Origin of the sequence: Phaeovulum sp. (genome assembly GCF_047638075.1) — a bacterium.
Lineage (GTDB): Bacteria > Pseudomonadota > Alphaproteobacteria > Rhodobacterales > Rhodobacteraceae > UBA6197.
This window is the reverse complement of the sequence record NZ_JBLJBV010000082.1, coordinates 1-55,163: the sequence shown is the minus strand read 5'-3', so window position 1 is coordinate 55,163 and position 55,163 is coordinate 1. Positions and strand designations below refer to the sequence as shown.

Sequence of the window (55,163 nt, the reverse complement as noted above, 5' to 3'; positions counted from 1 at the left end):
TTCAAGACTGGTCACATCAACAGTTTCCGCGTTAAAGCTGATCCGCGAGGCACGCAGCCCCGCGATGGTTTCAAACTGCCCGCCCCCATTCAGGTCAAGCTTGATCAGCAGGTCCTTGCCGTTCTGCGCCGCCATGGCTTTATCTCCGATACATGAAAAAAGGCCCGCCGCCCGCGCGGCGCATGGCCAGAAATTTCGTCTTGCGTCGTTACGCCTCGACCCGCGCGCGAAACGTCAGGTCAATCCGGCGCTTCTCGCCCGCAGCGACGCGCCGCGCTTTGGCCCGCAGGAACCACAGCCCTACCAGCCGCCCGCGCGCCAATATCAGCGTGGCATCCACCAACTGATCAGACACCGCCGCCGCCACCGCCTTGGCCGCCTGAAACCCCGCCGCATCGGTCACGACCGACACCACAAAGTCATGTTCCGCCCCGTCCCCGGTCACATCCGAGGCGTCGCGCACATCTTCCGGCCCAAGGCTCACATAGGTGCCCGTCACCAAACCGGGCGGCACCGCGTCATGGATCGCATCGCCCACCAGCGCCTCCAGCACGCTTGACCCGCGCAGGCGCTGATAGACCGCCGCCTGCAAGGCCGCACCAATGGCGTAGCTCATGCCACCACCTCCTCATGGGTAAAGCAGGTCAGGTAGTGCCCGCCCGCATCATCCTCCGCGACGGCAAGAATGCGAAACAGCCGCCCACCATCGCGAAAACGTTGCTCGGGCCGGGGCCTCTGGACAGACCCCACCGGGGCCGCACGCACCCTGATCCGGTAAGGAACCAGCGCCAGCGTCACCATTTCACCGGCGCGTTCGCGCCCCGATCCCGCCACCACCTCTGCCCAAAGACTGCCAAGCGCCGCCCAGACCAGCACATACCCGCCTGATCCATCCGGCGCGCGCGCGGCCCCTTCCAGCACCAGCTTGCGGGTCAAACGCGGCGCCTTCATACCAGGCCACCCGCAGAAGGCCGGCCCCCCAGCACCCGCACCGTGCGCCAGCGCTCAATCAGCGCCATCACGCCAAAGGGCATCGCGTCGCCGCCGCGCGCGCCCTCGTGGCGCAGCTCATAATATTGCGCGGCCAGCAAAAACACCGCCTGCGCCAGATCGGCCGGCAGGTCAGACCAGGCCGGGCCAAACCCCGCCGTAAACGCAATCTCAACCACGCCGCCCGTGGGTATTCCCGGCAGCATCCCCACCGCCGTGATCCGCGGGCGGCCAAGGTCGCGCACCAGCCGGTAACGCGCCGGGGAAACCACCGCAGCCACCCCCGCCTGGTCCCGCACCCGTATCAGGCTGACCGCGCTGACCGGGGCCACCGGCAAGGGCTGCGCCTCACCACGCCACGCCTCCAGCGTCAGCAGATAGTCGCGCGCCAACAGCACCTTCGCCGTGCGCCCCTCAATTGCCGCCATTGCCGCGCGCAGATACGCCTCCAACGCGGCATCTTCGGCGCCCAAATCGGCGAAGCCGGTGCCCAGCCGCATATGGTCGCGGAACTCGGCCACCGGCAGGGCCGCCGCGGGCACCACCGTTTCTTCGATCAGCATCATGGGAAATCTCCGAAATACCTGGCCCCCAACGGGGCATTGGGCGCAGGCCGCACCCGCCATCGCTCGGACGGAGGGAGCAGCTAGACGACAGCGAAGCCACGGCCCGCGCCCGCCCGAAACCGGGGGTCACCCCCCGGCCCGATCCGCGCCCCTTACGAGGTGGCGAATTTCAGCAGCTTGATCGCCGCAAAGTCGCTGACATCACCGCCCACACGTTTCGAGGCATAGAACAGCACATGCGGCTTGGCCGAGAACGGGTCGCGCAGTACCCGCAGATCCGGGCGTTCGGCAATGGTGTAGCCGTTCTTGAAATCGCCAAAGGCCAGCGCATAGCTGCCCGAAAGGATATCGGGCATGTCCTCGGCAATCAGCACCGGATAGCCCATCAGGCGCGCAGGCTCGCCCGCCTGCAAACCGTCGGACCACAGAAAGCGGCCATCCGCGTCTTTCATCTTGCGCACCGCACCCGCGGTTTTCGAGTTCATGACAAAGCTCGCATTGGCGCGGTATTCCGCATCCAGCGCATAGACCAGATCGACAATCGCATCCGAGGCGTTGGTGGTCGCAAAGTCGCCGTCATTGCCGGTGGCGACATAGCCAAGCTTGCCCCAGCTCCAGGCGTTTTCGTCAACCGTGGTGTGGGTCAAGAAGCCGGTCGGCTTGTCCACCCCGTCGCCCGCCACGAACGCCGCCGCTTCGGCGCGCGCAAACTTGTCAGCGATCCGGTTCGCCAGCCAGCCCTCAATATCAAAGGCGCTGTCATCCAGCAGCCTCTGGCTGGCCTTCGGCATTGCTGAAAGTTCGTGCAGCGGGATGCTGATCCGGTCAATCTGCGGCGTGCCGGTCTCGGTCAGCGACGCCGTTTCCGTGGCCCAGCCCGATCCCATTTCCGAATGATCCACCAGCACATCAAACGAGGTTGCCTCGACATTCACCACATTGGCAATCTGCCGGATCGAGGCGGTGGCCTTCAACACCCCCCGGATCGTCTCGGATGTCATCGGGTCGACCAGATAGCCGCCCTCGGCTGACACTTGGGTGTTCAGCGCCTTGCCCTCCATCACAAGGCCCCGCAGCGCGTCATCATCACCCGAGCGCAGATAGGCGCCAAAGGCTTTCAGGTGCGGTGCTTCCTCGTTGGCAGCGGCGGAAAGGGCGGGACGCCCGGCATAGGTATTCTTGCGATCCAGCATGGTCAGTCGCTCTTCCTGTTGTTTCAACGTCAGTTTCACTTCGTTCTGAAAGCCTTTGACTTCATTCAGAAACCCGGCCAGCGCGGTTTTCACCTCAGCCGCCGGTGTCGGGCCGTCAGACATACCCGTCCCGGCCCGAGCCTTGCTCTCGGTCTTCATCGTCACTCCACCTGTTTCAAAAGGGTTGAGGGTGCGCCGGCCTAACGGTCGGCCAGCATCCGCGCCGCAGTGTCCAGCACCGCGGCCAGCTCGCGCCAGTCCTCCGCCTCGGGCACATCGCCCTTGGCGGCAACCCGCGCTTGCCTCAGCATCGGGAAAGTGACCAAAGACACCTCCCAAAGCTCCAGTTCCGCAAGAAGCCTTTGGCCTTTTGCGTCCTTCTCGGCGGCAATCGTGCGGTAGCCGATCGACAACCCGTCAATCGCCCCCGCCCCGATCAGCGCCGCCGCCTCACGGGCGCGCACCACGTCCAAAAGCAACCGCCCCTTGACGAACAGCCCGCGCTCATCCTCCCGGATCTCGTCCCAGACACCGATGGGCTGCGCCGGGTCATGCTGCCACAGCATCTTGACCGAGCCGCCCTTGTCAGCCAGCCGCTTCAGGCTGCGCGCATAGGCCCCCTTTTGCACGATGTCGCCGCCCTGATCGGCAAGGCCAAAAAGGCTCGCATAGCCCGAAATCACCGCACCATCGGCAACCGCGACCGGGCCTTCCTGTCGGCAGAACTTCAACTCCAGCCCGTAATCGTTTGTCATCATGGACATTTCCTCATCTTGGGCCATATTCCAAAACCCCCTGAACCGCTTGCGTCAGGATCACGGCCACAACCCCGTAAACCGTCATCCACAGCCGTTTTTCCAACCCGATAATCATCGCCTCAATCCGCTCCAGACGCTTTTCCACCTGCCCAAACTGCAAGGCCATGATCCGTTCCGTCGCATCAAAGCGCTGCTCATGGTATTCAAACGGCTCTTTCAAATAGCGCGACCCGCCCTCGGCCATCGCCTCACACCCCGGCCAAAGGCGGCAGGCCCAACAGCGCCCGCTTTTCCGGGTCCGTCAGAAACGAGGCCTCACCGACCCGTTTCCACTGCTGGTCGCGTTCGCCCGACAGCGCCGCGATCTGGTCCAGATCGGGCCGCAACTCGACCACCTCGCCCAGGTGCGTTGACAGCCACCACCCCACGGCCGCCGCCACCCGCGTCGCCAACGGCAGCACCGTCAGCCGGTAAAACGCCCGATGCGCTTCTTGATAGTTGGCGTAGGTCGCATCGCCGGGAATACCCAGCAGCATCGGCGGCACACCAAACGCCACCGCAATTTCGCGCGACGCGGCCTGCTTGGTGGCGTGAAACTCCATATCCGAGGGGCTGAACCCCATCGGCTTCCAGTCCAGCCCCCCTTCCAGCAACATCGGCCGCCCGGCATTGCGCGCGCCCTGATGGTGCATCTCCATCTCGTTGACCAGCCGGTCATATTGGTCCGGGCTCAGCGCGCCCTGCCCGTCACTGCCCTTGTAGACAATCGCCCCCGAAGGCCGCGCGGCATTGTCCAACAGCGCTTTCGACCAGGCGCTGGCGCTGTTGTGCACATCAATCGCCGTCGCCGCCGCCTGCATCGGGCTTAACCCGTAGTGGTCATCTTGCGGGTGAAACGCCTTGATATGGCAGATCGGATCCGGCTCGCCGCTCATGTCAAAGCGGTGCTTGCGCCCCCCCACGGTATAATCATAGGCCACCGGCCAGCCATCCGCCCCCGGCACGATGCTGATCCGGTCGGCGCGCAGCACATGCAATTCGCGCGGCAATCCCGGCCCCGGCGCCACCGCCTCCAGATAGCCGTTGCCCGATAGCAGCATCTGCCCGTAAAGCGCCTCGAACAGCTCTGCGCGCCCCTGCCCGGCGTTCGGGCGGCGCATCAATTCCGTCACCGGATGCACCTCATAGCGCCGCTCGCGGTCCTGACACACCAACGGCAACGCCGCCGCCGCCTCGGCAATCAGCTTGACGCAGCGAAACCCGATCGGGTTGCCGGTAAAGCCGTTGCGCGTCAGGCTGACCGTGTCGCGCGCGCTCCACACGACCCGCCCCGACCCGGCCGCCATCGCCACCACCCGCCCCGTTGCCGAGGCCTTTCGTTCCGGCGCAACCGCCTGCGCCTCACCGCGTCGAAAAAACTGCATCACCATCGCGTTCTCCTCACTGCCAGACCGCCCGACCGGGCGCTGCAAAACGAAAGGGCCGGGAAAACCCCAGCCCTCGCGCCCTTGTTTCATGTTGCGAATATCCGCGCCCTAAAGCCCGCGCACCTGCGGCCGCCGGAACTTTCCGGCAGGCTCCAGGATCAGCTCGCTCAGCGCCCAAACCAGCGCATCCAGCCGGTCCGGGCTGCCGCGCCCCTGATAGCCCTGCACCGTCATCCGGCACATCTGGTCCTCCAGCGTGCCAAGACCGCGAAGGTGTTTGACCCGGCCCTGCTCGTAAAGCGCGGCAACCGGTTCTGCCCGCAGCCCCTTGCCGCGCCCCGCCCGCAAGGCACGAAACGGCACCAGCGGGTCCACCTGCCGGATCACACTTTCCACCAGATCGCCGCCCTGGTTCACCTCGGCAACCAGCCGTTCGGCACCGTGACGCTCCATCGCCGCCACCGCCGCGCGCGCCCATTCCAACGGGCTCGCCCCCTGAACCGAGGCATCCTCCAGCACATAGGCCCGCCAGTCCTGCGGATCACCCCGCATCACCGCGCCCACCACCACAATCCCGCATTCGTCCGAACCCGAATGCCCCGTCACCGCCGGATCAACCGCAACCACGATCCGGTCCAGATCTGGGGCCGCCTCCACCCGGCAGTCTTCGATTGTGGCGGTGCTCCACAGCGCCCCTTCGGTATCCTCCAGAAGGATCCCGTCCAGTTCCTGCCGCCCGATCCGCGTGCCCGCATAGCGCGCGCGCACCTCATCCAGGAAAGACGCCGCCAGATAGGCCCGGTTTGCTTCGGTCGGGGCGTGGGTCATCACCGTCGAGGGGTTCTTGAGGATCGCTTTCAGCGCCCCCACATTCTTCGGCGTCGTCGTGACCACCTGCTGCGGATGATCCCCCAACCGCAGCGCAAACTGAAGGTTGTCCCAGGCTTCCTCGGCCCGTTTCCACTTGGCCAACTCATCCGCCCAGGCCGCGTCAAACTGCGGCCCGCGCAGCGCCTCGGGGTCATGCGCTGAAAACACCTGCGCCGTCGCCCCGTTCGGCCAGATCAGCCGTTTGCGCCCCGCCTCCCATTCGGGGCGTCTGTCGGCTGGCGTGCAGGCCAGAATTCCGCTGTCACCGAAAACCATCACCTCGCGCACCTGCCCCTCGGTTTCGCCCACCAGCGCCACCCGCCGCGCCCTGCCGGGGTCGAGGGGGCCCGCGCCCTCCACGACGCTGCGCACCCACTCGGCCCCGGCCCGCGTCTTGCCTGCACCGCGCCCGCCCATGATGACCCAGCTTTTCCAGGCCCCCTCTGGCGGCAACTGATGCGGCAGCGCCCAAAACTCGAACATCCACGGCAGGGCCAAAAGCGCGTTGTCGCTCAGCCCTTCCAGAAACGCGTCAACATCCTCCGGCCTCGCGGAGGCAAGCCAGGCGGCGCCCGATCTCGTCTCGCGCCGCGTCGAAGTCGAGGGCATGATCGCGCCCTGCTCCGGCAACCTGTTTGCGGAGTTTTTCAACTCTGGTCCTTTCATCCATTACCATCTGGTAGGCCGCGCGAAGATCCTTGACCGCCTGTGTGGCGGCCTTGACCTCTGTAAACTCACCCTGGCGCACCTTGTTCATCGCCAGCATCAGTTCCTCGGCAACTTCCCGATACAGAACCTCAGTCCCCGATAGCAAATCTACCGTAGGCTCTTCCTCACCCGAGAAAGTCATATTCATCTGCTGCTTTGCCCGCCTCTCATGCCCTGTTCCGCACGAGCGAATTGAAAAAGCGGCTCCGGGTTTCCCCGTGCCGCTTGCCCACTTCTCCTAGCATGTCACAGGTTCTACCCTAAGCTGTTCGCAAAGTCAACAACTAAATTCAAGGTTGTGCTATGAATTCACGAAAAAGCCCGGACATACCGGGCTTTCTCATTTCATTTCAACAGGTTCAGTTCCCCTGCACCGGTGCGGGTGTTTGTCCCTTCTCGGCTTCAATCGCGCGCCATTTGGCAACATTGGCGTTGTGCTGGTCCAATGTCTCGGCAAAGGCATGGCCGCCAGACCCATCCGCCACGAAAAACAGATAAGGCGTCGAGTCGGGGTTCAGCGCCGCCGCGATCGCCGCGCGGCCAGGGTTGGCAATCGGCGTCGGCGGCAGCCCCTCAATCACATAGGTGTTGTAGGGCGTTTTCCCTCTCAGCTCGCTTTGGCGCAGACCCCGGCCCAGCGGCCCCTGCCCCTTGGTCACGCCGTAGATCACCGTCGGGTCGGTTTGCAGCTTCATTCCCTGCTCAAGCCGGTTCACGAACACGCTGGCAACTTGCCGCCGCTCATCGGCCACGCCGGTCTCTTTCTCGACAATCGAGGCCATGATCAGCGCCTCTTCGGGCGTGTCATAGGGTAACCCCTCGGCGCGGCTGGCCCAGGCGTCGTCCAGGATCCGGCCCTGACGCGCGCTCATCTCGGCCAAAAGGGCGTTGCGGTCGGACCCGCGCGCAACCTCGTAAAGATCGGGCGCAAGACTGCCTTCGGGCGGCACCGCAGCCACATTTCCGGTCAGAAAATCGGCACGTTTCAGCGCATCAACCACCTGCCAACTTGTGACCCCCTCCACCAGCGTCACGCGCAGCCGCACGTCGGGCTGTGCTGCGGCGTCGACAAAGTCACCCGGTGCAGCCTCAACCGCCGGGCTGAACTTGATCTTTTCGACATAGCGCCCGGTATCGGGGTCCAGCTCGCGCAAGATCACGTCGGTCGTCGTCACGCCAATGCGGAAATTCACCTCGGTGCCGCAGCTCGAAGGTCCGCCGGCCGTCACCTGCTCTACGATCTCAGCCATCGAGCTGCCCGGCTTTATCAGATATGACCCGAACTTCAGCGCCCCCGACTTGCCCGAATAATCCGCCCCCGCCCGAAAGATATAGCCAGACGTTATCGCCCCTTGCCCCGCCAGATCATCCGACACCGCCGAAAAACTTGCCCCCGGTTTCACCTGCAAGCACACCGCCTGCGTCAGCGGCCCCGGCCCGGTGAACTGCCGCTTGCCCCAGGCGGCCAACCCGCCCAGCGCAATCAACAGCACAATCAGGATGGTCAGGAAATTAGAGACGATATGGCGCCACATCAGTCCTTCACCTTGCCCAGCACAAGGCTGGCATTGGTACCGCCAAAGCCAAAGCTGTTTGACAGCGCCACGTCAATCTTGCGTTTGCGCGCGACATTGGGCGCCAGATCCAGCACCGCATCCGCCGCAGGGTCATCCAGATTCAGCGTCGGCGGCGCGATCTGATCGCGGATCGCCAGCACGCAGAAAATCGCCTCGACCGCCCCCGCAGCCCCCAGCAGATGCCCTATCGACGATTTCGTTGATGACATCGTCGCCGTGGCCGCTGCCGGCCCCATCAGCCGCTCGACTGCCGCCAATTCAATCGTGTCGGCCATCGTCGAGGTGCCATGCGCGTTGATGTAATCAATATCGCCCGGCGCCACCCCGGCCCGTGCCAGCGCCGCTTTCATGCTGCGAAAACCGCCGTCGCCATCTTCGGCCGGGGCGGTGATGTGATACGCATCGCCAGACAGGCCATAGCCCAGCACCTCGGCATAGATCTTGGCGCCGCGCGCTTTGGCGTGTTCATATTCTTCCAGCACGACCACGCCCGCACCTTCGCCCATGACAAACCCGTCACGGTCCGCATCATAAGGCCGGCTGGCAGCCGTGGGGTTATCGGCGCGCTTGGTCGACAGCGCCTTGCAGGCGTTGAACCCGGCAATCCCAATCTCTGAAATCGGGCTTTCCGCCCCGCCTGCCAGCATCACATCGGCATCCCCCCACTGGATCAGCCGGGCGGCATCGCCAATGGCATGGGCCCCCGTGGAACAGGCCGTCACCACCGCATGGTTCGGCCCCTTGAAGCCGAACCGAATGGACACCTGCCCCGAAATCAGATTGATCAGCGCCCCCGGAATAAAGAAGGGCGACACCCGCTTTGGCCCTTTTTCCTTGATCAGCACCGCCGTGTCGGCAATCGTGCTAAGCCCGCCAATCCCCGACCCGATCATCACCCCGGTGCGGCAGCGCGCCTCTTCGTCCTCGGGCTCCCAGCCCGAATCCTTCACCGCCTGCACCGCAGCCGTCATCCCGTAAAGGATGAAATCATCGACCTTGCGCCGGTCCTTTGGTGCCATCCAGTCATCAGCATTGAACGTGCCGTCCGAGCCGTCACCGAGCGGAATTTCGCAGGCGTATTTCGTCACCACATTGCTGGCGTCAAACCGCGTAATCGGGCCCGCGCCCGATTGCCCGGCCAATAGCCGGGACCAGGTCTCCTCAACCCCGCACGCCAGCGGCGTGACCATCCCCAACCCCGTGATAACGACCCGACGCATGTCGTACCTCTCTTTTTGACCTATCCGGCCGTTGATACAGACAGATTTCGCCCGGCGCAACGGCTCCGCGACGCGCTGCGCGCAGTCTGGCCATCACGGGCGCTACCCCAACTGGGTGATCTGCGCAGCGGGACAGACCCTTTGGGCAATCTCGCACAGATGCCGATGATGGGTCAGATAGATCACCTGCCCCACGGTCGCCATTTGCGCCAACAGCGCAAACGCCTCGGCCGAGCGATCATCGTCAAAGGTTTCCATGATGTCATCGGCAATGAACGGCACCGGGCGGCGCGTTTCTGCCAGCGTGTGATACCCCGCCACCCGCAGTGCCAGATATAGCTGAAACCGCGTGCCCTTTGACAGATCCGGTGCCGGTTTTGCGCTGCCGTCTGCCGCCATCGCCAGCAGCACCTCGCGGTCCTTGTCGGGCTGTGCGGCCAGCCCGCTATAGGCGCCCCGGCTGATCAGCGCGAACGCCTCCGAGGCGCGCTGCATCATCGCGCTGCGGTGGCTGTCGCGGTAATCGCTTAGCGCGTGGTCCACGGCAAGGATGCCCAGACGCCGCCGCAGATGCGCTGACGCCTGCTCGGATATCTCCAGCAGCACGGTTTCGCGGGCCTCATCCAGCCGCGCCGCGGCATCATCCCCCCCCACCGCCGAAAGCTGCCTGCGCGCTTCGGAAAGGGCCGCAAAGGCGGTCTGCGCCGCCTCGGTCAGCTCTTGCGCGCGTGCCTCATACTGCGCCAGATCGGCCTCAAGCCGCATCCGGTCAATCGCCTCCAGACGTGCCAGCGCCCCGGCCAGATCAGCGGCAGCCAATGCCTCGCAGATTTCATCCTCTGCGCTGATACGCGCGGCAGTCAGCCTTTGGCGCCGGGCGCAGGCGGTAAGGGCCTCGCGCAGGTCCGTCACGTCAGACGCATCAAAAAACCGCATCATTTCAAACAACTGCGCGTCGATCTTAAGGCGCTCTTGCGCCAGATCTTCGGCCCGGCGCGTCGCCGCCTGATGGTCGGCCAAAGCCGTGGCACGGGCGCGTTCCACCTCATCGGCGCGGGTCAGCCGGGCGGTGACATCCGCCCAAAGCGCAGCCCCCTCGGCCATGCCCAGCACCTGCCCCAGCCGGGCAACCGCCGCCTCGAACGCCACCCGGTTGGCGCGCATCTTGGCAATCCGGTCATTCAGTGCAGCATGGGTGGCGGCCGCGCGTTCCAACGCCTCGGCCCCGTCCAAAAGCGCGCGCATCACATCAGGCTCAGGGGCGGCGCCCCCTTCCATAAGCCAGCTATCCGCCGCCAACCCTGCCCATTCCTGCGCCCATCGGTCGGCCTCGGCCTCTGCTGCGGCCAGCGCGGCCTGACGGCGCTGATGCACCGCGCGGGCCTGTGCGGCAGTGGCGTGCAGCGCGCCCAGACGGGTGCTGGCGTCGCTTTGCGCCTGCGCCTCAGCCATCAGCGTATCATAGGGCAGGTCCGGGTCGGCATCAGCCCCCGCCCCGGCCAACGCCGCCACCAGCGCCGCACGGGCCGCAGATACCGCAGCCTCGGCGGCGGTTTCCTCGGCACGCGCGCGCGCCACCTGCGCCGCAGCTTCCAACGCCGCATCGCGCAGGCCCAGCCAATGGCGCAGCGCTTCGGCACTCTGGTCAGGGTCCAGCTTGTCCGACAGCGCCGCGATGCCGGCCTGCAACGCCCTGACGGCCGCTGATTGCGAACCCTGTGCCGCCACCTGTGCCGCCTCCGCCCCGGTTAGATCAGCGCGCAGCACCGCCAACGCCTCTTGCGCCTGCGCATCGCGCGCAACCTCGGCCCCCTGCGCCGCCCATGCCGCACCCATCCGGTCATCGTGGCGCAAGGCGGCCTCGAACGCGTCCGCGCTGCCCGCGTCCAACCGCGCGCGATGCGCCGCCCAGGCCGCTTCGCGCTGACTGCGCACGGCCGCCGCAGTAGCGGCATCCACCGGCCCCCCCCCGACGCCCTGTGCTGCAAGCCCCGCCTCGGCCCGCGCAATCTGGGCTTGCAGGCGCGCGACCTCGGCCTCGGCGGCAGCCCTTGCCTGATTGGCGGACGCAATGGCCGCCTGCCAGCCGTCGATCTGGCGCAACAGCGGCGGTGCCATCGCGGTCAGATCCTCAACACCCCCGCGCCACGGCGCAAGCGCGGCCAGTTTCGGGGCCAGCGTCTCCTCCGCCAAGGCGCGTTGGCGGCGGGCGTGGCGCAAGGCACCGCCGGGGTCTTGCGCGCGCAGGGAAGCCAGCAATACCGCCAGCGCCTCGGCCCGCAGGGGGGCGCCCCCCGCATCCGCCAACAGCGCCGCCGCCTCGGTCGCCGCGGTCTCGGCCTCGGTCGCCTCGGTATGCGCCGCCTGACGCCGCGCCTCTACGCCCGAGCGTGTTTCAATCAGCGCCCGCAGCCCCGCCACGGTGCGCGCCAGCAGGCGCAGCGCCGCCGGGTCGGCCCCCGGCTGACCCAACGCCAACAGCAACGCCGCAATCTGCTGCGCGGCAGAGGTGGCCTCTTCTTCGCGGTGCGGCAGATCCTTGACCGCCTCGTCATGCGCCGATTTCAGATCCGTCGCGGCGGCAATTTCTTCGCGCGCGGCCAGCACGTCAGGGTCGGGGCAAAGCGCCGCCAACTGCCGCTCCAATGCGGTAATCCGGGCGGCAGTTTCCTCTTGCCGGGCGCGGGTGGCGGCCTGCGCCTGCGCAAGGTCGGGCAGCAGCGCGGCCCAATCCCCGGGCGGTTCTGGCAGGGCCGACAGGGGCGCAAGATCTGCGCCAAGGCGCAACCAGCGCGCGTAGATCGGCAGCGCCGCTTGCAACTGGCGTTGCGCGGCCAGCGCCACCTGCGTCTCGCTCAGCCTTGCCTGAACCGCCGCCCATTCCTCATGGGCCTGCGCCTCTTGCGCGGTCAGTCTGGCGTAATCGGCGGCCTGAGTGTCGATCTCGCGCTTGCGCGCCTCAAGCGCGTCCAGCCGCGCCTTGAGGCTGTTCAGCGCGGTATTTTGCGCGCGGGGCCGAAAAAAGGCGTCCGCCTCGCGGCGCAAGGTCTCAAGCCCTTTGCCAAGGCCGGTCAGCCCGGCGCTGGCGGAAAACAACAGCTGCCCCAGATCACCCTGACTGGCCAGAATACTGTTGCCGCCCGCCTCGATCGTGTCATCATCCAGCGAAAACATCGCCCGGTAGCCGGCAAGGTCGATCCCACCCAGACCCGCGCCCAAAACCGCCTCGGGCAAGGCCGCGCCGCCAGCATCCAAAAGGGTAGCGCCCCGGCCCTTGATCCGAACCACCTCTTGCATCTGGCCGCCGATGTCCAACCGCGCACCGACACGCATCGCGGACTGATGCAAAAAGCGGTAGGGGCTTTTGTCAGGGATGCCGAACAACAAATCCAGCCATGCCGCCAGCGTGGTGGATTTTCCCGCCTCATTCGGCCCGTAAAGAATGTGCAGATCCGGTGCGCCGGGTTTGGGCGGCGCAAAGGCAAGGCTGCGGTCGGTGAATTTGCCGTAGCGGGTCAGGTCCAGCCGTTCAAGCCGCATCAGCCGTCCCCCTCGGGGGCGGCGGCCAGCACGGCCAGCACTTCGGCGGCACCCTCGCGCATCAGACGGGCGCGGGTTTCGGCCTGTGCGGCCTCATCCTCGCCCCAGATCGGGCGCAACGGGCGCGGCAGCGCACGCAAAAGGGCGGTCAACTCGGCCTCGGCGGCGGCGGCAAGGGCAGGGCTGGTCAGCGTGGCGGGCATCTGATCGGCCAGATCGGCCAGCGGCCCCGCCCCGGCCGCACCCTGCCCGGCGGTGCTGGCGTTTTCCAACTTGTCGATCCACACACCGTCCAGCGCCTCGGCGGCCAAGCGGGCCTCTTCTTGCAACAGGTCCAGATCGCGCAGCACCCGCCACGACAGCGCGCTTGGCCCGGTCAGGACCGGGCGCAACACCAGATGTTCGGCCCCATGGTCACGGCGCGCGCGGGCCAGCGCCCTGCCGATAGCGGCAACCAGATCGGCCCAATCGGTCAGCCCGTCCAGCGGCACCGGCACCCGTTCAAACTGGGCCAGACCGGTCGCGCGGGTCTCAAGCGTGATGGCGCCGTCATCGGCCACCGTCACCAGCGTGACCGACTTTTCCCCCGCCTCGCCAATATCGCGCCCCTGCGGCATGCCCGGCATGACCACGGTGGCCGCCCCGATATATTCGGCGCGGCCATGCACATGCCCCAGCGCCCAATAGTCGTAACCGCTGGCATTCAGATCCGCCAAGGCGCACGGCGCGTAGGGGTCATGCCCCGGCGCCCCGGCAAGGCTGGTGTGCAGCATCCCGATGTTGACCGTATCGGCCAGCGGCGCGGGAAAGCGGCCCAGCAGGCTTTCGGGGGCCTGCGGCTTGGCAAAGCTGATCCCATGCACCGCGACCGGGCGCCCCCCGGTTTCAATCAGATGGGTTTCCGCCTTTGGCCCGAACAGCGTGACCGAGGGCGGCAAAACCAGTTCGCGGGTAATTTTCGACAGCGCATCATGGTTGCCCCGGATGATGAAGGCGCGCACCCCGCCCGCCTCCAGCCGCTGCAACTGCTGCCCCAAAAACCGTGCGGTCTTCATCGAGGTCTGCTGCCCGTCATAAAGATCGCCCGCGATCAAGAGCGCATCCACCGCCTCGGCCAGACACAGATCAATGATCCGCACAAACGCCGCCCGCGTCGCCGTGCCGATCAGATCCGACAGTGCCGGGTCGCGCAGCGCAAGCGAGCGCAGCGGCGAATCCAGATGAATATCAGCAGTGTGGATGAACCGAAAAGCCAAACCTTGTCCTTGCCTTGGGCTGCGCGCCCGACCTTCGCCAGCCACGCGGGCAATGTCAAAGCCATTCGTGGCATCATACGCGCATCCTCGCGCCTCAGAGGGCGCCGGTCATTCAGCCGCCGAAAAAATGCCCGGACCCGCGCCGGGACCCCGCCACACCCCGGGTAGCGCCTTGAAAACACACGCTCCCCTTGGCCAACAGATAATTTTTCAAACATCGCGCATCGGCCGGGGACAGACAGAATGCAAAACGGCACCCTACCAAGGGTGCCGTTTTCAAATCATCCGATTCCAAAAGGATCAGACGGCTTCGGTGATGAACTTCACCGCATCGCCAAAGGTCTGGATCGTTTCGGCGGCATCATCCGGGATCTCGATCCCGAACTCTTCTTCGAAAGCCATGACCAGCTCTACGGTGTCAAGGCTATCTGCGCCCAGATCGTCAATGAAAGACGCGGTCGGGGTGACCTTGTCTTCTTCAACGCCCAGATGCTCGACGACGATCTTTTTAACACGATCAGCGATGTCGCTCATGTTCATTCCTCAAAATCAAAGGGTAAGCGCGCACTCACGCCTCGCCCAGTCACGTCCTTGCTCGTTCCGAGCGGCTCACGCGCCTCGCTTGCGCAAGGCAGCCGGCAGACGGGTTATCCCCGGCCAGTCATCGCCGCCTATAGCACAGTCACATGCCATGGCAAGCCGTTTTGAACACCCAAACACCGGCAATCAGATCATCGCCATGCCACCATTGACATGCAAGGTGGCCCCGGTGACATACCCCGCCTCAAGGCTTGACAGGTATAAGACGGCGGCAGCAATCTCGGCGGGGTTGCCCATGCGCCCGGCAGGTATCTGCGTTAAAATCTTGCCCTTTTGCTCATCATTCAGCTTGTCGGTCATCGCCGTGGCGATAAATCCGGGCGCCACACAGTTCACCGTGATTCCCCGGCTCGCAACCTCTTGCGCCAGGCTTTTCGACATGCCCACCAACCCCGCCTTCGCCGCGGCATAATTTCCTTGACCGGGGTTGCCGGTGGCACCCACGACAGAGGTGATATTCACGATCCGCCCCCAGCGCGCCTTCATCATGCCGCGCAAAACCCCGCGCATCAGCCGAAAGCCAGAGGTCAGGTTGACCTCAAGCACCTGCTGCCATTCCTCGTCCGACATGCGCATGAACAGATTGTCGCGGGTGATCCCGGCATTGTTGACCAAAATATCCACCGCGCCCATCGCCTCCAGGGCCGCTTTCGGCAGCGCCTCGACCGAGGCCGGGTCAGCCAGGTTTGCCACCACCACATGCGCCCGCGCGCCAAGGCTTTCGGCCAGCGCACGCAGCGGCGCCTCGCGCGTGCCCGACAGCGCCACATTGGCCCCCGCCGCATGGAGCGCGCGCGCAATCTCGCCGCCGATCCCCCCCGAAGCGCCCGTCACCAGCGCCGATTTTCCTGTCAGATCAAACATGTCACCCTCGCTCGCAAACCAATTGATGGCCTTTTACCAGCCCGTCCCGCCCCATACCACCCATGCATAGGGCTTGACCCATCCTACAGCTTTTTTTTGGCCCAAATACTCATCTTGACCCCACCACAGCGCTACGGCCGGGCCCTTAGGCCGTTGCGGCCAACACATCCTGCGGCGTGCCCACAGCGCGGCATTCGGCCTCCTTGGCTATCCGCCGGATCATCCCCGACAAAGCCTTTCCTGCGCCGATTTCCCAAAACGTATCCACCCCCTGCGCTACCATCCACAGAACCGATTCCCGCCAGCGCACCGACCCTGTGACCTGCTCGACCAAAAGGGCACGGATCAGGTCGGGGTCGCTGACCGCCTCGGCGCGCACATTGGCCACCAGCGGCACCGTCGGCGCAAGAATTGCCACCTCGGCCAGGGCTGCGGCCATGGCATCGGCGGCGGGTTGCATCAGCGCGCAATGGAACGGCGCCGATACCGGTAGCAGGATTGCGCGCTTGGCCCCCTTGGCCTTGGCAATCTCCAACGCGCGTTCAACCGCGCCCTTGTGACCGGAAACCACAACCTGCGCGGGGTCATTGTCGTTAGCGGCCTGACAGACCTCGCCCTGCGCTGCCTCAGAGGCCACGGCGGTGGCGGCGTCAAAATCAAGCCCCAGCAGCGCCGCCATCGCCCCCACGCCCACCGGCACCGCCTGCTGCATTGCCGCCCCGCGCAGCCGCAACAGCCGCGCGGTATCGCCAAGGCTCAGCGCGCCCGCCGCGCAAAGTGCGGAATATTCCCCCAGACTGTGCCCCGCCACATAGGCCGCTGCACTGACATCAACCCCCTCGGCGCCAAGCGCGCGCAGCGCCGCGATCGAGGTCGCCATCAGCGCGGGCTGCGCGTTGGCGGTCAGCGTCAGTTCGTCCTGCTCTCCCTCCCAGATCAGGCGCGACAGCTTTTCCCCCAGCGCGTCGTCAACCTCGTCAAAGACGGCTTTGGCGGCGGGGTAAGCCTCGGCCAGCGCGCGGCCCATGCCGATGGTCTGTGCCCCCTGCCCCGGAAATACGAATGCGCGGCTCATGCTGTTTGCTCCTGCTTGTCTTTGGTGTCCCTTCCGCTCTACCTTGCCCGCCACGGTCGCACAACATCCCAGCACCGCCGCCCGGACGCATTTCCCTTGCATCGGCGCGCCCCTCCCCCTATTACCCGCGCATCCTTCCGCATTCACGAAATTGGCGCAGCCTCTCGTGGCGGGACGTGGAAGGTGTGACCCGCCTATGAAGCCCGCCTGAAAATGACAGGAGCATACATGCCACTTTATGAGCATGTGATGATTGCGCGTCAGGATCTTTCCAATGCGCAGGCCGAAGGGCTTATCGAACATTTCTCCACGGTTCTCGCGGACAACGGCGGCAAAGTCGTTGAAAACGAATACTGGGGCGTCAAGACGATGGCCTACAAGATCAACAAGAACCGCAAAGGCCATTACGCCTTTCTGAAAACGGACGCGCCCGCCGCCGCCGTGCAAGAGATGGAGCGTCTGGCCCGTCTGCATGACGATGTGATGCGTGTGCTGACCATCAAGGTCGAGGCCCACGAAGATGGCCCCTCGGTGCAGATGCAAAAGCGTGACGAACGTTCCGAGCGCGGCGAACGCCGTGAACGTCGCTGATCCGGCCGCAGGAAAGGACATAAACCATGGCGAACAAACCGTTTTTCCGCCGTCGCAAGGTCTGCCCGTTCTCGGGCGACAACGCGCCGAAGATCGACTACAAGGACACGCGTCTGCTGCAGCGCTACATTTCTGAGCGCGGCAAGATCGTTCCCGCCCGTATCACCGCCGTCTCGGCAAAAAAGCAGCGTGAATTGGCCCGTGCGATCAAGCGCGCCCGCTTCCTCGCCCTGCTGCCCTATGCGATTAAGTAAGGAGCGACCCAAATGAAAGTCATCCTTCTGGAACGTGTGGCCAAGCTTGGCCAGATGGGCGAAGTCGTCAACGTCAAGGACGGCTACGCGCGCAACTACTTGTTGCCGCAAGCCAAGGCCCTGCGCGCCAATGACGCCAACATCCAATCCTTCGAGACCCGCAAGGTCCAGCTCGAAGCCCGCAACCTCGAAACCCGCAAGGAAGCCGAGGCCGCTGGCGAAAAGCTCGACGGTCAGCAGTTCATCGTGATTCGCTCGGCGTCGGATGCCGGCGCGCTTTACGGTTCGGTCACGCCGCGCGATGCGGCCGACGCCGCCGAAGCTGCCGGGTTCACCGTGGACCGCAAGCAGGTCGTGCTGCAGGCACCGATCAAGGATCTGGGCTTGCATGACGTGTCTGTCGTGCTGCACCCCGAGGTTACCGTGACCATCACCATGAACGTTGCGCGTTCGACCGAAGAGGCCGGACTGCAAGCTTCGGGCAAATCGATCCAGCAATTGGCCGCCGAGGCCGAGGCTGAGGCCGAATTCGAGATCGCTGAACTGTTCGACGAAATCGGTGCCGCCAACGAAGACGGCGAAGATATGTAATTTCGCCACTGGCGGAAGGTCAAGCCGCGCTCCGGGCAACCGGGGCGCGGTTTTTGTTTTGAAGGTCCTTGGTAGAATGCTCATGGGTCGGGGCGATGTTTTCGCTAATGAACCCAGCACGTTGGTTTGGGGCCCCTTGCCAGCCGGCCGCTTCTGTTATGTCTGATCCACCTACAAACGGAAAGTCAGACATCAAAACCTTATGGATCCTGTCTTCCATGGCGCTCACCGGACCGCCGACGTTCCGGAGCCTCTACTGATCAGGCAGAGACGGAATCAAAAGGGCCGCGCCAAACGGCGCGGCCCCGATCGTTTTCTCTCACAAGAAAAACTTACATCTCGTCAAGGGCTTCGATTGCCTTTTGCAGATCTTCCTTGCCGACTTCCTTTTCGGTCACCGAGGCGCCCGACACGATATGATCGACAACCTTGTCCTCAAAGATCGGGGCACGCAGTTGTTGCTGCATCTGCTGGTTTTGCTGCACGAATTCAAAGAAGGCGCGTTCCTGACCCGGATATTGGCGGGCCTGCATCATCACCGCCTGGGTCATCTCGGAATCGGTGACTTCGATTTTCTGCGCCCGGCCCATTTCGGCCAACAACAGGCCCAGACGCACGCGGCGTTCGGCCAGGGTCTTGTGTTCGTCGGTCGGCTCAACCGACCCGTGGTCGTGGTCGTGAACCTCGGGATTTTCCTCGTGCCATAGCTGATGCGCGATCTGCCCGGCCTCGGCCTCGACCAGCGAGGGCGGCAGTTCAAACTTGACCAGTTGGTCCAGTTGATCCAGCAGGCCACGCTTCATCACCGCGCGCGAGGCGCCCTGATACTCGGCCTCAAGACGCTCAGCGATCTGCGCTTTCAACCCGGCCAGATCCTCGGCGCCGAATTTCTTTGCCAGCTCATCGTCGATCTCGGCGGGTTTCGGCGCTTTCACGGCCTTGACGGTGCAGGCAAAAACGGCGTCCTTGCCGGCCAGATGGGCGGCACCGTATTCAGCCGGGAACGTCACTTTCACTTCGACTTCGTCGTCTTGCTTGGCGCCCACCAGTTGCTCTTCAAACCCCGGAATGAACGAGTTTGACCCCAGAACCAACGGATAATCGTCGCCCGAGCCACCCTCGAACAGCTCTCCATCGACCGAGCCTTTGAAGTCGATCACGACTTGATCGCCGTCTTTCGCCTTCGAGCCTTTTTTGCGGTCGTCAAAATTTTGCGCGTTCTTGGCCAGGTTTTCCAGGGCCTCGTCCACCGCGGTCTCTTCGGCCTTGACCACCAGGCGTTCGAGCTTCAGCGTGGTCAGATCCACTTCGGGGATCTCGGGCAGCGCCTCATAAGACACGGCTACGTTGACATCCATGCCTTCTTTCCAGGTTTCGCCGTCCTGCATTTCAATCTTCGGCTGCATCGCGGGGCGATCGCCGCTGCTGTCGAAATGGCCCTGCAGCGCGGTATCAACGGCCTCTTGCATCGCATCGCCCAGCACGCGCGCGCCAAAATGCTTGCGCAGCATCGGCAGCGGAACCTTACCCTTGCGGAAACCCTTGATTTCCACTTCGGGCTGCGCTTCCAAAAGCTTTTCGGTAACTTTCGCGTCCAGCTCGGCTGCGGTGATGGTGATCGTATAGCCGCGCTTGAGGCCGTCGTTCAGGGTCTCGGTAACCTGCATGGGGGTTCCTCTGTCTTCAGGGCCGCCTCACGCGGCATGTCATAAATCTGCGCCCTTCTATTTGGCGCGGGCCTTGGTGGCAAGGCGAAAACGGGCCAAATCAGGGTATGGTGCAGTTGAAAGGACGCGCGCCGCCACGCGAGGGGCGCAAAGACCCGATTTGGGCAGGAGATTCGCCCCACCGGCCCCCCACCGGCCCCCCGCCGCACCCCCGCCGTAGGGCACCTGAGGCGCGTCAAAGCCCGAATTAGCGCGGGTGGCACCGGTCCGGCGCAAGGCGATTCAGCCTGCACCGCTGCGCGCTCCTATGGTTGCTAAGCAGCCCGTTGGTGCCTTAGTCTTCATTCCAGCAATGATGGAGGTTCGGATGCGGCGCAAGATGGCAGCGGGAAACTGGAAAATGAATGGCACAGAGGCAAGCCTTGCCGAGGTGGACGCCCTGATCGCCGCCCACCCCGCCCCGGCGTGCGAGGTGCTTTTGGCGCCGCCAGCCACATTGATTGCCGCAATGGCCGCACGGGCGCGGGGCACAAAACTTGCGGTTGGGGGGCAAGATTGCCACTGCGCCGCCTCGGGCGCGCATACCGGCGATATCGCGGCGGGGATGCTGGCCGACGCGGGGGCAAGCCATGTGATCCTTGGCCATTCAGAGCGCCGCGCAGATTACGGTGAAACCGACGCACAGGTCTGCGCAAAGGCCACGGCCGCGCGGGTGGCGGGGCTGGTCAGCCTGATTTGCGTGGGCGAAACAGAGGCGCAGCGCGATGCGGGCGAAACGCTGGCGATAATCGGCGGGCAGCTTGGCGGCTCTGTTCCCGAGGGGGCCGATGGCAGCAATACCGTCGTGGCCTATGAACCCGTCTGGGCGATTGGCACCGGACGCACCCCGACACTCGCGCAGATCGCAGAAGTTCATGATTTTTTACGGGCCGAATTAAGCGCGCGTTTCGGGGCAGAGGGCGCGGCAATCCGGCTGCTTTATGGCGGGTCAGTCAAGCCCGTAAACGCCGCCGAAATCTTTGCCACCTTGAATGTCGATGGGGCTTTGGTTGGCGGGGCCAGCCTGAAGGCGGCTGATTTTGGGGCGATCATCACCGCGCTGGAGGCTGGTTGACGCCAGCCCCCAGCGGGGTTTCGCAGCCGAGGGGCGTTTACGAATAATCGCTGACGGGTGGGCAGGTGCAGATCAGATTGCGGTCACCGTAAACGTTGTCGACGCGGCCCACGGGCGGCCAGTATTTATCCACCCGAAACGCACCCGGCGGAAAGCAACCCGCTTCGCGGCTATAGGCACGGTCCCAATCCGCGACCAGATCCTCGACCGTATGGGGGGCGAAATGCAGGGGGCTTTGATCGGCCGGGATCTGCCCGTCGGCTATGTCACGCACCTCTTGGCGGATGGCCAGCATGGCGGTGATGAACCGGTCCAGTTCGGTCTTGGTTTCCGATTCCGTGGGTTCGACCATCAGGGTGCCGGAAACAGGCCAGCTCATCGTTGGGGCGTGAAAGCCATTGTCAATCAGGCGCTTGGCAATGTCATCCACAGTGACGCCGATTTCGGCAAAGGGGCGCGTGTCAAGAATACATTCGTGCGCCACCCGGCCACGGTTGCCCATGAACAGGATCGGGTAGGATGATTTCAACCGCGTGGCGATGTAGTTGGCATTCAAAATGGCTACACGCGTTGCCTGGGTCAGTCCTTCGCCGCCCATCATCAGGCAATATGCCCATGAAATCAGCAGGATCGACGCCGAACCATAGGGCGCCGCCGATACCGGCCCCTCGTCACCGCCGGTTTCCGAATGGCCCGGCAGGTAAGGCGCCAGATGCGCCTTTACCCCGATTGGCCCCATGCCGGGGCCGCCGCCGCCATGCGGAATGGCAAAGGTCTTGTGCAGGTTCAGGTGCGAGACATCCGAGCCAATTTCGCCGGGTTTCACCAACCCGACAAGCGCGTTCATATTGGCACCGTCCAGATAGACCTGCCCGCCCTGTTCATGCGTGATGTCGCAGATCTGGCGGACGGTTTCCTCAAACACGCCATGTGTTGAGGGATAGGTGATCATACAGGCCGCCAGATTGGCCCCCGCCGCCTTGGCCTTGGCTGTGAAGTCTTCGATATCCACATCGCCATTCGGCGCGGCCTTGACCACCACGACCTGCATCCCGGCCATATGCGCGGATGCCGGGTTCGTGCCATGCGCCGAAACCGGGATAAGGCAGATATTGCGGTGCCCCTGCCCCTGCGCCCGGTGATAGGCGGAAATCGTCAACAGACCTGCGAATTCGCCCTGCGCGCCCGAATTGGGCTGCAACGAGAACGCATCATACCCGGTGATTTCACATAGCTTTGCGGTCAGGTCCGTGATCATTTCACTGTATCCTTCGGCCTGGGTTACCGGCGCAAAGGGGTGAAGCGACCCAAACTCGGGCCAGGTCAGGGGCATCATTTCAGCCGCCGCGTTCAGCTTCATCGTGCATGATCCCAGCGGAATCATCGCCCGGTCCAGCGCCAGATCGCGGTCCGACAAGCGGCGCATATAGCGCATCATTTCCGATTCCGCGCGGTTCATGTGAAACACCGGATGGGTCAGATAGGCGCTGGTGCGCAACAACGCATCGGGAACGCCCGGCGTGGTGGCTTCGGGGGCCTCATCGAGAATTCCGAAGGCATCTAGAACGCGGGTAATCACGTCATCATCGGTAAGCTCATCCACCGAAATCCCGACATGCGCCTGCCCCACCTTGCGCAGGTTGATGCCCCGGTGTCGTGCGGCGGCCATGATCCCGGCCTGCCCCACGCCGACCTCAACGGTGAGCGTGTCAAAGAACGCCTCGGGTTGCACCCTGGCGCCCGCCGCAACCAACGCATCGCGCAGACGCACGGCGTTGAAATGCACCATTTCCGCAATCGCGCGCAGCCCGACCGGCCCGTGAAACACCGCATAGAACGAGGCCATCACCGCCAACAGCGCTTGCGCGGTGCAGACGTTCGAGGTGGCCTTTTCACGGCGGATATGCTGTTCGCGGGTTTGCAACGCCAGGCGGTAGGCCTGATTGCCCTTGGCATCAATCGACACGCCGACAACGCGCCCCGGCATGGCCCGTTTGAGGTCATCCTTGCACGACATAAAGGCCGCATGGGGCCCGCCATAGCCCATCGGCACGCCAAACCGCTGCGCCGAGCCAACCGCGATATCGGCCCCCATCGCGCCCGGTTCCTTAAGCAGACACAACGCCAGAAGATCGGTTGCCACAACCGCAACCGCCTTGGCGGCATGCAGCGCCGCGATCTGGTCGGTAAAGTCGCGGACATGGCCGTAGGTGCCCGGATACTGGAAGATCGCGCCAAACACCGCGTCGGGCTGCAACGCCTCGGGCGCGCCGACGATAATTTCCACATCCATCGGGCGCGCGCGGGTGCGGATCACACCAATGGTTTGCGGGTGGCAGTTTTCATCAACAAAGAACGCCCGCGCCTTTGATTTTGCGGACCGTTCGGCCATCGCCATGGCTTCGGCGGCGGCGGTAGCCTCGTCCAGCAGGCTGGCGTTGGCAACCGGCAGACCGGTCAGATCGCTGACCATGGTCTGATAGTTCAACAGCGCCTCCAGCCGGCCTTGGGCGATTTCGGGCTGATACGGGGTGTAGGCCGTGTACCAGGCCGGGTTTTCCAGAATGTTGCGCTGAATTGCCGGCGGGGTGACGGTGCCGTAATAGCCCTGCCCGATCAGGCTGGTCATCACCTCATTGCGTTCGGCCACGCGCCGCAGCTTTGCCAAAAGCGCGTGTTCCGTCAGCGGCGCCCAGGATAGCGGCGCCGCCTGCCGGATATTTTTGGGCACCGTTTCATCAATCAGCGCCTCAAGGCTTTTTGCCCCCACAACCTTCAACATCTCGGCCATTTCCGAAGGCGACGGTCCGATATGACGGCGGTTGGCAAAATCGTAGGTGTCGTAGGGTGTGCGAGTAAAAGCCATGATATCCTCAGCCGATCATCTCTTTATAGGCGTCTTCGTCCATGAAACCGTCGAGCACCGACAGATCATCGACCTTCAGCTTGAAAAACCACGCCTCGCCCAGCGGATCTTCGTTCACAAGGCCGGGGTTATCTGCCAGCGCCTCGTTCACGGCGACAATCTCGCCTTCCACCGGGGCGCTGATGTCGGACGCGGCCTTGACGCTTTCGATCACCACCACCTCATCGCCTGCGGCGACCATGGTTTCCACTTCGGGCAGTTCGACAAACACCACATCGCCCAACGCCTCCGAGGCGTGTTCGGTGATGCCCACCACGACAAGGTCACCCTCGATACGCAGCCATTCATGATCTTCGGTATATTTCATCGTGACGCTCCTCAGCGCTTATAGTTTGTGGGTTGGAAAGGCATGGGCGTGATCTGCGCGGGCAAACGTTTGCCGCGCACTTCGCCGTAAACGGTGGTGCCGATGGTCAGGTCGGCGGGCAGATAGGCCATCGCCAGTGCCGCGTTGATCGACGGGCCAAAGCCGCCCGACGTCACCGCGCCGATCGGCGCGCCGCCTTCGGGGCCGGCATAGATTTCAACGCCTTCGCGCATTGGCGCGCGGCCTTCGGGTGCAAGGCCCATGCGTTTGCGCGCTGTGCCATCGGTCAACTCGCGCAAGATCCGCGCCGCCCCCGGAAAGCCGCCTTCGCGGGCACCGCCGCTGCGGCGGGCCTTTTGGATGGCCCAGGTCAGCCCCGCCTCAACCGGGGTGGTGGTGGTGTCAATGTCATGACCGTAAAGACACAGCCCCGCCTCCAGTCGCAGACTGTCGCGCGCGCCAAGGCCGATCGGGGCCACTTCGGGCATTGCCAACAGCGCCTCGGCAAAATTCAGCGCCTCGGCGTCAGGCACAGAAATCTCATACCCGTCTTCGCCGGTATAACCGGACCGCGACAACCAAAGCTCGACCCCGTTCCAGGCCAGCACCGCCACATCCATGAACCGCATGGCAGCGGCACCCGGCACCAGCCGCGCCAGCACCGCCTCGGCCTTCGGCCCTTGCAGCGCCAGCAGCGCGCGGTCGGTGATCTCGGTCACCTCAAGGTCCAGATGCGCCCGCATATGGGCAATATCAGCCCCTTTGCAGCCCGCATTGACCACCAAAAACAGATGATCGCCACGGTTGGCCACCATCAGATCATCCAGGATCCCGCCCGCCTCATCGGTGAACATCGCATAGCGCTGCCGCCCCTCGGCCAGCGAGGTCAGATCGACCGGCACCAATGCCTCTAGCGCAAGTGCCGCGTCCGCCGCCTTGCCAGAGGCTGCGCGCAAGATCACCTGCCCCATATGCGAAACATCAAACAGCCCCGCGTTGGCGCGGGTGTGCAGATGCTCTTTCAGCACGCCCATCGGGTATTGAACGGGCATCTCATAGCCCGCAAACGGCACCATCTTGGCGCCAAGTCGTATGTGCAGGTCATAAAGACCGGTGCGCAACAGGTCGGCCATGCCGCCCCCCTTTTCTGTCAGCCGGTCCCCCGGCATCGCTTCCAAGGCGGATGACCCGCCCAAACCGATGCCCCCTCTGTTCTTACCCCAAAACCGGGGCACCTGAGATCGTTATCCCTTCGGCGGGCGCTTTCGCGCCACTCTCCAGAGTCCTTTGCCAGAACGGTCCCTTGCGCCTGAGAGTTTACCGGGGCGGTTGCTCCTTCGGCACCGGTTGGCATGGCCCACCGGATTCTCCCGATCCTGACACTGCTAGCTAGCCCGGCGCCGCACCGGCTGGCAAGCCCTTATCGCATGCTGCAATGCCCCCGATGAAAAACCCAAGCCCCCCGTGCGGCTTGATCTTTGTCGTGAAAACCGTGGCTGAGCGCCTTTCGTGAAAAAATCCGGCCCGGCCCTGACAGCATGCCCGTGGCCCGAAATCCGCCCGCGGAAAAGAGGCGCTATAGCCCGATCATCCGGCGAATATCCGCAGGGCTCGCACCGTCATCACGATAGCGGCGCAGTGCGCGCGCATCGTCACGCTTGGCCAGCCGCTTTCCGGCGTCGTCCCGGATCAGCTTGTGATGGTGATAGGCGGGTGTCGGCAGGCCAAGCAAGGCTTGCAGCAGCACATGGATAAAGGTCGCCTCGAACAGATCTTCACCGCGCGTCACCTCGGTTATGCGCTGCGCGGCATCATCGACAACCACGGCAAGATGATAAGACGTTCCCATATCGCGACGCGCCAAAATGATGTCCCCGGCCTGGGTCAACAGCCATTCCTTATGCACGGTATGTGGGCCGGCCATAGCGGGCCCCGTTTCAACAAAGCACAACGCCGCAGGGCCAAGATGGTCAAACGCGCGCGACAGGTTCAGCCGGATCGCATCCGCCGGCCCCGCATCCCCCATCAGCCTATGGCGGCATGTTCCGGGGTAGACCAGCCCATCAGGCCCATGCACCCCTTCTTGCGGGGCGGAAAGGCTTGCCCGGATATCGCGCCGCGTGCAGCGGCAAGGGTAACAAAGATCCAGCGATATCAACCGCTCAACCGCCGCAGCATAGGTGGCCAGCCGTTCCGATTGCCGCCAGACCGGTTGCTGCCAGGTCAGGCCAAGCCAGGCCAGATCCTCTTGCAAGGCGGCCTCATAGGCCGGACGGCAGCGGCTGCGGTCGATGTCTTCCACGCGCAGCAAAAACTGCCCCACGCGCGCGCGTTCATGCGCGACAAGCGCGGCGTAGGCATGGCCAAGATGCAAAAGACCCGTGGGCGACGGCGCAAACCGGGTTCGGTTCAGCTTTGGGCTGCAAGCCATTGATTAAAGGCCTCTTTGGCGCGGTCCGTATAGGCTTTGTATCGATCCTTGCGACCCCGGCGCCCGCCCTTGGCGTCGATTGGCGGAAAGAGGCCGAAATTCACGTTCATCGGCTGAAAGGTCTTGGCCTCGGCGCCGCCGGTAATGTGGTGGATCAGGCTGCCCATCGCGGTGCCAAGGGGGGGCGGAGGCAGATCGCGCCCCAGTATTTCGGCCGCCGCCATGCGCCCGGCCAGCAGGCCCATCGCCGCGCTTTCGACATAGCCTTCAACCCCGGTGATCTGCCCCGCAAAGCGGATATTGGGGCGCGATTTCAGCCGCATGCGGTTGTCCAGCAAGGTGGGCGAGTTGATGAACGTATTGCGGTGAATCCCGCCCAGCCGCGCAAATGTTGCATCTTGAAGGCCAGGAATCATTTTGAAAACAGACGTTTGCGCGCCATACTTCATCTTGGTCTGAAAGCCGACCATATTGTAAAGCGTCCCCAGGGCGTTATCGCGGCGCAGTTGCACCACGGCATAGGCCTTGACGGATGGGTCATGCGGATTGGTCAGCCCGATGGGCTTCATCGGGCCGAACCGTAGCGTTTCGCGGCCCCGTTCGGCCATCACTTCGATCGGCAGACAGCCGTCGAAATACCCGGCGGTTTCGCCCTCGTGAAACTCGGTCTTGTCGGCGGCCAGAAGGGCGTCAATGAAGGCCTCATACTGCGGCTTTGTCATCGGACAGTTCACATAGGCGGTCTGTTCTTCGACCGTTTCGCCTTTGTCATAGCGCGACTGCATCCAGGCGACCGACATATCGACGGTATCGGCGTAAACAATTGGCGCGATTGCGTCGAAAAACGCCAGTGCCTCGGCCCCGGTTTCGGCGCGGATGCTTTCGGCCAGCGCGCCCGAGGTCAGCGGCCCGGTGGCGATGATCCAATGGCCATCCTGCGGCAGTTCGGTGATCTCGCCGGGCGCGGCGGTAATCAGCGGATGCGCCAACAAATGGTCGGTAACAGATTGGGCGAACAGGTCGCGGTCGACGGCCAGCGCACCACCGGCGGGCAGGCGGTGGTTGTGTGCCATCTGCATGATCAGACCGTTGGCGGCACGCATTTCCCAGTGCAGCAGGCCAACCGCGTTACGCTCATCATCGTCTGAACGGAAGGAATTGGAGCAGACCATCTCTGCGAAATTGCCGGTGCGGTGCGCGAAGGTACCAACGCTGGGGCGCATTTCGTGCAAGACGACCGGCACCCCGGCCTCGGCGGCCTGAAAGGCGGCCTCGGACCCGGCCATGCCGCCGCCAATGATGTGAAGCGTGTTTGTCATGCGGCAGATCTAGCCTTGGTAGCGCCAAAAGAAAAGGGCCGCCACAACTGTGGCGACCCGATGTTTTGAACCTTTGGGCCGATCAAAGCCCGGGCAGAATATATGTCAGGCCACGCGGGCCGAATGTGGTGCCACCCTTCGGACCAAAGGTATATTCCACACCGATGCCAAAGTAGGTTTCAGAGCCGGTAAACGGAAGGTCTGCCGAACCGATCTTGGCTGACAAAAGCACGTTTGGCATAACCGCATAGTCAGCGCCTAGCGCGATGGTCGATATATCACTACCGTCCGATGTTATGCGGTCATAGTTAAGCCCCAGCCCGAACTGGTCGCTGACGGCATAGCGCCCACCAAGACCGAACATCACGTCCGACTCGCCAACGTCCTTGCTGCGGCCCAGATACCCCTCCAGACTTATCGCCTGCATGTCATGACGAAACTCAAGCCCGTACAAATCCAGATTGTCCGAGTCAAAGTCGTCACGCCCGATAAACGCACCGAAAGAGGTGGCGGCGTCCATGTGATAGATGCCGTGCAGCGTGACGTTGTTGATATCAATGTTGCTTGCGTCAAGATCCGCAAACGCCAGATCAAGCTGCGCGGCCCACATCGGGGTAAAGCCCATCTCGATCGAGCCGTCGATCATCGACTTCGATAGTGTCGTATCGGGGGCGACGATGTCGTCATCGGTGAAGGCCGAATAGCCAAGGCCAAGCGAGCCGCCATTGAATTCGAACGCGAAAGCCGGGGCAGACATCAGCGTCGCGCCAAGCGCGAAGAGTGCTATTTTGTTCATTGTCGCCTCACATGAAACAGTTTGCGTTATTTACACATATTAACGCGCCGGCACGAAATTTTCAACTTCGTGCCGGCGCGCGGGGGGATAGTCTTTCGTCTGTGGCGCTTTCGTTACAGATCACCTTCGCCTTTGATCGCTGGCCCAGCCTCTGGCCCGGTCACTGACTCGGCCTCAATTCCGGTCTCATCGCCATGATCGGCAATGCGGGCGACCGAAACCACCACTTCGCCTTTGGCGGTGTCAAATACCTTGACCCCCCCAGCCGAGCGCGACCGGAACGAGATCCCTGCAACCGGGCAGCGGATCGACTGGCCGGTTGACGTGGCCAGCATCACCTGATCTGTCGCCTCAACCGGGAACGACGCCACAAGCGCCCCACCGCGCATCGCGCCATCCATCGCCTTGACGCCCATGCCGCCACGGCCGCGCACCGGATAATCATGGCTGGACGAAATCTTGCCCGCGCCACGTTCGGTGATGGTCAGGATCAGCTCCTCAACCGCGGACATTTCGGCATAGCGTTCGGGGCTTAGCTGGCCGCCCTCGACCGCGTCTTCGTCTTCGTCCGGCTCAACGGCGTCGTCCACCGCACCCGCCACCAGACGGCGTTGCTTGAGGTAGGCCGAACGTTCTGCGGCCTCGGCCTCGAAATGGCGCAGGATGGACATTGAGACGACCCTGTCGCCCGCCGCCAGCCGGATGCCGCGCACCCCGGTAGAATCGCGGCCCTTGAACACCCGCACCGCAGTTGTCGGAAAGCGGATCGCCCGGCCCAAGGCCGTCACCAGCATCACATCATCGCCCGCATCGGCAATACGCGCATCCACAAGGTTGACGCCTTCTGGCAGTTTCATCGCGATCTTGCCGTTGCGCATCACATTGGCAAAGTCAGACAGCGCGTTGCGGCGCACATCGCCTTCGGAGGTGGCAAAGATCACCTGAAGATCATCCCACTCGGACTCGGGGGCGTCGACGGGCATCAGCGCGGCTATGGAAATGCCAGACTGGATTGGCAGGATATTCACCATGGCCTTGCCCTTGGCGTTGCGTCCCGCCAGCGGCAAGCGCCAGCATTTCAGCCGGTAAACCATGCCGTCGGTGGTAAAGAACAAAAGCTGCGTGTGGGTGTTGGCCACAAACAGCGTGGTCACCACATCATCCTCTTTGGTCGCCATCGACGACAGCCCCTTGCCGCCACGGCGTTGCGCGCGAAATTCGGCCAGATTGGTGCGTTTGATATAGCCGCCCGAGGTTATCGTCACGACCATGTCTTCACGCTCGATCAGGTCTTCGTCGTCCATGTCACCGGCCCAGTCGATGATCTCGGTCCGGCGCGGCACGGCAAACGCGGCGCGCACGTCGCGCAGCTCATCCGAGATGATGCCCATGATCCGGTCGCGCGACCCCAGGATCGCCAGATAGTCGCGGATCTTTTCGGCCAACTCCTGAAGCTCGTCGGTGACCTCTTTCACGCCCAGTGCGGTCAGCCGCTGCAGGCGCAGTTCCAGAATGGCGCGGGCCTGGGTTTCCGAAAGGTTATAGGTGCCATCCTCGTTGATCGGGTGGGCGGGATCGTCGATCAGGCGGATATATTCCGCGATGTCATGCGCGGGCCAGCGTCGGGTCATCAGCCGTTCGCGGGCCTCGGGGGCATCGGCGCTGCTGCGGATGGTGCGTACCACCTCATCAACGTTGGACACTGCCACCGCCAGGCCGCACAGAATGTGGCTGCGTTCGCGGGCGCGGCGCAATTCAAAGGCGGTGCGGCGTGCAACAACTTCTTCGCGGAAAGTAATGAAATGGCTTAGAAAATCATGCAGCGTCAACTGTTCGGGCTTGCCGCCGTTCAGCGCCAGCATGTTACAGCCGAAACTGGTCTGCATCGGGGTAAAGCGGAACAGCTGGTTCAACACCACGTCCGCCGTCGCATCGCGTTTCAATTCGATCACCACACGCACGCCGACGCGGTCGGATTCGTCCTGCACATGGCTGATGCCTTCGATCTTCTTGTCGCGCACCAACTCCGCGATCTTTTCGATCATCGTGGCCTTGTTCACCTGATAGGGGATCTCATCGACAACGATGGCAAACCGGTCCTTGCGGATTTCTTCGACACGGGTCTTGGCGCGGATGATGACGCTGCCGCGCCCCTCAAGATAGGCTTTGCGCGCACCGCCCCGGCCCATGATCTGCCCGCCGGTCGGGAAATCGGGCGCGGGGATGATCTCCATCAGCGCCTCGGCGGGCATGTCGGGGTTTTCGATCAGCGCCAGCGTGGCATCAACGACCTCGCCCAGATTGTGCGGCGGAATGTTGGTGGCCATGCCGACGGCAATGCCGCCTGCACCGTTGACCAGCATGTTGGGAAACCGTGCCGGCAGAACCGTGGGTTCGCGGTCCTTGCCATCATAGTTGTCCTGAAAATCGACGGTGTCTTTTTCGATATCGGCCAAAAGCGCGCTGGCCGCTTTGTCCATCCGCACTTCGGTATAACGCATCGCCGCCGCGCTATCGCCATCCATCGAACCAAAGTTGCCCTGCCCGTCCAAGAGCTTCAGGCTCATCGAGAAGGGCTGCGCCATCCGCACCAGCGCATCATAAATCGAGGCGTCGCCGTGCGGGTGATACTTACCCATGGTATCACCCACCGGTCGGGCTGATTTGCGGTAGGGTTTTTCGTGGGTATTTCCGGTCTCATGCATCGCAAACAGGATCCGCCGATGCACAGGTTTCAACCCGTCACGCAGATCGGGGATCGCGCGGCTGACAATCACGCTCATCGCGTAATCGAGATAGGCGGTTTTCATCTCTTCCGAGATTGAAACGGTCGGGCTTGCGGGGGTCGGGCGCGAAGGCATTTCATCCGCAGTTTCAGGAGTTTCCGGGGTATCGGTCACGGGGATCTGGCCCTTGTTTGTTTATTCTAGATATTGTTGGGCCGGACTATAGCCCATCCATCCCTTGCGGTGCAATGGCCCGATCCGCATGCCCGCCGAACATCGGCGTTACACGCGGCGCAAGGACCAGACCCAGATTGCCACCAGCGCGAATGACGCGACCGCGTTCATCGTCGCCATCGAGATGCCAAAGACCTCAAACGCGGGCTGATCGCAGCGCACCAGAGGCGCTGACAAAATCTGCGCCATCAGATCTTGCGTTGAAACCCCGCCGATAGGACCAGAGGTGCAGGTGTCAGGCCCGGGCCACCATTTCCGCTCGACCCCGGTATGAAACACGCCCACAGCGCCGGTCGTGGCCGCGGCCAACGCCCCCAGCCAGATCAGCCAATCAGCCGGGCGCCACAAAAGCGCCACCACGCCGATCGCCACCGCCGCGACATGCGGCCAGCGCTGCACGATGCACAGATCACAAGGCGCATAGCCGAACGCCTGAAAGATCAGCCCGGCAGCCAAAAGAACGGCGGAACCGCCCGCGGCCAGAAAAACGATGCCGCGTCGCGACAGGGATGTCAGAATCATAAGTACCTCAGCACATAAAAGCCACCGATCAGCATCACGGTGAAAAGGGTGAACATCAGCCCCAGCCGGCGTTCAATGAAGTCGCGCACCGGCGCCCCGAATTTCCACAAAAGCGCGGCGACCAGAAAAAACCGCAAGGCCCGCGCCAGAATCGACACGCCGATGAACAGCGGCAGGCCCAGCCCTGTGGTGCCTGCAAATATCGTGATGACCTTATAGGGAAACGGCGTCACGCCCGCAATCAGCACCGCCCAGCCGCCCCAGGCGTTGAACCGGGCCGACAGGGTCGCGAACGCGTCGGTCTTGCCATAAAGCTCCAACACGGGTCTGCCGACAGCATCCATCAGCCCCCAGCCGATAGCGTAACCCAGCAGACCGCCCAGCACAGAAGCAGCCGTTGCCACAAACGCAAACAAGAACGCGCGCGACGGCGCGGCAAGGATCATCGGGATCAACAGCACATCCGGCGGGATCGGAAACACCGATGATTCGATAAAGGCCACCGCGGCCAGTGCCCAAAGCGCGTGGCGGTGCCCCGCCAGCATCAATGTTCGCTCGTATAGCCGCCGGATCATAGCGCCTTGCCCTCGTTTTCCCCTCCCATCGCGCGGCGCGCGCGGCGGGTCAAGGGAAAGTGGGGCTTTGTGGGAAAGGCGGGGGGGGTGATCGCTGTCTCGTGATTGGTGGGGGGATTTTCATGAGCCGGCGGGGGGCGCTGCCGCCGCCCGATTGCAAAGCCCAGCACCGCAGGCAAACGGCGGGTGTGGTTGCTGTCGTTTCCGCGATAGAGGCCGGCGCCTTTGGCGCGGGGGCACTTTCACGTCGATTTCGGGGCTTGGTCGCGCGGGATGGGCTTGCCAAGCGGCGCGCGGGGCGCTAGAGGGCAGACAGCTGGCCCGAGTGGCGGAATGGTAGACGCAGGGGATTCAAAATCCCCCGCCGCAAGGCTTGTCGGTTCGAGTCCGACCTCGGGTACCAGCTGATTTTCCCAAAGCGTTCTGTGCGGATTTCGGCAGGGTGGAAAGGTGCTTTTGCGTCCCCTTCCCTTTCACCCCTTTCAGCGTGGCTATATGGGCGGCCAAGGCCCATGTCAGACCGCCCGCCAACCCGGGCGGTGCGCGCAAAGGAGGCTGGCGCGCGGGGTCGTCGCGCCGGCACCTGCCCGTTATTTCAGCGCCGACTCTGCCAGATCCTTTACCCCGCCACTATCGGCGTAGAGGTTTTGAAACGACACCAGACCAAACCCGAAAGTATCATCCCGGCCTTCGGGGCCCAGATCCAATGCCCCGTTTATCAGGATTTCGCGCACGTCGGCCGGGCTTAGATCGGGCTGCTGCGAAATGACGATCGCGGCGGCAGCCGATACGAAGGGGGTGGCAAAGGACGTGCCGGTTTTCCAGCGCGCACCCGCAATCGAGGCTGCGGCCCAGACATCGACACCGGGCGCGGCAAGGTCGATTTGCGGGCCCTGCACGGCATGTCTGTAGATGTTGTCGCGCCTGTCCACGGCAGTGACGGCGATGACGGAGTCATAGGCCGCCGGAAACAACGGCTTGGCCGATGGTCCCGCATTGCCCGCCGAGGCAACCAGAACAATACCCCTTTCCTGCGTCAGCTCAGTCACAATTTTTTCAAGAACACTGTTGTCAGGCCCCGCAAGGCTAAGGTTGATAACTTTGGCCCCTTCATCGGCAAGCCGTGTCAGACCCTCCACCAGCGGAAAAACCGCCGCACGTTCATCGCCGGCAACGCGGTTGAACACGTCGACCGCAATCAGATGAACCGTGGGCAAAAGGCCGGGGGCTCGGCTCTCGGGGTTGCCAATCAGCAGCGAGGCAACGGCGGTGCCATGAATAGCACGCGACGCGGGCTGGTCGTTCTGCGTCAGGGAGACAACCTCAAGGCGGGCATTGTCAAAGGCCGCGTGATTGGCACTGATGCCGGTGTCGATCATCCCGACCGTGACTGAGGCGATATCGGGGGCGCAGGTATCGGGCGACAAGGGCCATTGCACCTGAACCCGCCCGGCGCAGTATTCACCAACGCAAGGGTCCGGTTCCTGCTATTGATTGGGCCGGTAGAAGGCGTTGAAATCAGCACTTTGCCCGCTCGGCAGGCTACGAACCATGGCGCGCGCATCCGGCATGTTTGTGCCCTTGGGAACCCCTAGCAGATACATGGTGGACCCCGTTGCCACGACGGGCTGACTTTTGATGACCGAAAAACCCTGGGCCTGAAGTTTGGCAAGGTCGGCTGGCAACAGGCCATAGGCAACGATCTGGCCGGGCGCATTGACGATCTGTGGCACCGGCGCTGCACGCCGCACCCTGATTTGTGATCCGCCGTCGCGCTGGCCTTTGCCAGCGTCATTCTTGTTTCTGCTGCGCGATCTTATCAGATTATCGTCATCGTCATCGTCATCGCTGTCCCCGTCGTCATCGCTATCGCCATTATCGCTGTCGCTGTCATTATCGCTATCGCTGTCGCTGTCATTATCGCTGTCATGATCACCGCCACCGCCACCGCTATCCCCCCCATCGTCATCATCCGCGTATGCGGCGTTGACGAACGGAAGGGAGCCGTCGTTCCAGACAAAAGCGTGGCAAATCACGGCAATCAAAACGATAAAGAGGGGCCGGAGGGGGGGGTATCCGCATCAATATTGGTCCATCTCTTTCCGGCCGGTCTGGCCATCTGGTCACTTCCACGATGTTGGGTTAACGTTCCAGCCCGGAATATATTCCCGGAAGTAATTTGAAGGAAGTCCGGAAAATGCCGGATGGTTTCAATGAGGCCCTGATCGCCCTTTTGCCCAATCTGCGGCGTTTTGCGCTGTCGCTGTCGCGTCGGTCGGACATGGCGGACGATCTGGTGCAGATTACCGTAGAACGCGCGCTGTCAGCCAGGAACAACTTTGACCCCGCGCAACCGCTGGACATGTGGCTGTTTCGCATCCTGCGCAACGCCTTTATCGACATGACGCGACGCGCGAAAACCCGCGGCACCGAGGTTGCGATTGCCGACACCCCCGATGCGGCGGTCATCGACGGGGCACGCGACGCGGAAAACCGCCTGATGCTGCACCAAACCGAAGCGGCAATGGCGCGGCTGCCCGCAGATTAGCGCGAAGTGATGATCCTCGTTTGCATGCAGGATCTGAGCTACAAGGAAGCCGCCCAGATATTGGAAATCCCGGTCGGCACCGTCATGAGCCGGCTGTCACGCGCGCGGCTGGCCTTGGCAAAAGAATTGGGAATAAACTGATGGCTCATCCGTTATCCTGCAAGGAACATGAGGTGCAACTTGTCAGGAAATGACTATACCGATGAAATCTTGATGGCCTATGCCGATGGCCAACTTGATCCTGAGACAACCGAACAGGTTGCCGCGGCGGTTGCACGCGACCAGACGATTGCGGCACGGGTCGCGGTGTTTGACGCGACCGCGCAGCGCTTGGCTGACCTTGCGCAGGCGCGCCCCGATGTCGCCATCCCCGAGGCAATCTTGCGCCAGCTTCGGGAACCGCCCGCCCGCGACACGGATTTGAAGGCCCATCAACCCACCAACGTTCTGCCTTTCTTGCGTAAATCGCGGCGCGTGTCGCTGTGGCAGCTTTCTGTGGCGGCTAGCGTCTTGCTTGCGATAGGGGCTTTGGGGGGGTGGATTGCCACCCGTCAGGGCGACATGCACGCGGCCGGTATCTTGAACCTTGCCGCGCTTGAAAATCCGGAATTGGCGCGTCTGCTGTCTGAATTACCCTCGGGCGAGAAAAAGGGTCTGGCAACCGGAGGCGCGCTTAGGGCGACTTCAACCTTTGCCAACGCCGATGACGAGCTTTGCCGAGAGTTTGAATTCATCGACGCCACCGGCGCGACAATCGTATCGGTGGCCTGCCGCACCGCGCCGGGTTGGAATGTGCGAATGGCGGTGGTAACGGCCGCCGGATCCCAGACCGGCTATGCGCCGGCCTCGTCCCTGGAAACGCTGGATGCCTATCTTGACGCATCGGGTGCCGGGGCCCCCATGTCCATTGAAGATGAGGCCCGCGCGCTAAAGGCGCTTCGCGCGCGCCAAGGCCGAAACACCCCGTAAACCCTGGGTCAAACCCCGCTTGAAACTGGCAAGACACCCGCCCGCTGGCACCATCAGCCGGGCGGGTTTTTGCGCATCTTCTGGCGGTTTTCCGTGCAAGATCAGGGCGTTCGGGGAATTTGTCACGCCCGTGGGAATAACCCGACGTTGGTCGCGTAATCCCCTCATGAACATGGCCACGACCCCGGCCCACACACGGCCCGGACAGAAGGAAAACAAAATGTTTGACCAACTTCCCCCCATTGAAACGATCTTGCGCTTTGGCATTGATATTTTCGCAATGCTGATCCTGATCTTCGGGCTTTATTATCACCGCTACCGCGATAAGGAGCTTGTCACCGCCGCATCGCTGTTCAACGTCTTTGCCTTTGGCGTGCTGACGGTGCTGTCTTCGGTTGAGTTCAGCATCACCGCCGGGTTCGGGCTGTTTGCCATTCTGGCGCTGTTTACCCTGCGCTCTGAGCAGATATCGAAAATCGAAATCACCTATTTCTTCGGCTCCATCGCCATTGCGGTGATATGTTCGCTTCAGGGCACCACGCTGGTCTTTACCGGAACGGTGGTCTTGATCGTCTTGTTTGGCGCTTGGGTGCTGGATCATCCGCGCATCCTGAAATCGGCGCAGGGCGTCAAGATCACGCTCGACAAGATCGACCCCGACGCGCTGTCAGACCCCGCCCGCATGCGCGCGGATCTGTCCGAACGCCTGCATGTGGACGTGATGTCCTATCAGATCACGGCGCTTGATTACATCAACGACATGGCGCGGATCAACGTGTTCTACCGAAACTGACACGTTGTTATAAAAGGAAACAAGAAGATGCAGTTCGCTATCACCCAAAGCCTTGCCCGGTTTACCCCGCTAAGCCTGGAACACCTGAACGCCAAGGCCGCGATGCTTGAACGCCTGGACAACAAATATATCGTGTCAACCGCCCGGCTTCGCCCCGCGCTTGAGGCGTTTTCCGACCTTTTTGATGTGCTTGAAATCAACGGCCAGCGCAGTTTCACCTATGCCACCCGTTATTTCGACAACGAAGATCATCAAACCTATTACGCCCACCACCAAGGCAGGCGCAAACGCTGCAAGGTGCGTATCCGCGAATATGTCGATGCGGGGTTCAGCTATCTTGAGGTCAAACTGAAAGACAAACGCAAGGTTACCGTCAAGCGGCGCCTGAAGGTGCCAACCGATCTGGCGCAACTGGACCGCGCCTGCATCGACTTTATCGAAACCTGCCATCATGATCTTTATGGCGAGCCGTTCGGCCTGGCGCTGCGCCCGGTGATTGCGATGAAATACAAACGCATCACGCTGGTCGCCAAGGAGGGCGGAGAGCGGATGACGATCGACACGAGGCTCGGTTTCGAAAACGACGATAAAAGCTGCGATGTGCCAACCGACATGTTCATCATCGAAACCAAATCAGCGCGTGGCAACGGTATTGCCGACAAGATCCTGCGCGGCCTGCACCTGCACCCCACGGACCGCTGCTCAAAGTACTGCATCGGCATGGCCGCACTGGGCCGCGTGCAGCGGCACAATCATTTCCTGCCGGCATTGCGCCGCCTGAACCTGACCACCCCGCGCAAAGCCGCATGAACCGGCGACACCGTCTCAACACAGGTTGAAAGGAGACCGCCATGCTGGCACTTTCCACAACGGCCAAGGCTACCTTTGCCCCATTGATCTGTGAACGGGGGCGCAAAAACCCCGTCACATGGCGACTGGTTTTCTGTGGCGCCTTTCTGGCCGCGGTTGCGGCCTGGGCCGGGGGCATCGGTTTATGGCTGGCCATCGCGGCGGTTTTTGGCGGCTATCTGGCGCTGAACATCGGCGCCAACGATGTGGCCAACAACATCGGCCCAACCGTCGGCGCGCGCGTCATGCCGCTGGGCGCTGCCGTCGCCATGGCCGCCGCCTGTGAGGCCGCCGGTGCGATGATCGCCGGTGGCGATGTGGTCAACACGATCCGCAAGGGAATTATCGACCCCGCGCTGATCCCCGGTGTTGATATCTATGTCTGGGCGATGATGGCCGCCCTTTTGGCGGCGGCGCTTTGGCTTAATCTGGCAACGCTGTTCGGCGCGCCCGTCAGCACCACCCATTCGATTGTCGGCGGGGTGCTGGGCGCGGGTGTGGCCGCTGCGGGTTTCGGGGTGGTGCATTGGAGCGTCCTGGGCGGAATTCTTGCGAGCTGGGTGATTTCGCCGGCGATGGGCGCGGGCCTGGCGGCGCTTTGTCTGATCCTGATCAAGCGGGGCATCACCTGGCAACCCGATATTCTTGGCGCTGCGGGGCGGGGCGTGCCTTTGTTGGCGGCGGCGATGGCCTGGGTTTTCAGCACTTACCTGCTGCTCATGGGTCTGCCGAAAAGCGCCAGCCTTGATCTGTTTCAGGCGGGGTTTTGCGGGCTTTGGGTGGCGGGTGCCGTGTGGTTGTTGATGCGCACCCATGTTGCACGCCGGCTGCCGGATTTGCGCAACTGCAAGAACAGCCTCAACAGGTTGCTGGGTATCCCGCTTATCCTTGCTGCGGGCGCGCTTTCTTTCGCGCATGGCTCGAACGATGTGGCCAATGCGATCGGCCCCTTGGCGGGCATTGTCGAGGCACTGGCCACCGGCAAGATGAGCAACGACGCGGACGTTCCGCTGTGGGTGCTGGGTCTTGGCGCGCTTGGATTGGCGTTGGGGCTGGTGCTGTTTGGCCCGCGCCTGATCCGCACGGTCGGCAGCGAGATCACGCGCCTTGATGCCGTGCGCGCCTATTGCATCGCCATGGCGGCAACGCTGACAGTCATCCTGGCCAGCCAGTTGGGGGTGCCGGTATCGACCACCCATGTCAGCGTCGGCGCCCTGCTGGGGGTCGGTTTTCTGCGAGAGCGGCTGAAGGCGCAGCATCAGGCAATCCTGGCCGAGATCCGCGCAAGCCACTCTGCGGCGGACCATGCCCGGGCCGAAGAATTCATCGTGCAGTTCCATGCCACACCCTTTGGCGAACGCGCCGCACTGCTCGCCCATCTCAGGTCCGACAGCACCGCCCGTGGCGCGGCCACGCCCCGACAGGCCGGCCCTGCCCCCTTGGGGCCATCATGCCGGCGGGTTCTGGTCAACCGGGCCCTCGTGCTGCGCATCATCGCGGCGTGGGTCATCACCGTTCCCGCAACCGCCACGTTCGCAGGGCTCATCTACTTTACGCTACGCGGCATGATGCTGCCGTAGGCCCTTATCCTCCTTACTCCTCATCTTGAAAGGTACCAACATGACCAACCCTCTTACGCGTATTCTTTGCGGCGCGGCCCTCTTTGCCCCGCAGCTGGCCCTTGCACAGACGGCCCCATTGCAAATCGAGGTTCTTGACACGCTGGTTCTTGGCGAACCCCGGGTTGACGGCCTGAAAATAGCCGAGCTGTCAGGTCTGGCCTATGACCAACAGAACAAGCTGCTATACGCGGTGTCTGACAAAGGCCGTATCTTCAGCTTTTCGCTTGATCTGACAGGCGACCGGATTGCCGGGCTGACCCCCCTTTCCGGGCATCAGTTGCGCGACTCCAGCGGCAACGAGATCCGCTATTCCGGGTTCAACGCAGAAGGCATAGCCCTGGCCGATGACGGAACGCTAAGCATCGTCAGCGAGCATGGCCCGCGCATCGCCCGCTTTTCTGCGGACGGCACCTGGCTCGCGGATCTTGCCGTTCCGGCCGCGGTAAGCGACCCAGCGGCGCAGCGAAGCGAAAAAGACGGGCTGGAGTCACTGGCGCACCATCCCGAACTGGGGTTGATGACCGCCCCGGAAGAACCCCTTGCAGCCCAGCCGCGCACAACCCAGACGATCCATGCCGCCAGCGGCGAGGAATTTTCCTATGACACCGCCGAGATCGGCACAACCAGCATCAAGTCACTGGAAGCCTTGCCTGATGGCCGCCTGATGATCCTGGAACGCGATGTCGCAGCCACCGATGGCAGCCTGATCCCCTGGCTTCGCGTTCTTGACCCAGCGAACTGCACCGCCGGGCAGCTTTGCACGACCCAGGTTGCAAGAATCGATCTGCCCAACATTTCCGACGCTGATTTTGAAGGGCTGGCGCAGCTATCGGACGATCTCTTCTTGATTGTCAGCGACGACAAGATCGGCAAAGACCACCGCAGCGTGTTCGCGTTGCTCAGGGTCAATACCGCACCAAAGGGGCAAAGCAGCGACACACCGCCAGCGCAATAAGCATGGTCCGAACCTGTTTCGGTTCTGTTTCGGTTGGGTGATCGTTCAAGCCGCTGTTCGTTCAAACGTGAGCGGGTTTTTTCAGCCCGATGCTGAATAGAACCCTTGGGCGGCGACCGGAAGGCGATAGCCATTTTCAGCGCCCGGATTGCCGGATGACGCTTCACTCGGTGGCAGACCGCCTAACAGCTGCCCTCTCTTGGTTTGCAAATGCACACCAAGAGAGGGCGAAGATGCGGCCAGAATGCAGACCAAGGCGGCCTGCGCAGGGCCCCTCTTGGTGATGCAAGGCATCGCCTGCCGGGCAATGGATGGCCATGTTCAGGGCGCGGATGGCCAAGTCCTTCGTCATCCGGTTGCTGATGGCCCAGCCGATGACCCGGCGGGAAGGCAGGTTCAGAATGAAGGCCAGATAGACCCAGCCTTCTCGCGTCCGGATATAGGTGATGTCACCAGCCCATTTCCGGTTGGGCTGGCTGGGAAACCGGGTCACAGGCACGCGCTGGTGTCGGACGCTGAATCGCCTTCGAAAACCACCTGCGGCCCCACGCCGCCCATCGCGGTAAACCGCCCGCCGTGGTCTACTTCAACAGCAATGAAACCGATCAGCAGATTCGGGCATCAGCTTAACTAAGCCGGAAATTTGTCCAAAGATCGGGGAACAGCTCTGTTTACCTTCAAACACCGTAAGGGATTGCTGCCGCGAAAGCCTATGCCTGGTCCCGATACCAGCATCTCGGGGACACGCGTGCCGCGGGAGCTGGATGCATTGACCCGGATCCATGGCAAGCCTGCCCGCATAGTTTTTGACATTGGCACTGAATTCACCAGCAAAGCGATCCTGAATGGGCAAACAACAATAGGGTCGATATGACTACCAGAATGTCAGGCCTTACTCCTCGCTCGGCAACAAGACCCCGGCAGAAGCGCACCGGGCGTTGGAGATATTTGCTGGCACCGCGCCCGACGCGCTTGCCACACCCGAAACCGACGGCTATCAACCCCAGGGACTCTCGTTATGAACGAGGGACGACCGGAGGGCAGGTCAGCGACCGAAGGGGCACCAGACGTCACGCGGAAAGAATTAAATTCCAATACATCAATGGGTTCTATAGCCCGTGCCGCCGCCATCCTTCGCAGGGCGTCAAACGCCCTCTGGCATTCGAGCGCAGGGCCGCACAAATGAGTTGAGGGGCCGAGGCATAGAAGTCACAAGACCAATCCAACTTTTTCAACACAAGATAAAATCGCCCTAGACTGCAATAGAAGGACTGCCATCCGCGTGATAAAAAAGCGGTTGCAACCGGCATCCCACCAAGTTAAATCCCGCCCACGACAACCCCTGACGCGGAGAGGTGGCAGAGTGGTCGAATGCGGCGGTCTCGAAAACCGTTGTGGGTGAGAGCCCACCCAGGGTTCGAATCCCTGTCTCTCCGCCAATCGCCCTGTAGCGCGTTGATTTTGCTGGGAAAATCTAGGCAGTCCCGCCAACCCGCCCAACAACCCGCCATCGAAAAACTGTTGTTTTCTGGCAACAGTCAGCCAGCTTTTCGGCGCTCCACCCAGTGCCGTTTCAGCCCGTCCCGCCGCGCCTCTGACTTAACCGGCTTGGCAGCTTTCACGGCACGACGCTGGGCATTGTATTCGGCCACCCGATCAGGATTCGCCGCAAACCACTCTCTTTCCTGCGGTGTAGTATACTGCCGATACTCTTCCGTCCGATGCGACCGCAGCACACATTCCACGCAACGGCGGGACAGGCACCAACGTTCGGACACATGTCCCCACTTGCAGGGTTCCCCCGTAAAGTAACGATTGCGACCAAGTGACATAGCAGTGTCCCGGTCGATCTCAGGCCCCCAGTAAAACGTCTCTGGCGGGGCTAGTTTGATCATCGGATACTTCGGCACACCTCTTGGCATCAGCGCCCCCTGACCGGCGTAGGCAGGCTGTGACGGGCCAAGCTGGCATAGACATAGGCAACGGTGACACCAGCTTCCTGCGCCATCCCTGCGGCAGTCTGGTGGCGGGACAGTAAGCCCCGCCAATACTGTTCAAGGAAGGCACGGCGCGCATCAGAAAGCGTCATCACCGCGCCCCCAGTTCACCAGCCTAAGCGCCGCGTCAGGCTCAATACCGGCTTCCTTCGCCAGTGCCAGCCCTTGCACCACGGTTGCCATCGCGCGGGCACGTCCTGACACGTCATAAGCCTGCACAGGCCGCATAACGTCAATCTCGACCTTGCCGCCCAACTTGGCGCTAGCTTCCTCGGCCATCAGCATCGCCATGGGTTGCAACGTCCAGCCTGCCAGATGCCGTTGCGCCTCTCGGATCAGCGGCCCGGTCGTTGCAGGCTCAACCAGCGCGGGCAGCACGCCATAGGCATTCAGGATCGCACCACGGGCAGCGGCAAGATTTTGTGTCGCCATGCTATCGGCAAGGTTCGGCGTCAGGGCTTGCGGCTTCCAATCCTGTTGCGGCGAAGGACCACCCGCAGCAGCGACGTTCACCGACTCCCGCAGCAGCACACGACCGCGCCGCCCCTTGAAGCCCCGCCCCAGCGTTTCCAGATCGGTGCCGGGGGATTCAGGAAACGGCACAACCTGACTGCCGATAGGCGCATTCGCATAGACTTCGGCCAGCGTCGATTCCAGCGTATGCAGCAACTCAGCCGTCAGGCTTGCGCGACGCAGGGGTGATGTGCCCTGCCAAGGATGCGACGGGTCAACGCCGATCTTGAAGTGCAGCACTTCGGCGGCAAGCGCATTCACGGAATAGGCTCCGCCTGCATCGGGGATTGTCAGCCGGTAAGCCCGAATACGCCCATGCCGCGTCGAATAGTCGTAATCAGCAACGGGCAGCAGGCCGTCGTCCCCGAGATACCACAGACATTCGCCACGCAGGGCCATAGCGCGGGCTGTAGAGGCCATGACGTGCCGCGTCAGCAACTCCGCCCCTTGCACGTCAGAGGCTGCCAGCGCGCCTTCCCAGAGGCTCACGCAAGACTGCACGGCGGCAGTTAGATCACCCATGCCGCTATGGCCTGCAATCCAGCTTTCCCGCAGCGCCAGCACTTGCCCTGTGAAACCGCCTTGTGCCGCAGATCGGGTTTCTACCTCGGGTTTCTTTCTGAACCAATCAAACATGCGCAATTCCCGCTTTCCGATATTTCTTCAAGAGTTCAGCCGCCCCCGTTGCCGCAAGCCCATCTGTGCCCGCTCGACGCGACCAACTTTCGGAAATATCCCCGGCAAGGTTAACCGAGTAACGGGAATAGCCCTTGCGGGTGTCAGGATCGGCGTAATAGGCGGCAAGACGGCGATAGGCTTCCTCGACTCCCGCCGTTACTACCTGCCCGCCAATAGTGCAGACAACGCGGTGCCGACCGGGTTGCAATGTGACTTCGCCAAAGTCATTCACTTCGGCAGGATCGCCATCAACAGAGTTGATAATCCACGGATAGGCCGGAGGACGCCAATCAATAGCGCATGGCGCAGATACAATATATTCAATTTCAGCAGTGGACCACCGACAGGCAACATAGGATTCCATCCTTTTCCAAATGGATTCTGGAACGCTTACCGACACGTCAAGCGGCGGCAGAGGATACACAATCGAGATTTCGTTCTCGGATTCGATATAAAGGCTTGTCATGCACGCCACCTGTTCAAAGCGTAGGATTGACCACGAACAGGAATGCGGTCCTGATGCGTTTCAGATCGCAGGTCTAATTGCGTGTCAGGATAGGCAGGCCGCGTGACAAACGACAATTCAAACAGGATTGCGGCAAGAATTGTGCGGATAATCGCATTACCTTCCGCCGGGTCTTCATCCTCAAACTGTTCCGCCTCTTCAACAGCCTCGGGAGGAGCAACACGAAAGCCGGGACTAATACCGACAATAAGTCCCGCAAGGAAGGCATTCAGGAAGTCTTGCCACCAGCTTGTGCGCTGAACCTCTTCTGTAATAATCACATCAAACAGCAAGGCTTCCAACGTGTCATTGAACAGCAGCGTGCCAGCCTTTTTAGAGGCAAGCGGCTTGTCGAACGAATGCCCAACTAGGACGTGAATATCGCGGTCAGGGTCATTGATTGCAAACGACAGGCTGCCCGGAGCAAACTGTTCTTTGCGCGGCTTGCGACCATTGCCACCACTATGGATAACGGCACGCGAATTGTAAGGGAAGCGCCCGGAGAGACGCCGAGTCCCATCAGACTCGGCGCGCAATTCGAGGCCCCCGCTATAGATCGGGAGACCTTCCATATTAAGGGGTGACCGTCAGAACGCGGGTTTGCAAACCACGGGCAACCTGCACGTCAGCCGTCACAAGCCCAGTCAGCACAAGCTGGCCCGATGCCGCCTTGGTGTAGGGATCACGGATCAGGTCAACAGCGCCCCAGAGGCCAAGGAATGCAGGGGCAATACCGTTCACAGTGGTCGTAAGAATGGCAGTATCAGCAGGCACCTGATTAGCCAGCACTGGCTTGATGCCATGCGCGGCCATGCGGTCCAGTTCCGAAACGGCAGTGCCCGAGATCAGCGCATTGTCCAGACCACCCCAGATCGCAGGCGGGAATGCCACACGGACCTGCGCGGGATCGGTAATGGCGTTCGCTTCCATGAACGCAATCACTTCGGCCCGGAAGGCAGCCCACGTTGCAAGTGAGGCAACATCGGTCGCCGTGATGCCATACGTCACAGCACCGGGGATCAAACCCAAAGGCTGGCCAGTGGCACCAGTGCCGTTGATCACAGCATTGTCCAAGGCCGTTGCTATCGCGGCAGACATGTCAGACCGGATCGCCGTTTCCAGACCTGCGCCAGTCATCTTGAGCGACTTCCGGCTCAGGATCATCTGTGCGCCAAGGGTCTGATCCGGCGACAGCACTTTTTCAGTGGTAGCAAAAGCCGTTGCTGCACCCACGTCCGCAAGTTCACCATTGGCCCAGCCAGCAACTGCACCAGCAGTCGCAACTGGATATTCAACGGTTCCCTGCGGAATGTTCACAGACTGAACGCCGATGCGCGCCGCAACCGAGTTCGGGAAAATCCGGGCGATAATGTCGCGCGTTTGCTTTGGCTCATACAGACCGGATGCGACAGTTTCACCCGCGCGTTGTTCAAGGGCCATCAGTGGCAGAGGGATGCCCCGGAACCCGCCTTGCGACCGAAGTTCTTCGACAATCTCTTTGGTCGCGCCTGAAAGCGACGCGCCTTCATCTAGTGCAAGGGCCACCTGCCGAACCTCGAAACGATCCAGCATCTGCGACCATTCCTTATCCGACCGGGTTTCCATCTCTGCCCCGGCTTCCCGACGCTCCGAGTCTTCAGCAATCAGCGCGGCGCGATATTTCACCTCTGCCGTGCGATACTCTTTATCCAGAGCATCCATCGACCGAACTTCATCTTCGGTCGGGTTATCTTTGCCAGCAAGTTCCGAAAGGCTTTGGCGGATTTCGGATTTCCGCAGTTCAATATTTTTGCTTTGCAGCATGGTGTTCCTCAATAATTGCAATATTGCAATTCAAGTAATACCATATTAAGCTGCCATATAAAAATCACCCGAAGGGTCTTCTAATTCATCCAACATGTCCCGACCATATAGCGTTAACGAGAGTAATCCATCTAACTCTTTAACAAATCCTTTGCGAATTGTTGCATTTACAACTGCCTTTGCATTGGTGATCGCTTTGAATCCCATAATCAAACGGATTTCTTCTATATCATTTTGAAAACAACCCGCCGCGTCCTGAATGGCAACCATCAGCTTGGCATGGTCTTTTGATACCAAAAATTCATCATTCGACCATGGCGCTTGAATAAAGCCCCTTTCCCAAATTAATTTCGCATCTGCGATCACTTTCGCATTCATCAGAGTTAGGAGTTCTTCTTCCCGTCCAGCCCATTCATCGAATAAATCCCCGTAGACAGTATCACCTTTTCTTGGTCCAATCCACATCGCAATAATTTCCTCCATTTAACAGATTCAGGATCAGTTCTGCCATTTTTAAAAACCTCACTTTGCGTTTTAACTGCATGGCAAGACTTGCACAGCGCTTGCAAATTGTTCAGGTCATATTCCGCACCGCCCTTACGAACCGGCGTGATATGATCTACCTCAAGCGCGCCACGCGCACCGCATTGCACACAGCACCAGTTGTCACGGCGCAGCACCTCTACACGAACACGTCGCCAGCGTTCGGTTTTAAGTATGTGAGCGCTGTGCCGGTGCCAAGTCATGCCCACGCCACACGCGCAGGACGCCGCTCTGGTGCAGCCATGCGCCTTGCTCCTTCTGCCACCGCCAATACCGTTGCCGACGCTGCGTCGATGCGCCCAAGGCTCCGCTTCTTTGTCAGCTTCTCGTTGCCGCTGTCATCGACCACCACAATCGCCTCAGAGAATGCAGACCGAAGAAGCAGCGACGGCAGGACGCGCACGCGTCGGTCAAACAAAGCAGTGCGGAACCGTTCCACGTCTTCGCCGCCGTCGCGGAATCCGTTTCCTCGGGCAATGAACGGGACGCGCAGACCGGCAGCTTGCAGCCCTTCCCGAAACTCCGCCTCCCGGAACCTATCCCCAACGATGCAGGCAATGGGATATCCATCCAGCTTGTCTAGGACAGCCCTGAACCATGGTCCCGGCGGCACGATCAGGTCGCCCATTGTGAAAATTTCATCGCGCTCTTCCATTTCGATATATCGCTGCCCGACGCCATCAGCCTGCCCACGATCACCAAGGCCGGGATTTCCGGGGAATGCGCCATATGTTTCAAGCCTACCTGTCTGTGGAAAGTAAAACGCCGCTGCCGACATGCTACGGCTGCCACCTAGATCGACGGCACAGACACAAGGCCCTTCGCGCTTGGGCAGGTCGGCCACCTCAGCAGCAAGCCATTCGTCTACCGTGATCAGGACCGAACTTGTTTCAATGTTGACGCGCTCGTTGCGGTTAAGGTTGCGGAACGACGCCAGCGCGGAACCACCTCTGGCGATAGCGCGCTTCGCCTGCGCTACCAACCATTGTGCATCAGAGCCGATACCTTCTTTCGCGCCGGGGTTAGCTATCAGTAGGCTTTCCAGATCATCGGGTGGCAATCCGGGCTGCGGTCTATGCTCTTGCACAAAAGTGCCGGGAGGTGGATTATCCAGCCATCGGCTGAACGGGTTTGCATCATCCGGTGCGCTTGTGCTGATTATGAAGACGCGCCCGTCGCGCTTTCCCAAGCCCGATATAATTGCATTCTCTAGCGCGTCACCCTTGTCGCGATCCCAAGCCGCACGTTCATCAAGGATTGCCAATGTCGGGGCACCACCCAAGACCGAGCGACCATCAGCAGCGATACAACGTGCCAAGCCTCCACCGTTCCCGTTGAACTCCACCTCAAGACGCTGGCCGCGCCGAATGGTGAACTGCGCCTGATCTTCTTCCGCCAGCCCTTCAATGTAGCCCACTAGGAAGTTGAAAGCGATCTTTGCTTGGTCCCGGTTCCGTGCAGCAAATAGAACTTCACGCTTGGGCTGGGGATTGAATACCCCCATCAATTCTGCCAATGCTACACCAGCCGACAAGGCAGTCTTGCCATTGCCGCGACCGATGCTAAGGCAGGCGGCAAGAATGCCATTAGACAGCGCACCACGCAGGAAGTCCTTCTGATACCGCGCCAATTTAACCTGTTTCCCGGCGAGTTTACCCTCGGGAATGCGCAGTTTCTCAATGAATGAAATAGCCTCAGAGGCTTGTTTACTTGGTCTTGCCATCTAATATTTGATCAAATCTTGGAAATGTGAACAGATAACTCCCCCCGCGTATCCCGTCCCCCGAGGGTGCCCTACGGTGGCCCCGACCGTCATTTGACCTTCCGACCACGAACTTGGGCGACGCGCTTAACCATGCCCTTCCACTTGGCGGCAGTGGTCAGACCTTGGAAGTGCCCCGCGACTGGCTTGCCATCTGATCCGACATATCCGAACTCAGACTTGCCTGCATAGGGTGCGACCTGCGCCACATAGACATGATCACCCAATTCCATTGCGTCAATGACCGCGATATTCGCAGCGGTCGGGTCTGAATACTTCTGATCAGGTGCGCCCTTAAGCAGATCAGCAGGCGACGCAGCAACATGAGTTGAATTGGCAAGGTTGCCACTAACCTTGGTCGTTGCGTCCTGATATTCAGAGACGAACTCCTTTGCGGCAGCGCGGGCAATGTCCGTTGCGTCCTTCTCAGCTTGTTCGATCCAATCAGACACTGCGTTAGTGAATGACTTAGTGCTGCCGTTACGGGCCATGGGTAATGCTCCTTTAATATGCGTTATATTATCACAAAGTATGCGGAATGTTTAATCGGCGGGGTGTAGCATTACGCACCTGTAACACGCCGAACCCCAGAGCGTGCAAATCTGCACGCTCTGCACGACCATCTGCACGCATACAAGCCATTGAGAAATATGAGAAAAGTGCCATTTCGTGCAAACGTGCACTTTTCCCTTCCTTTTCTATATATTTCACCATCCACTTATGCATTGTTTGATCCACTATTTTTAATAGAACTTTTTTCCTTTGCACTTTTGCACTTTTGCACGAAAAACAGGCCTAACTAACTGTTTTCATTGAGGTAAATTGCCGTGCAAACTCGCAATAATCTGCACGGAACTGCACGGAACTGCACGGTTTAGACCGTGCAAACCGTTACACCCAGCCATTCAGCGCGGTTTCTAGTTTGTTCGATGCCCTTCATTTTAATCTCAGTGTTGAAAGGTCTGGTCTCCTTCGGCTTTTCGCCGATGCTGTGGCAATATGCTTTGTAACTCTCTCGCAGCACAGAAACCTTCGTTCGTTCGCCATCAACCTGCCGTACGCACGCTGTCCACCATGCCGAGAAAGAATCCCCGGTGGCAAGGAATGCATCCGTTTCCCGGCAAATACTGCCAGGGATACCCAGACCTTCGTTGAGGTATTCCTCCATTCCCTCAAGAATCCATTCGAGGATATGCGGATATTCCTCCACTAGCTTTGCGGGGAGGTCTTTATCAATGTTGTCTTTTTCCACCTTCCGATTAACACCCATCAAGATCAGCCGCCTGTCAATGCCGACAGGACTGTCATATTGCGGCAGCCCGTTCAAAGAAAACATCACTTTAGCAACCGGCGTGAACATTTCCGGGTCCTTGTACATCTTCTGCCCTTCCATGCCACCGCCAGCAACCAGCTTGTTGATTTTAGCAGTGTCCCACTTCGCGTCCGGCTTTACTTCATCGACCAACGCGAACCGCTTCCCTTTCAACATGCGGTTGTAAGTGTTGTGCTTTTCGTAATCCCGAACCATCAGATTGCTTTGGTCGTAGATTATCGCGTAGTCGCCCAGAACATCACAAAGAACCTTGCCAAACGTTGACTTTCCTGTCCCTGACTGCCCCCATATCACAAGGAACTTGTGTTCTTTGATTGAATTGGTGGCGCAATAGCCCGCCCAGCGTTTCAGGAAGGCGATCTTTTCAGCATCATCGCCAGTAATGTGATTTAGTAGATTCTTCCAAAGCGGCGACGGTGACAGAATGTCGCGCACGTTGTATACAATATCTCCCGCACGCTGACACCCGGCCTTTTGGGTCAAGTACTCTGTCCATGCCGACCGCCCCGGCTCAAGCCATTCCCTTTCCCAAACCGTTCCGCCAGTTGGCTCAAGAATGCCGTCACCTTCCGCACGCTCGCGGGTTTCAGTGGCCTCCACAAAGAGAACGCCACCGCCATCATAAGCGAACGGAATGGAACCATCTTCTGGAGCGGCATCCCATTCATGGGATTCATGGACGATGTGCCGCTGGATTTGCAGCGCACGCTCCACTTTTTCGATGAACTGAACGTCACCGAATTTTTTTTCGGCCTGTTCCAGAAGTTCAGAGTCGTGAATGCAGTGTTTCAGAATGAAGTCGCAGCATTCACGAACAAGTTGGAGAACCCCGGTCCTGCTAAGAGTCTCCCATACCACACCGCCTTCACGGTATATCCGAAATCCTTCATTCGGTACGGATTTCAGCGTATGCGGGAACAGCGTTGTCATCCACTTCGCCACAGCGTCGTGCGTGATCGGAGGCTTGAAGTTGCGAAGCTGACTAATGGTGTCGTTATACAACTTGCTTCGACTTAAATCCTTCCAGCGGATCATAATATCTTTGTTATGAAATTTGGTGACTTCCTGCATGTAAGGCACCATAGCGCCCCCCGCAGAGGTTCCCCGCTGATTTGCGTAATCGGCAAAAATCTTTATAGTATTCATTGAGCGATATAGCCTTTCGTTGCTCGCGTCCTTGACAGACAAATTAACTGCAGAGACCCGGAAGCCGTGGAGGGCGCTCCGGGTCTTTTCTTATTCGGCGACGTTCTCTGATTTGAGATTTTTAATCCGACGCATTAAATCGTCCAATCGTTCACTGTAATCGGCCTCTGTGATTCCGCCGTTTCGGTGTTCTTCTTCCAATTCATTGTTTTCTCCAAGGATTGACATCAGAGCTTCAAAATAGCTATTTGAGTTCATCACGCGGCTACCTGATTTCGCTCAACAAATGCAAGAATGTCAGCGGCCTTCCAGTATTTCCGTGTTCGGAAGCGCACGGGCACAGGAAAGCCCATTGCATCGTCGTGCTGCCAACGCCAAAGTGTCATCTCAGAAATGCCGCCGAGCGTTGCTCGAACGTCCTTGGTCGGCATCAGTTTGGTCGTGTCTAGTTCCATGTTTGATCCTCATGTTTTGAATGATTCGGAATGATTTCCGCCGTTCAGAGTTGATAATATATGATGTCAAGTAAAAAATCAAGTTACCGACTATCATTTTTCGCTTGACAGGCAAAAGTGTTGCCAATTTGCCATCATTTCGCGCCTCTTCTCCAACTGATCACCCCGACGGTAGGCCAACTCCACGGCAGAACCTACGCTGTGCGCTAAGGCTATCTCTGCCATATCCCTAGGAAATGCAGTCTTTTCCGCTGCCCAGTCCCTAAACGTAGAGCGCAGACCGTGCGGCACGGCGGGACGCTTGCTAACCCGGTCAAGCCATCGCCCCGGCTCTGCATCGTTCATACGCCGCATGACTGCGGAAAGGGTCATGTCAGACAGCATCCCACCACGGACAGCGGGGAACACATACGGGCTATCATCGCGCCGCTCCAAGCCATTCAGTAGTTTCAGAGCAGCATCTGACAGGGGAACCCTATGCTCCCGCCCTGCCTTCATCCGTGCCGCAGGGATAGTCCACAGGCCCGCAGTTAGGTCCACCTCATCCCAGAGCATTCCTCTGACTTCGCCCGACCGGCTTGCACATAGCGTTAGAAACTCAAGTGCCCGCGCCGCCAACCCTTCACGTTTCTGCAGAGCCGCGAACCACGCTGGCATGTCATCCAGAGTTACGGCTGGCTGATTGTCGCCTCTTGCAATCTTACCGGGCTTCGGCATTACGGCATCAAGATTCCCAGCCCATCGCGCAGGGTTATCACCGGAACGATAGCCTCCGACCGTTGCCCACGCTAGCACAGCTTCAATCCTTCCCCGCAACCTGCTGGCAGTCTCGGTCTTGGTTAGCCAAATCGGCTCAAGCGCTCGCTGCACGTCTCGCACGCCTATGTCACGCACCTGCATGTTGCCCAGCACCGGGCTTGCATAGGTGGCGAGTGTCGCGCGCCATTGTTCCGCGTGCTTGGCATTCGAGAACTCCGCTGACTTCCACAGCAAGAAACGCTTTGCCGCCTCGTTGAACGTGATCGACTGGGCTTGCTCGACCACCACCGCAGCCTTCGCTGCCCGCTTCTCAGCTACAGGGTCATCTCCGTTTGCCACCTTGTCCCGCAATTCCCTTGCCTTCTCGCGTGCCGCTGCCAGCCCCGTGTCAGGGTATGCGCCAAGCCCGATCTCGCGACGCTTGTCACCAATCCTAATTCGCATAAGCCAAGATTTATTACCACTTGGCTGAACTTGAATATTCAATCCCGTTATCCCGCCAACACAATAAACCGTTGGCCTATTATTATGCTTTGGTTTTAAATTTTGAATTTGCGCAGGGCGCATTTCAATTGCTCTTTTTGGCATTACAACCCACCTATCAACCCGCCATACAACCCGCCTAAAATCAGGCTAGGTAATGATACACGATGATAGGCAAAGCGACAAATCAGCGCCACAAGCGATTGAATTTTCTATCGTATTTTATTATCATAGTGTAACACTATTTAACAGAAAGGCCGCCTGTCTCTCCGCCACAATCTCCTTTAAGTTATTGTTTTTACTGCAAAAATTTACGACCTTGGATTTCTATTGCCAATCTAGTGACAGTATTCGCGCGGTAGTTTCAGGGTGCCCACAAGCTTTCCCGCCCGGATGATCGCGAAAACGTGAACCTTTCGCTTGAAGCTTCGGCGAAGTTTGCTCACAATCGCGACGTAACAACATTCTGGAATGGAACAACATTATGGCAGCGATATTCAATCCCGGCGACATTGTGCAACTTAAATCCGGCGGCCCTGCGATGACAATTTCAGAGGTAGAAAGAAGAACTGCGGGCGCTCGCTATACTTGCCAGTGGTTCAAAGGCGCTTCGAAAGAACATGGCTATTTCGAAGAACATACACTCAAACCATATGTAGCACCGTCAACGTAATGACCGAAGACGAAGCGGCCCGTTGGATGTTGGCAGAATACGAAGCGGCGGGTTTTCTCTATCAGGAAGCCGCCGCAAGTCACCTGTTCCAACTTAACGATGAAACCTTTGCGTATTTCGACAAGTCTTCGAACCTATGCGTCGGCAAAGGCGTGTTGAAGATTTTCAACAAGCTTACTCCCGAAGCCGTTTACGAACGGGCGGGTAAGTTTTGGCGCATTCGACTTGAAACCGATCAACCCGGACGGCAACAATGAATGACGTTATTTCGGATATTCTTACGGGCTTAGGCTTGGTAATCACATTAGGCGGGGCGTGGATAACCGCCCGCGCGGTCATTTTGAAGGAAGCCGATGCAATCAATGTCGGGATTTCGCGTTGGGCTGACGAAGAAGAAGAAAAAAATGTTGAATTGCCCATGGTGCAGAACTTGCTTGCATCTTCGCGCGGGGCACGTCGCGGCCTGTTGCTCATTGCAGGCGGAACCGCGCTGCAAATCGTTCCGATAGCGTTTCGCCTGATTTCGTTGGTAATCGCATAAAAAAGCCCCGGCGCTTCGCAGCAACCGGGGCAGTCGGTCCAAGTTGGCCCTTGGATTTCAGAAACAGGCTTCGGGGATGCCCACAATCAAGCGGTCGGCGTCGGGGTCAACGCCCGCAGCAACAGCCGCTTGGCGCAGAGTTTGCCCTTGGGCGACCCGAACCACCTGACAGGCCGGGAAGCCCCGCAGCGGGTCAGACAGCGCGGCCCCTGACAGCCAAACGATATGCGCGGCCCGTTCGTCTAGCTTGGACTGCGCCTGCGGTGCCACAAGCGGCGCTGCGGGCACGTCATGGGCTACCAGCAAGGGCAGACAGCCCGCAGCGACAGCCAACGACAGGTCGGGCGGCACGTCGTCCAGCCCGCAGATAGTCGATGTATTGTTTCACTGTCAACTTCCTCCGGTGGCAGGATCCCCGTCAACCATGACAATAGCCGGGCAATCGGGGCAGTCGTCGGAACAAAGGTCCAATGGGCGAGCGAACCCGTGGCCGATGTACTGGGCCGCGCGGCGGATTGCGTCCTGCGCACTGCGTTCACGCTGCGAACGTCCATTCTTGTTTGGAAAGGCCCAACTCTGGCGCTCATGCGGAGACCGACCGCTGTAAGGGGTCCATTGCCAGTTGGTTGGTCCGCAAATGCCTTCTGGATCATAGGGCACAACGAGGGCGAGCATCGTAGGGCCATCAAACCCAATATATACGCTGTTCTTGGCAGGCACGAACGTCAGAGTCATCTTTTCCATGTCTCGCTTTCCTACAACTGTGTTTCGTTTCCGTCCGACCGGGGGGGCGGCTGTATAGTTCTGCTGAGTTTTGGTCCGTTTTCCGCAAACTCCCATTATGAAGCGCTTATAGGAAAAGAACCGGCATTTGCTTCGAAACTCAGCAAACTCAGCAGAACTATACACAGGGTGTAGCCGCCCCAGTCGAAAGTGGGGCGGCCTGTTTGGTTCACGATTGCACTGATCTCACGCTTGCTTCCGCAATTCCGCTGTACTCGCGGCCTGAATTTACCGTTGGGCATCCGGGCAGAATTTCAGCAGCTTGCGCTTGCGCAGATCGAGCACGCCGTTATCTACGCCCAAGAGGTTTTCGTCTGCATCCAACTCTGATGCCGATACCGTCATACCGTCATGCGTCCATGCAACGGCAACCGCAGCAGAACGGATACATTGAAAGCTTCAACGGCAGCCTGCGGGATGAGTGCCTGAACGAGGAGAAATTCGACACCTTCGCTGACTTCCGTCAAATGCTGGCGCTGTGGCGCTACGATTACAACAACGTCAGGCCGCACTCCTCGCTCGGCAACAAGCCCCCCGCAGAAGCGCGCCGGGCGCTTGAGCTATTTGAGGGCACCGCGCCGGCGCGCTTGCCACACCCGAAACCGACGACTATCAACCTCAAGGACTCTCGTTATGACCGGGGGACGACCGGGGGGCATGTATGAACTGCCTTCCCCTGCAAGTGATTTGTTGATGTGCCGCAAACCCTGCTCCTATGTATTCGGTCTTTCTCGGGGCCCTTTGGTTTGCCCCTGA

The 55,163-nt window shown here is 61.0% G+C and carries 58 protein-coding genes, 2 tRNA genes, 3 pseudogenes and 1 riboswitch (1 of these 64 running past the window's edge); of the genes and pseudogenes, 19 read left to right on the top strand and 44 right to left on the bottom strand.

What is annotated here, in order from left to right; genetic code table 11:
• From ACM62R_RS12830 to fabD, 17 genes are all read right to left on the bottom strand, one after another.
• Positions 1–135, bottom strand: partial view of a phage major tail protein, TP901-1 family gene (locus ACM62R_RS12830; protein ID WP_415184439.1) — the start only. It extends 279 nt beyond the left edge of the window; only the first 135 of its 414 coding nucleotides appear in the window; the start codon lies at positions 133–135; the stop codon falls past the left edge of the window.
• 73 nt (positions 136–208) lie between these two features.
• Complete coding sequence (locus ACM62R_RS12825) at positions 209–616, bottom strand: DUF3168 domain-containing protein (RefSeq protein ID WP_415184438.1); 408 nt, start codon at positions 614–616, stop codon at positions 209–211.
• On the bottom strand, positions 613–951 hold the full coding sequence (locus ACM62R_RS12820; protein ID WP_415184437.1) for a head-tail adaptor protein: 339 nt from the start codon (positions 949–951) through the stop codon (positions 613–615). Before ACM62R_RS12820 ends, ACM62R_RS12825 begins: the two co-directional genes overlap by 4 nt.
• A complete protein-coding gene (locus ACM62R_RS12815) occupies positions 948–1,556 on the bottom strand; it encodes a head-tail connector protein (RefSeq protein ID WP_415184436.1) in 609 nt (202 codons plus the stop codon). The genes ACM62R_RS12820 and ACM62R_RS12815 overlap by 4 nt, the downstream gene beginning before the upstream one ends.
• A 152-nt stretch (positions 1,557–1,708) precedes the next feature.
• Positions 1,709–2,908, bottom strand: coding sequence for a phage major capsid protein (locus tag ACM62R_RS12810; protein WP_415184435.1), 1,200 nt, complete (start codon positions 2,906–2,908; stop codon positions 1,709–1,711).
• A gap of 41 nt (positions 2,909–2,949) precedes the next feature.
• Positions 2,950–3,504, bottom strand: coding sequence for an HK97 family phage prohead protease (locus tag ACM62R_RS12805; RefSeq protein ID WP_415184454.1), 555 nt, complete (start codon positions 3,502–3,504; stop codon positions 2,950–2,952).
• 13 nt (positions 3,505–3,517) lie between these two features.
• Positions 3,518–3,751 (bottom strand): GTA head formation protein, RCAP_rcc01685 family, encoded by a 234-nt coding sequence (locus ACM62R_RS12800; protein WP_415184434.1) that lies wholly within the window; start codon positions 3,749–3,751, stop codon positions 3,518–3,520.
• A gap of 4 nt (positions 3,752–3,755) precedes the next feature.
• Positions 3,756–4,937 (bottom strand): phage portal protein, encoded by a 1,182-nt coding sequence (locus tag ACM62R_RS12795; protein ID WP_415184453.1) that lies wholly within the window; start codon positions 4,935–4,937, stop codon positions 3,756–3,758.
• Between the two features lie 105 nt (positions 4,938–5,042).
• Positions 5,043–6,413, bottom strand: coding sequence for a DNA-packaging protein (locus ACM62R_RS12790; protein ID WP_415184433.1), 1,371 nt, complete (start codon positions 6,411–6,413; stop codon positions 5,043–5,045).
• Positions 6,337–6,660: a hypothetical protein gene (locus ACM62R_RS12785; RefSeq protein ID WP_415184432.1), complete on the bottom strand. Its 324-nt coding sequence runs from the start codon at positions 6,658–6,660 to the stop codon at positions 6,337–6,339. Before ACM62R_RS12785 ends, ACM62R_RS12790 begins: the two co-directional genes overlap by 77 nt.
• Positions 6,661–6,871: 211 nt before the next feature.
• Positions 6,872–8,047 carry an endolytic transglycosylase MltG gene (mltG, locus tag ACM62R_RS12780; RefSeq protein WP_415184431.1) on the bottom strand — a complete coding sequence of 392 codons (1,176 nt, stop codon included), beginning with the start codon at positions 8,045–8,047 and terminating at the stop codon, positions 6,872–6,874.
• Entirely contained in the window at positions 8,047–9,309 is a 1,263-nt protein-coding gene (gene fabF, locus ACM62R_RS12775) for a beta-ketoacyl-ACP synthase II (protein ID WP_415184430.1), read from the bottom strand. The genes mltG and fabF overlap by 1 nt, the downstream gene beginning before the upstream one ends.
• A gap of 102 nt (positions 9,310–9,411) precedes the next feature.
• Positions 9,412–12,849: an AAA family ATPase gene (locus tag ACM62R_RS12770; RefSeq protein WP_415184429.1), complete on the bottom strand. Its 3,438-nt coding sequence runs from the start codon at positions 12,847–12,849 to the stop codon at positions 9,412–9,414.
• Positions 12,849–14,105 carry a metallophosphoesterase family protein gene (locus tag ACM62R_RS12765; protein WP_415184428.1) on the bottom strand — a complete coding sequence of 419 codons (1,257 nt, stop codon included), beginning with the start codon at positions 14,103–14,105 and terminating at the stop codon, positions 12,849–12,851. The genes ACM62R_RS12770 and ACM62R_RS12765 overlap by 1 nt, the downstream gene beginning before the upstream one ends.
• A gap of 300 nt (positions 14,106–14,405) precedes the next feature.
• Entirely contained in the window at positions 14,406–14,639 is a 234-nt protein-coding gene (locus ACM62R_RS12760) for an acyl carrier protein (RefSeq protein ID WP_415184427.1), read from the bottom strand.
• A gap of 192 nt (positions 14,640–14,831) precedes the next feature.
• A complete protein-coding gene (gene fabG, locus ACM62R_RS12755; protein WP_415184426.1) occupies positions 14,832–15,569 on the bottom strand; it encodes a 3-oxoacyl-[acyl-carrier-protein] reductase in 738 nt (245 codons plus the stop codon).
• 145 nt (positions 15,570–15,714) lie between these two features.
• Entirely contained in the window at positions 15,715–16,644 is a 930-nt protein-coding gene (gene fabD / locus ACM62R_RS12750) for an ACP S-malonyltransferase (protein ID WP_415184425.1), read from the bottom strand.
• Positions 16,645–16,872: 228 nt separating this feature from the next.
• Between fabD and rpsF the strand changes: the two genes are divergently transcribed.
• From rpsF to rplI, 3 genes are read left to right on the top strand one after another with little or no spacing between them, the layout of a single operon-like run.
• Positions 16,873–17,235 carry a 30S ribosomal protein S6 gene (gene rpsF / locus ACM62R_RS12745; RefSeq protein ID WP_415184424.1) on the top strand — a complete coding sequence of 121 codons (363 nt, stop codon included), beginning with the start codon at positions 16,873–16,875 and terminating at the stop codon, positions 17,233–17,235.
• A gap of 26 nt (positions 17,236–17,261) precedes the next feature.
• Entirely contained in the window at positions 17,262–17,489 is a 228-nt protein-coding gene (rpsR, locus tag ACM62R_RS12740) for a 30S ribosomal protein S18 (RefSeq protein ID WP_415184423.1), read from the top strand.
• Positions 17,490–17,501: 12 nt separating this feature from the next.
• Positions 17,502–18,080, top strand: coding sequence for a 50S ribosomal protein L9 (gene rplI, locus ACM62R_RS12735; RefSeq protein ID WP_415184422.1), 579 nt, complete (start codon positions 17,502–17,504; stop codon positions 18,078–18,080).
• Between the two features lie 332 nt (positions 18,081–18,412).
• Here rplI and tig read toward each other — a convergent pair whose 3' ends face one another.
• Positions 18,413–19,747, bottom strand: coding sequence for a trigger factor (gene tig / locus ACM62R_RS12730; protein WP_415184421.1), 1,335 nt, complete (start codon positions 19,745–19,747; stop codon positions 18,413–18,415).
• A gap of 367 nt (positions 19,748–20,114) precedes the next feature.
• On the opposite strand from tig, the gene tpiA reads away from it, so the two are divergent.
• Positions 20,115–20,861: a triose-phosphate isomerase gene (tpiA, locus tag ACM62R_RS12725; protein ID WP_415184420.1), complete on the top strand. Its 747-nt coding sequence runs from the start codon at positions 20,115–20,117 to the stop codon at positions 20,859–20,861.
• Between the two features lie 37 nt (positions 20,862–20,898).
• Here tpiA and gcvP read toward each other — a convergent pair whose 3' ends face one another.
• The 9 genes from gcvP to ACM62R_RS12680 all read right to left on the bottom strand — a co-directional run bounded on the left by gcvP (position 20,899) and on the right by ACM62R_RS12680 (position 32,697).
• Positions 20,899–23,727: an aminomethyl-transferring glycine dehydrogenase gene (gene gcvP / locus ACM62R_RS12720; RefSeq protein WP_415184419.1), complete on the bottom strand. Its 2,829-nt coding sequence runs from the start codon at positions 23,725–23,727 to the stop codon at positions 20,899–20,901.
• Positions 23,728–23,734: 7 nt separating this feature from the next.
• Positions 23,735–24,094 carry a glycine cleavage system protein GcvH gene (gene gcvH, locus ACM62R_RS12715; RefSeq protein WP_415184418.1) on the bottom strand — a complete coding sequence of 120 codons (360 nt, stop codon included), beginning with the start codon at positions 24,092–24,094 and terminating at the stop codon, positions 23,735–23,737.
• A gap of 11 nt (positions 24,095–24,105) precedes the next feature.
• On the bottom strand, positions 24,106–25,227 hold the full coding sequence (gcvT, locus tag ACM62R_RS12710; protein WP_415184417.1) for a glycine cleavage system aminomethyltransferase GcvT: 1,122 nt from the start codon (positions 25,225–25,227) through the stop codon (positions 24,106–24,108).
• 153 nt (positions 25,228–25,380) lie between these two features.
• A riboswitch (glycine riboswitch) is annotated at positions 25,381–25,477 on the bottom strand.
• 193 nt (positions 25,478–25,670) lie between these two features.
• Entirely contained in the window at positions 25,671–26,525 is an 855-nt protein-coding gene (gluQRS, locus tag ACM62R_RS12705; protein ID WP_415184416.1) for a tRNA glutamyl-Q(34) synthetase GluQRS, read from the bottom strand.
• On the bottom strand, positions 26,504–27,844 hold the full coding sequence (gene trmFO / locus ACM62R_RS12700) for a methylenetetrahydrofolate--tRNA-(uracil(54)-C(5))-methyltransferase (FADH(2)-oxidizing) TrmFO (RefSeq protein ID WP_415184415.1): 1,341 nt from the start codon (positions 27,842–27,844) through the stop codon (positions 26,504–26,506). The genes gluQRS and trmFO overlap by 22 nt, the downstream gene beginning before the upstream one ends.
• 82 nt (positions 27,845–27,926) lie before the next feature.
• On the bottom strand, positions 27,927–28,640 hold the full coding sequence (locus ACM62R_RS12695; protein ID WP_415184414.1) for a porin: 714 nt from the start codon (positions 28,638–28,640) through the stop codon (positions 27,927–27,929).
• A gap of 113 nt (positions 28,641–28,753) precedes the next feature.
• Complete coding sequence (gene gyrA, locus ACM62R_RS12690) at positions 28,754–31,540, bottom strand: DNA gyrase subunit A (protein WP_415184413.1); 2,787 nt, start codon at positions 31,538–31,540, stop codon at positions 28,754–28,756.
• Between the two features lie 108 nt (positions 31,541–31,648).
• Positions 31,649–32,122 (bottom strand): disulfide bond formation protein B, encoded by a 474-nt coding sequence (locus ACM62R_RS12685; RefSeq protein ID WP_415184412.1) that lies wholly within the window; start codon positions 32,120–32,122, stop codon positions 31,649–31,651.
• On the bottom strand, positions 32,119–32,697 hold the full coding sequence (locus tag ACM62R_RS12680; RefSeq protein WP_415184411.1) for a YqaA family protein: 579 nt from the start codon (positions 32,695–32,697) through the stop codon (positions 32,119–32,121). The genes ACM62R_RS12685 and ACM62R_RS12680 overlap by 4 nt, the downstream gene beginning before the upstream one ends.
• Before the next feature lie 122 nt (positions 32,698–32,819).
• Between ACM62R_RS12680 and ACM62R_RS12675 the strand changes: the two genes are divergently transcribed.
• Together ACM62R_RS12675 and ACM62R_RS12670 are read left to right on the top strand one after the other, a co-directional pair.
• Positions 32,820–33,002: a hypothetical protein gene (locus tag ACM62R_RS12675; RefSeq protein WP_415184410.1), complete on the top strand. Its 183-nt coding sequence runs from the start codon at positions 32,820–32,822 to the stop codon at positions 33,000–33,002.
• 14 nt (positions 33,003–33,016) lie between these two features.
• Positions 33,017–33,100: transfer RNA gene (locus ACM62R_RS12670), tRNA-Leu, on the top strand.
• A gap of 187 nt (positions 33,101–33,287) precedes the next feature.
• Here the strand turns inward: ACM62R_RS12670 and ACM62R_RS12665 are convergent.
• The gene (locus ACM62R_RS12665; protein ID WP_415184409.1) at positions 33,288–34,136 is read right to left on the bottom strand and encodes a S8 family serine peptidase; all 849 of its coding nucleotides are present in this window, start codon (positions 34,134–34,136) and stop codon (positions 33,288–33,290) included.
• A gap of 48 nt (positions 34,137–34,184) precedes the next feature.
• Positions 34,185–34,733 (bottom strand): hypothetical protein, encoded by a 549-nt coding sequence (locus ACM62R_RS12660; RefSeq protein WP_415184408.1) that lies wholly within the window; start codon positions 34,731–34,733, stop codon positions 34,185–34,187.
• Between the two features lie 161 nt (positions 34,734–34,894).
• Between ACM62R_RS12660 and ACM62R_RS12655 the strand changes: the two genes are divergently transcribed.
• The 7 genes from ACM62R_RS12655 to ACM62R_RS12625 all read left to right on the top strand — a co-directional run bounded on the left by ACM62R_RS12655 (position 34,895) and on the right by ACM62R_RS12625 (position 40,433).
• Positions 34,895–35,245, top strand: a complete 351-nt coding sequence (locus ACM62R_RS12655; protein WP_415184407.1) for a sigma-70 family RNA polymerase sigma factor — start codon at positions 34,895–34,897, stop codon at positions 35,243–35,245.
• Positions 35,246–35,254: 9 nt separating this feature from the next.
• The gene (locus ACM62R_RS12650; RefSeq protein WP_415184406.1) at positions 35,255–35,386 is read left to right on the top strand and encodes a sigma factor-like helix-turn-helix DNA-binding protein; all 132 of its coding nucleotides are present in this window, start codon (positions 35,255–35,257) and stop codon (positions 35,384–35,386) included.
• A gap of 27 nt (positions 35,387–35,413) precedes the next feature.
• The gene (locus tag ACM62R_RS12645) at positions 35,414–36,214 is read left to right on the top strand and encodes a hypothetical protein (RefSeq protein ID WP_415184405.1); all 801 of its coding nucleotides are present in this window, start codon (positions 35,414–35,416) and stop codon (positions 36,212–36,214) included.
• Positions 36,215–36,434: 220 nt separating this feature from the next.
• On the top strand, positions 36,435–37,007 hold the full coding sequence (locus ACM62R_RS12640; protein ID WP_415184404.1) for a DUF4956 domain-containing protein: 573 nt from the start codon (positions 36,435–36,437) through the stop codon (positions 37,005–37,007).
• Between the two features lie 27 nt (positions 37,008–37,034).
• Positions 37,035–37,817, top strand: coding sequence for a polyphosphate polymerase domain-containing protein (locus ACM62R_RS12635; protein ID WP_415184403.1), 783 nt, complete (start codon positions 37,035–37,037; stop codon positions 37,815–37,817).
• Positions 37,818–37,858: 41 nt separating this feature from the next.
• A complete protein-coding gene (locus ACM62R_RS12630) occupies positions 37,859–39,436 on the top strand; it encodes an inorganic phosphate transporter (RefSeq protein WP_415184402.1) in 1,578 nt (525 codons plus the stop codon).
• Between the two features lie 40 nt (positions 39,437–39,476).
• Positions 39,477–40,433, top strand: a complete 957-nt coding sequence (locus tag ACM62R_RS12625; RefSeq protein ID WP_415184401.1) for an esterase-like activity of phytase family protein — start codon at positions 39,477–39,479, stop codon at positions 40,431–40,433.
• Between the two features lie 274 nt (positions 40,434–40,707).
• Here the strand turns inward: ACM62R_RS12625 and ACM62R_RS12620 are convergent.
• Positions 40,708–40,905, bottom strand: a pseudogene (locus ACM62R_RS12620) (DDE-type integrase/transposase/recombinase); the annotation flags it as partial.
• 220 nt (positions 40,906–41,125) lie between these two features.
• Between ACM62R_RS12620 and ACM62R_RS12615 the strand changes: the two are divergent.
• Positions 41,126–41,455 (top strand): annotated as a pseudogene (locus tag ACM62R_RS12615) (IS3 family transposase); the annotation flags it as partial.
• Positions 41,456–41,782: 327 nt separating this feature from the next.
• Positions 41,783–41,872 (top strand) — tRNA-Ser (locus ACM62R_RS12610).
• Between the two features lie 482 nt (positions 41,873–42,354).
• Here the strand turns inward: ACM62R_RS12610 and ACM62R_RS12605 are convergent.
• From ACM62R_RS12605 to ACM62R_RS12550, 12 genes are all read right to left on the bottom strand, one after another.
• Positions 42,355–42,522 (bottom strand): hypothetical protein, encoded by a 168-nt coding sequence (locus ACM62R_RS12605; RefSeq protein WP_415184400.1) that lies wholly within the window; start codon positions 42,520–42,522, stop codon positions 42,355–42,357.
• Positions 42,509–43,579: a phage portal protein gene (locus ACM62R_RS12600; protein WP_415184399.1), complete on the bottom strand. Its 1,071-nt coding sequence runs from the start codon at positions 43,577–43,579 to the stop codon at positions 42,509–42,511. The genes ACM62R_RS12605 and ACM62R_RS12600 overlap by 14 nt, the downstream gene beginning before the upstream one ends.
• Positions 43,572–44,087: a hypothetical protein gene (locus tag ACM62R_RS12595; RefSeq protein ID WP_415184398.1), complete on the bottom strand. Its 516-nt coding sequence runs from the start codon at positions 44,085–44,087 to the stop codon at positions 43,572–43,574. The genes ACM62R_RS12600 and ACM62R_RS12595 overlap by 8 nt, the downstream gene beginning before the upstream one ends.
• Entirely contained in the window at positions 44,084–44,698 is a 615-nt protein-coding gene (locus ACM62R_RS12590; RefSeq protein ID WP_415184397.1) for an HK97 family phage prohead protease, read from the bottom strand. Before ACM62R_RS12590 ends, ACM62R_RS12595 begins: the two co-directional genes overlap by 4 nt.
• A 1-nt stretch (position 44,699) precedes the next feature.
• Complete coding sequence (locus ACM62R_RS12585) at positions 44,700–45,929, bottom strand: phage major capsid protein (protein ID WP_415184396.1); 1,230 nt, start codon at positions 45,927–45,929, stop codon at positions 44,700–44,702.
• Positions 45,930–45,974: 45 nt separating this feature from the next.
• Complete coding sequence (locus ACM62R_RS12580) at positions 45,975–46,412, bottom strand: hypothetical protein (protein ID WP_415184395.1); 438 nt, start codon at positions 46,410–46,412, stop codon at positions 45,975–45,977.
• Positions 46,313–46,675 carry an HNH endonuclease gene (locus ACM62R_RS12575; RefSeq protein ID WP_415184394.1) on the bottom strand — a complete coding sequence of 121 codons (363 nt, stop codon included), beginning with the start codon at positions 46,673–46,675 and terminating at the stop codon, positions 46,313–46,315. Before ACM62R_RS12575 ends, ACM62R_RS12580 begins: the two co-directional genes overlap by 100 nt.
• Positions 46,672–48,195, bottom strand: coding sequence for a terminase large subunit domain-containing protein (locus ACM62R_RS12570; protein WP_415184393.1), 1,524 nt, complete (start codon positions 48,193–48,195; stop codon positions 46,672–46,674). Before ACM62R_RS12570 ends, ACM62R_RS12575 begins: the two co-directional genes overlap by 4 nt.
• A gap of 89 nt (positions 48,196–48,284) precedes the next feature.
• Entirely contained in the window at positions 48,285–48,725 is a 441-nt protein-coding gene (locus tag ACM62R_RS12565) for a hypothetical protein (RefSeq protein WP_415184392.1), read from the bottom strand.
• Positions 48,726–49,108: 383 nt separating this feature from the next.
• Positions 49,109–50,638, bottom strand: a complete 1,530-nt coding sequence (locus tag ACM62R_RS12560) for a DNA primase family protein (protein ID WP_415184391.1) — start codon at positions 50,636–50,638, stop codon at positions 49,109–49,111.
• A gap of 332 nt (positions 50,639–50,970) precedes the next feature.
• On the bottom strand, positions 50,971–51,168 hold the full coding sequence (locus tag ACM62R_RS12555; RefSeq protein ID WP_415184390.1) for a helix-turn-helix transcriptional regulator: 198 nt from the start codon (positions 51,166–51,168) through the stop codon (positions 50,971–50,973).
• Between the two features lie 93 nt (positions 51,169–51,261).
• Positions 51,262–52,494 carry a tyrosine-type recombinase/integrase gene (locus ACM62R_RS12550; protein ID WP_415184389.1) on the bottom strand — a complete coding sequence of 411 codons (1,233 nt, stop codon included), beginning with the start codon at positions 52,492–52,494 and terminating at the stop codon, positions 51,262–51,264.
• Between the two features lie 400 nt (positions 52,495–52,894).
• Between ACM62R_RS12550 and ACM62R_RS12545 the strand changes: the two genes are divergently transcribed.
• Genes ACM62R_RS12545 through ACM62R_RS12535 form a run of 3 tightly spaced genes read left to right on the top strand, consistent with a single transcriptional unit; the run spans position 52,895 to position 53,624 of the window.
• Positions 52,895–53,083 (top strand): YodC family protein, encoded by a 189-nt coding sequence (locus ACM62R_RS12545; RefSeq protein ID WP_415184388.1) that lies wholly within the window; start codon positions 52,895–52,897, stop codon positions 53,081–53,083.
• Positions 53,083–53,340, top strand: a complete 258-nt coding sequence (locus ACM62R_RS12540; RefSeq protein ID WP_415184387.1) for a DUF6953 family protein — start codon at positions 53,083–53,085, stop codon at positions 53,338–53,340. The genes ACM62R_RS12545 and ACM62R_RS12540 overlap by 1 nt, the downstream gene beginning before the upstream one ends.
• Positions 53,337–53,624 (top strand): hypothetical protein, encoded by a 288-nt coding sequence (locus ACM62R_RS12535; RefSeq protein WP_415184386.1) that lies wholly within the window; start codon positions 53,337–53,339, stop codon positions 53,622–53,624. Before ACM62R_RS12540 ends, ACM62R_RS12535 begins: the two co-directional genes overlap by 4 nt.
• 57 nt (positions 53,625–53,681) lie before the next feature.
• On the opposite strand, the gene ACM62R_RS12530 is transcribed toward ACM62R_RS12535, so the two are convergent.
• On the bottom strand, positions 53,682–53,975 hold the full coding sequence (locus tag ACM62R_RS12530; RefSeq protein WP_415184385.1) for a hypothetical protein: 294 nt from the start codon (positions 53,973–53,975) through the stop codon (positions 53,682–53,684).
• A 660-nt stretch (positions 53,976–54,635) separates the two neighbouring features.
• The gene (locus ACM62R_RS12525) at positions 54,636–54,752 is read right to left on the bottom strand and encodes a hypothetical protein (protein WP_415184384.1); all 117 of its coding nucleotides are present in this window, start codon (positions 54,750–54,752) and stop codon (positions 54,636–54,638) included.
• Between the two features lie 23 nt (positions 54,753–54,775).
• Between ACM62R_RS12525 and ACM62R_RS12520 the strand changes: the two are divergent.
• Positions 54,776–55,044: pseudogene (locus ACM62R_RS12520) on the top strand (integrase core domain-containing protein); the annotation flags it as partial.
• Between the last annotated feature and the right edge of the window lie 119 nt (positions 55,045–55,163).

Coding starts and splice junctions, on each gene's coding strand:
- ACM62R_RS12825 (WP_415184438.1), bottom strand. CDS start 616: ATGAGCTACGCCATTGGTGCGGCCTTGCAGGCGGCGGTCTATCAGCGC.
- ACM62R_RS12820 (WP_415184437.1), bottom strand. CDS start 951: ATGAAGGCGCCGCGTTTGACCCGCAAGCTGGTGCTGGAAGGGGCCGCG.
- ACM62R_RS12815 (WP_415184436.1), bottom strand. CDS start 1,556: ATGATGCTGATCGAAGAAACGGTGGTGCCCGCGGCGGCCCTGCCGGTG.
- ACM62R_RS12810 (WP_415184435.1), bottom strand. CDS start 2,908: ATGAAGACCGAGAGCAAGGCTCGGGCCGGGACGGGTATGTCTGACGGC.
- ACM62R_RS12805 (WP_415184454.1), bottom strand. CDS start 3,504: ATGACAAACGATTACGGGCTGGAGTTGAAGTTCTGCCGACAGGAAGGC.
- ACM62R_RS12800 (WP_415184434.1), bottom strand. CDS start 3,751: ATGGCCGAGGGCGGGTCGCGCTATTTGAAAGAGCCGTTTGAATACCAT.
- ACM62R_RS12795 (WP_415184453.1), bottom strand. CDS start 4,937: ATGGTGATGCAGTTTTTTCGACGCGGTGAGGCGCAGGCGGTTGCGCCG.
- ACM62R_RS12790 (WP_415184433.1), bottom strand. CDS start 6,413: ATGCCCTCGACTTCGACGCGGCGCGAGACGAGATCGGGCGCCGCCTGG.
- ACM62R_RS12785 (WP_415184432.1), bottom strand. CDS start 6,660: ATGAATATGACTTTCTCGGGTGAGGAAGAGCCTACGGTAGATTTGCTA.
- mltG (WP_415184431.1), bottom strand. CDS start 8,047: ATGTGGCGCCATATCGTCTCTAATTTCCTGACCATCCTGATTGTGCTG.
- fabF (WP_415184430.1), bottom strand. CDS start 9,309: ATGCGTCGGGTCGTTATCACGGGGTTGGGGATGGTCACGCCGCTGGCG.
- ACM62R_RS12770 (WP_415184429.1), bottom strand. CDS start 12,849: ATGCGGCTTGAACGGCTGGACCTGACCCGCTACGGCAAATTCACCGAC.
- ACM62R_RS12760 (WP_415184427.1), bottom strand. CDS start 14,639: ATGAGCGACATCGCTGATCGTGTTAAAAAGATCGTCGTCGAGCATCTG.
- fabG (WP_415184426.1), bottom strand. CDS start 15,569: ATGTTTGATCTGACAGGAAAATCGGCGCTGGTGACGGGCGCTTCGGGG.
- fabD (WP_415184425.1), bottom strand. CDS start 16,644: ATGAGCCGCGCATTCGTATTTCCGGGGCAGGGGGCACAGACCATCGGC.
- rpsF (WP_415184424.1), top strand. CDS start 16,873: ATGCCACTTTATGAGCATGTGATGATTGCGCGTCAGGATCTTTCCAAT.
- rpsR (WP_415184423.1), top strand. CDS start 17,262: ATGGCGAACAAACCGTTTTTCCGCCGTCGCAAGGTCTGCCCGTTCTCG.
- rplI (WP_415184422.1), top strand. CDS start 17,502: ATGAAAGTCATCCTTCTGGAACGTGTGGCCAAGCTTGGCCAGATGGGC.
- tig (WP_415184421.1), bottom strand. CDS start 19,747: ATGCAGGTTACCGAGACCCTGAACGACGGCCTCAAGCGCGGCTATACG.
- tpiA (WP_415184420.1), top strand. CDS start 20,115: ATGCGGCGCAAGATGGCAGCGGGAAACTGGAAAATGAATGGCACAGAG.
- gcvP (WP_415184419.1), bottom strand. CDS start 23,727: ATGGCTTTTACTCGCACACCCTACGACACCTACGATTTTGCCAACCGC.
- gcvH (WP_415184418.1), bottom strand. CDS start 24,094: ATGAAATATACCGAAGATCATGAATGGCTGCGTATCGAGGGTGACCTT.
- gcvT (WP_415184417.1), bottom strand. CDS start 25,227: ATGGCCGACCTGTTGCGCACCGGTCTTTATGACCTGCACATACGACTT.
- gluQRS (WP_415184416.1), bottom strand. CDS start 26,525: ATGGCTTGCAGCCCAAAGCTGAACCGAACCCGGTTTGCGCCGTCGCCC.
- trmFO (WP_415184415.1), bottom strand. CDS start 27,844: ATGACAAACACGCTTCACATCATTGGCGGCGGCATGGCCGGGTCCGAG.
- ACM62R_RS12695 (WP_415184414.1), bottom strand. CDS start 28,640: ATGAACAAAATAGCACTCTTCGCGCTTGGCGCGACGCTGATGTCTGCC.
- ACM62R_RS12685 (WP_415184412.1), bottom strand. CDS start 32,122: ATGATTCTGACATCCCTGTCGCGACGCGGCATCGTTTTTCTGGCCGCG.
- ACM62R_RS12680 (WP_415184411.1), bottom strand. CDS start 32,697: ATGATCCGGCGGCTATACGAGCGAACATTGATGCTGGCGGGGCACCGC.
- ACM62R_RS12675 (WP_415184410.1), top strand. CDS start 32,820: ATGAGCCGGCGGGGGGCGCTGCCGCCGCCCGATTGCAAAGCCCAGCAC.
- ACM62R_RS12655 (WP_415184407.1), top strand. CDS start 34,895: ATGCCGGATGGTTTCAATGAGGCCCTGATCGCCCTTTTGCCCAATCTG.
- ACM62R_RS12650 (WP_415184406.1), top strand. CDS start 35,255: ATGATCCTCGTTTGCATGCAGGATCTGAGCTACAAGGAAGCCGCCCAG.
- ACM62R_RS12645 (WP_415184405.1), top strand. CDS start 35,414: ATGAGGTGCAACTTGTCAGGAAATGACTATACCGATGAAATCTTGATG.
- ACM62R_RS12640 (WP_415184404.1), top strand. CDS start 36,435: ATGTTTGACCAACTTCCCCCCATTGAAACGATCTTGCGCTTTGGCATT.
- ACM62R_RS12635 (WP_415184403.1), top strand. CDS start 37,035: ATGCAGTTCGCTATCACCCAAAGCCTTGCCCGGTTTACCCCGCTAAGC.
- ACM62R_RS12630 (WP_415184402.1), top strand. CDS start 37,859: ATGCTGGCACTTTCCACAACGGCCAAGGCTACCTTTGCCCCATTGATC.
- ACM62R_RS12625 (WP_415184401.1), top strand. CDS start 39,477: ATGACCAACCCTCTTACGCGTATTCTTTGCGGCGCGGCCCTCTTTGCC.
- ACM62R_RS12605 (WP_415184400.1), bottom strand. CDS start 42,522: ATGACGCTTTCTGATGCGCGCCGTGCCTTCCTTGAACAGTATTGGCGG.
- ACM62R_RS12600 (WP_415184399.1), bottom strand. CDS start 43,579: ATGTTTGATTGGTTCAGAAAGAAACCCGAGGTAGAAACCCGATCTGCG.
- ACM62R_RS12595 (WP_415184398.1), bottom strand. CDS start 44,087: ATGACAAGCCTTTATATCGAATCCGAGAACGAAATCTCGATTGTGTAT.
- ACM62R_RS12590 (WP_415184397.1), bottom strand. CDS start 44,698: ATGGAAGGTCTCCCGATCTATAGCGGGGGCCTCGAATTGCGCGCCGAG.
- ACM62R_RS12585 (WP_415184396.1), bottom strand. CDS start 45,929: ATGCTGCAAAGCAAAAATATTGAACTGCGGAAATCCGAAATCCGCCAA.
- ACM62R_RS12580 (WP_415184395.1), bottom strand. CDS start 46,412: ATGGAGGAAATTATTGCGATGTGGATTGGACCAAGAAAAGGTGATACT.
- ACM62R_RS12575 (WP_415184394.1), bottom strand. CDS start 46,675: ATGACTTGGCACCGGCACAGCGCTCACATACTTAAAACCGAACGCTGG.
- ACM62R_RS12570 (WP_415184393.1), bottom strand. CDS start 48,195: ATGGCAAGACCAAGTAAACAAGCCTCTGAGGCTATTTCATTCATTGAG.
- ACM62R_RS12565 (WP_415184392.1), bottom strand. CDS start 48,725: ATGGCCCGTAACGGCAGCACTAAGTCATTCACTAACGCAGTGTCTGAT.
- ACM62R_RS12560 (WP_415184391.1), bottom strand. CDS start 50,638: ATGCAGGAAGTCACCAAATTTCATAACAAAGATATTATGATCCGCTGG.
- ACM62R_RS12555 (WP_415184390.1), bottom strand. CDS start 51,168: ATGGAACTAGACACGACCAAACTGATGCCGACCAAGGACGTTCGAGCA.
- ACM62R_RS12550 (WP_415184389.1), bottom strand. CDS start 52,494: ATGCGCCCTGCGCAAATTCAAAATTTAAAACCAAAGCATAATAATAGG.
- ACM62R_RS12545 (WP_415184388.1), top strand. CDS start 52,895: ATGGCAGCGATATTCAATCCCGGCGACATTGTGCAACTTAAATCCGGC.
- ACM62R_RS12540 (WP_415184387.1), top strand. CDS start 53,083: ATGACCGAAGACGAAGCGGCCCGTTGGATGTTGGCAGAATACGAAGCG.
- ACM62R_RS12535 (WP_415184386.1), top strand. CDS start 53,337: ATGAATGACGTTATTTCGGATATTCTTACGGGCTTAGGCTTGGTAATC.
- ACM62R_RS12525 (WP_415184384.1), bottom strand. CDS start 54,752: ATGACGGTATCGGCATCAGAGTTGGATGCAGACGAAAACCTCTTGGGC.